This is a genomic window from Phaeobacter gallaeciensis DSM 26640 (genome assembly GCF_000511385.1).
Taxonomy (GTDB): domain Bacteria; phylum Pseudomonadota; class Alphaproteobacteria; order Rhodobacterales; family Rhodobacteraceae; genus Phaeobacter; species Phaeobacter gallaeciensis.
In genome coordinates this window covers 1-56,714 of sequence record NC_023148.1, presented here as the reverse complement: position 1 = coordinate 56,714, position 56,714 = coordinate 1, and the positions used below count along the sequence as shown (strand labels likewise).

Below are 56,714 nucleotides of genomic sequence, written 5' to 3'. Positions count from 1 at the left end.
GATGTACGGTATGCGCGACAGCACGAGTCCGGGCGCGATGGGGACTGTAACCGAAGCGCGACCGTGGTCCTCGGCACTTACGGGACCCAAGGCGATTTCACTTGGCAGAGGTCTTCCGTCACTGCCCTTCCTTCGGCTCACGTAGGCCTTGAACGCTGGGGCGAGCATTGCCCTGGCATTTATCACCGATCCGTCTTCGTCGATTGGCGTGACTATGAGGGTAACTACGGGTTCGAGCAGGTGAACTACTGACCTGCCGCCACGTAGATTTGTCTCGGAAGACGGCTTCTTTGACGTGTACGGCCGCACCGCGTACGCGTCGCGGTCCACATGCTGTTTGGCGTTTCGGCAAATACCGCAGGTTTGCACTCCTCAACCGCCGTCGCCACTTCGCATCCGCGTGAGTGCATCGAAGTCGATTTCGCGCTTCTCCGCGTCCTTCAAATCAGGCTGACATTGTCCAACCCGTTGCGGGCCGTTGACATCCCACATCACCGCCAACGCGCCCGTATTCCAACGATATACCCAACCGACGACACTACGCTCATCTGCCCCGATCAAATTCGCAATCGCGACGCCTTCGACCTTATCTTCGTTCACTTTTTACTGACTTCCTGCACTGTGGCGCTGCGAAATGCGGCGTGGGGTTGCAGAGCGTTCACTACGACCGTGCGCCGGACTTCGTTGATTCTGGCTAACTGGTCCTCGATGAGGAAATGATCATCAGACCGGGGAAATGGGTTCCTGTTTTCTCAACAATTCATTGGCTTCAAATCCGGTGGTCGGGCTCCGTGGCTGCTTCAACGATCGCCAGAACATCGAAGGGGTCAAAGCCGATGGCCCGGGCGAGGACGACCAGTTCGACGACGTCGACCCGGCGCTGGCCGCTTTCAATGCGCGCCACGAGGGATTGATGGCACTTGAGCTTGACCGCCAAGTCCTCCTGACCGAGGCCCGCTTTGATGCGCGCGTCGACCAACGCCTGGCAGAGTGCCACCTGTCCCTTGCTTCTGATTGTCTTTGCCACGCGTCACATACCTTTTGTGACGTCGCTAGCGGATGAAATCTGTTATCTAAAAAGTAGATATATGAGGGTGTTATCGGCGTCTGGTTTCCATGGGCTGCAAGTCTGATGCTCCCGAGGTTGCCCATCAATCCCCTACCAATTGCAGAAATCGGCCGTAGTCCTCACTGACCTCCCTCGCTTCCTCGAACGCGCGGGCCCGTTCACCGTCGAGGCAACGGAAGTAGCTCTGGATATCCTGAATGTAATCTTCGAAGTCGCCGCGGATGATATCCGCATAGTCCCGCGCCGCCTGCGAATCGCTTGGCAGGAAAGGACGGGCCGGGGCGAAGCAGGATTCCGCCAAAACCGGCCCGGGAACGCAGATTAGAAGGATCATAGCTTGCAATGGGAGCAGGCATGTCAACCTTGGGTTTCTCAAACCTGTTATCTCCTTGATCGCAGACACTGGCCGTGACTAGTGTTTGCGTGACCAAACTACAGCTAAAGCACGATATTACATCTTGCGGTTGATAGTATACTATCGTAACTCTGGGCTTCAAGTGGGAATGCCTGGGGTCGCGCCATTGGAGAAAGCGTGAGCCGGGCCATGAACTGGGACATCGAAGCACCAAATGTGGTTACGGAAGCCAGGTTCCGCGAGCTCGTGGAAAGCGGCTATAGCGCAGAAATCCTGTGCCAGGAGTCGGCACATAAGAAAGGCCCCAGCTATTACGGGGTCTGGATCATGCGCGTTGTCTCTGATGACGGGGTGGAAAAGCTCCTGGTCACCGCCCGCACGCGGACGACCTACAACGATATCAAGATCCGCGAGTTCAAGACGATCTCCGGCGTGGTGTCTTTCTTCATTGGCCTTGGTTTTGCGCATGTCGACCTGCCGCTTGAGGCGGGGACAAGCCGTACGCACAAACTTGCGCCGCCAGACAAAGCCCCATCAGACAAGGACGCTGGCAGCTAACCTCGTCTGTCTCTGGCTGGTCGCAGCACCTGCCTCAGCTCAAATGGTCCTGGTCATGGAGAGCGACGGCTCCCTGATCCCGTCACGCTCCCAAAGCAGCTTTGCTCGAAACTACAATGACGGGATTGGTCAGGGTTCGGCCTCCGATGGGATCGCGATCTTCGGCGAGGTAGAGGCCGAGCAAGAGGGCGTCCAAGTCGCGGCCCTTGCCCGCCCGACTCCCCTGCCCCGCGCCGATGTCCTCTCCGGGATTCAGACCACGGCCTTGCGCTATGCCGGCCATCCCGGCCTGCGTCGCGCGGGGCTTTCCGTGACGGATTGGCTGGCTCTCTATCGGGCGAATATCGAGGTTGAGAGCGCCTACCGGCAGGATGCGATCTCACACGCGGGCGCCATTGGCCTTGGTCAGCTTATGCCCGACACCGCGCGCGACCTCGGCGTCGACCCGCGCGATCCACAACAGAACCTCGACGGTTCCGCTCGCTACCTCGCGATGATGCTGGAAAGCTTCGGCGATCCGCATCTGGCGCTTGCCGCCTACAACGCTGGGCCGGAAGCAGTGCGCCAACACGGTGGCATTCCCCCTTACCGAGAAACCCAGAACCACGTGGCCCGCGTCATGGCCGTTGTGGCCCGATTGGAAGGATCAAATTCATGAGACAGATTTCAAACCTCTTTGTCGCCTCGCTGGCACTATCCCTGCTCATTGCCGAGCCCGCACTTGCACAGAGCATCGATCTCTCCCCGATCCAAAGCCTGTTGCAGGGCATTGTCGATGCGCTGACCGGACCTCTTGGTGTGGTCATCGCCACACTCGCGGTCCTCGGCGTTTTCTTGAGCTGGTTCTTCAACATCATCGATCTGCGCCAGGCGCTTTGGGTGCTTGTCGGGATCGCCGGTGTCGCCGCCGCCCCCACCATCGTTGCCGCGGTCTTTGCCGGTGGCTGAGCGCGCGCCTCTCTTCCTCGGCCTCGTGCGCCCGCCGAAGCTTCTGGGCCTGCCCATCATGTACGCGATGGTCTGGCTCTTCGGTTCGGTGCTCTTGTTCGTCTGGGTCCAGCACATCGCGGTGCTGGGTTTCGCCGCCCTGCTCTATCCCGTGCTCTGGAAGGCCGCCGATTGGGACCCGCGTTTTATCGACGTGATGATGACCGCGCTGCAGGAGACGCCACCCACGCGAAACCGCAGCATCCATGGCGGGGACAGCTATGCCCCGTGATGACACCCGTGATGCTGCGCTCGACCCCCGCACAATGACGCCGGATTGGTATGCGCGCGAGACCCGCCTCGCGCATATGCTGCCCTATGTGAGCCTCGTTGACGACCAGACCGTGCGGACCCGGGTGAATGAACTCTTCCGCTGCATCCGGCTCGAGGGGATCAACAGCTACACGACGGACGATGCCTATCTCGACAAGGTGACAGCGCTTTTTGCCCGCATCATCGCGCAGCTTGGGCCGGAATTCAGCTATTACGTCCACAAGGTCTCCAAGGCCATCAAACCTGATCTCGACCCCATCCGTGAGGACAGCTTCGCGGGCGAGGTGGACCGGCGCTGGCGCGCAAAACTCGAGACCAGCGGGCTCCGCGACAAAACACTGACGCTCACCGTCATTCACCGCCCGCCCCCCAAAAGCCTACTGCCGTTTCTCAGCCGCAGCGCGCCCGATCGGTTGAAGGAGGAAACCCGCAAGCGCCTGCAGCGCCTCGGCGAGGCCGTGAACGTCTTCCTCTCGGGGCTCACCGAGCTCAAGCCGCGCCTGCTGTCAGCCGCATCGGGGGAATTGGTGGGGTTTCTGGGCGCGCTCAACACGGGAACAGAGCTGCCGCTCTACCCGGCAAACACCTACGGCTTTTTGTCCTTCAACGTCGCCAATACCCGCGTGACGTTTCATGGCGATCATTTCGAGCTTTCCGAAGGCGTTGTGGGCCATCGCTACGGCAAAAGTTTCACCATCGGGGAATACTCGGAAGGCACCTCCTGCATCATGTTCGACATGCTGAACCTGCCGGTCGACATGATCGTCACCCATTCCTTCACGCCGATCAATTCGAACCTCATGGCGGGCCGCATCAAGCGGCAAAAGCGGCAGATGCAGGCGAGCCAGGACGCAGCCCTCTCGCTGATGGAAGCCCTCGACATCGCCGCCGACGATCTCGAGGCCAAGCGCCAAAGCTTCGGCGAGCATCATATGGTCGTGACGCTCTTTTGCGACACGCTCGAAGAGCTGCAGACGCTCAGCGCCGAAATCGTGAACGCCGCCGCGACCGAAGGCGTGAAGATGATCGGCGAGCGGGTCGCGGCCAAGGCGCATTACCTCAGCCAGCACCCCGGTAACCAGCCCAAGCGCGTCCGTGCCAGCGCCGTGACCAACCGCAACTTCGCGGATTTCGCGGCCTTCCACCGAACGCAGCTTGGCAAACCCGCCGCGAAAACCCCATGGGGCCGGGTCGTCACTTATTTGCCCACGCCGGAGCAGAGCGCCTACCGGTTTTCTTATCACGAGCAGGGATCGCCCGACAAAGAACCGACCAGCGGTCATACGCTGATCATGGGACGGCCCGGGTCGGGCAAATCGGTGCTTTCGGCCTTCCTGATGACCCAGGTCCGTCGCGCAGGGGCGCGGATCTTCGTCTTCGATTACCGTCTTGGCATGGAGATGGCCGTCCGCGCCAATGGCGGGCGCTACGCCTCCCTGAACGCCGGCCAGCCCACGGGTCTCAATCCGCTCTGGACCGAGACCGATGCGCGCGGCACCGCCTGGCTCTCGGACTGGCTCACAACGCTGCTCTACCGCGCCGACAAACCCCTGACCCCGGCGCAGACCAACCGCATCCAGGAAGTGGTGCGCCAGAATGCCCAGGCCACCAATCCGGCCCTGCGGAACTGGCGGGATTTCGCATCGCTTTTTGTGTCCACCGATGATGGCGGCGATCTGCACCAGCGCCTGTTTGAGTGGACCGAAGACGGCCGCTATGGGTGGATCTTCGGCCAGACGCTGGAAGATACGTTCTCGCTCGAAGGCGAAGTGGTCGGGTTCGATCTCACCGGCATTCTCGACAGCGAGGCCGAGAAAGAACGCATGGCGGTCCTATCCTATCTTTTCCGCCGGGTCGAGCGCGAGATCGAGGATCGTCGCCCCACAATCATCGTGATCGACGAGGCCTGGAAGGCGCTCGACAACGCATATTTCGCCGAACGGTTGTCGAACTGGCTCGTGACTGCGCGCAAGCAGAACACCGTCGCGGTGATGATGACGCAATACGCAAGCCAGCTCGAGCGCACCCGGACCGGCAAGACCATCGTCGAGGCCGTGCCGACGCAGATCCTGCTGCCCAATATCCGCGCGCAGCCTGCGGACTACGCCATGCTGAACCTCACGGAGAAGGAGCTCGACGTCCTTCTCAACACGGGCAGCAACAGCCGCTTGGCGCTCATCCGTGACGATCAGGGCTCGATCGTCGTCGATGCCGATCTGAGCGCGCTTGGACCCAATCTCACCATCCTTGGCGGCATGGAAAAGGGCGAAGCGCACGTTGGCGCCGATTATCGCACCCGCCCGGACTTCTGGAGGCTTTCATGATCCGTATTCTCTTGTCCCTGACAGCACTCGGCCTGCTCGCTTCCTGTGCGCAGTATCGCGAACCGCAGGCAAACTGCTTCACCTTCCTGGCCTCGACAGCCCCTGTCGCGCCTGATTGCACCTTCACGCCTCTAGATGCGCCGGAGGGCGACATTGAAGTCTAGCCTGCCTCATATCCTCGCGTTTTGCCTGCTGCCTGGTCTCGCCTTGTCTCAAGGTGTGCCGACCAATGACAGTGGGCTGACCTCGCGTGACATCGTCGAGACCGGTGATCGCGAGGCTGACTTGGCCGTTCAGGCCGACAAGCTCGCCGTGCGCGAACTCATCGCGGAGATCGAGCGCGAACAGCTGGCAACCCTGCAACGCATCCTCGATGCCCAGACCAGCTTCGGCGGTCAGGGCTTGCCGGCTATGGTCTCGGGGCTGGAAAGCGGCAGCGGGTATCCGGCCCGATCAGTCGAGGCGGTCTATGGCAATGCCGACATCGACCCCAATCCCGGCGGTGCGCAGATGTTCGGCGACGCCGCCGAGAACATCGAGCAGCTCATCATCCGCGTCGCCCAGGAAACCAGCGACTTTGCGGGTGTCGGCCGCGCTGGTCTCTCACCCGTCCAATGGCGCGCGTTGCTGCAAGCGCTCATCTGGCAGGAAAGCCGTTTCACCATTGGGGCACGGTCTCCCGTCGGCGCCTATGGCCTCACCCAGATCATGCCCGGCACCGCCAGCGATCTCGGCATCAACCCGGATTACTATGACAGCCCTTACCTGCAGGTGCATGGCGGCGCGCGCTATCTCGCGACCCAGCTCAACACATTCGATGGCAACATCATCAACGCGCTCGCGGCCTATAACGCCGGACCCGGCCGGGTGTTCGAGTATGGCGGCGTGCCGCCCTTTGCCGAAACCCAGCATTACGTTCAGGTCATTCCCGAACGCTACAATCTCTACCTGAGCCGTATCGGCGGGATCGAAGCGCTTGGCACGATCGACCCCGCGCTTCTGGCCAATGCCAACCTCTCAATCACCGGGCACGGCGCGGCCTTCTATGGTAACAACTCACCCGCCGCGATCAGGCAAGCCGCCTTCCGTATTGCGGACATCGTCGAGCGGATTTCCGAGACGGAAGACGTGCAAGAAAGCATCGCGCTCAACACCTATGCCCGCGCCGAACTCGTGCGCCTCGTCGCTGCACGCATCCGGCTTCAGGCGGCCCGCACCCGAGTCCTCTCTGCCGAGGAGCTGGCCCAGGCCAGCGCCCGCATGGCCGAAGGCGCGTTCATGGATTTTACGATCAGGGAGATTGAATGATGGGACGGAAGTTTCTGAGAGCGGCCTTGGCCGCAACGCTTGGGATTGGCCTGCATCTGGGAGCCCTCTCCCCTGCCGCGGCGCAGGGCGTGCCCGTCGTCGACACCCAGAACATCGCGCAAAACATCCAGCAGCTCCGGCAGATGATCGAAGACGAGATCCTGCAAAACGAGCAGCTGACGCAGCTCCGCGAACAGCTCGGCCTTCTCACGGATCAACTCGCGGAGCTGCAAAGAACCTATGAAGCGCTCACCCGACTTGCCGAGCTTCCAGAAATCATCCGCACGGAAATGGAAGACGAGTTGAACGGACTGCTCGACCAGGAGTTCGGAGACATCCTCGCCACCATCGAGGCCATCAAGACGGGTGACTTCTCAGGTCTGTCGGGCTCCGGTGCAGGCGAGATCGAAACCCAGATGGACCGGGTGCTGGCCGATCTCGGCTTCGATGAAGACACGCTCTCGGAAATGGCCACCAGCGGCAATCCCGGGGCCAACCGTGTGGCCACGCAGGCAACAACCGGCGCACTCGTCTCAGCCGCCGCCCAGAACAGCTATGAAGATGCCGGCCAGTCGCTCGAGCGGGTAGACCGCCTTGTCGGGCTCATCGACGACATGGAAGAGCTCAAGCAAAGCATCGATCTCAACACGCGCGTGACCGCGGAGCTCGCCATTGCGCTGGTCGCCATGTGGCAACTCGAAGCCATCCAGACCGTAGGCGATGGCACAGGCGGCGTGATCGATGCCGCCACCATCGCCGAAGAGCAGCGCTTCATGGATTTCACGTTACCGGACCTCCGGGCCGAGTGATCGCGAGGGCATGACGGGTGGCGACTGAACAAGAAATCATCGAGGAAGAACTGGTCTACGGTGCCTTGCGCCGCGAACGGCTCTGGCAACGCCTTGGTCTGGCAGGTCTTGTCTTCGGCATCATCGGCTGTCTGAGCGCAGCAGCAGTCGCGATCCTCGATGTCGATCCGCCCCCCGTCGTTGTCCCCTATGATCCCGCCACCGGCTTTGCACTCCCCGAAGCCTCGGTGGGCGCCTCCTCGGTGACCGCCAACCAGGCGATCATCGAGGCGGAGGTGTTCCGCTATGTGGCCGACCGGGAGGTCTATAACCAGCTCGACAACGATCTGCGCATCCGCAGCGTCCTGCGCCGCTCGGACGGAGCTGCCGAGAGCGGGCTGCGCCAGATCTGGAACAGCGCAAATGAAAACTATCCGCCGACCGTCTATGGCCCCAATGCTCGGCTCGACGTGGAAATCCTCAGCATCAACCGGATCGGAACCAACCGCGCGACGGTCCGCCTGCGCAAGCGCCTGACGTCCATTAACGGCACCCAGACCGGCCTCTTCACTGCGACGCTTCTCTTCGAGTTCCGCCCGGAGACCCGCCGCTCCATCGATGAGGTCTGGACCAATCCATTCGGCTTCACCGTCCTCGAATATTCCATCCGCTCCGACAGATTGGAGAACTGATCTTGTTTCCCGTACGAATTGCATTTGTTGTCCTTATCGTTTTGTTGCCGGGGTTGGTCGCCGCCGAAGCCATCCCGCGTGGCGGTCCCAACGACAGCCGGGTGCGCTTGGCCACCTACCAGGAGGGTCAGGTCTACCGTCTCAGCGTGTCACTCACCCATGTGACCACCATCGAGTTCGGGATCGGCGAAAGCATCCGCTCGATCATCGCGGGCGACACCGAGGGCTTCGAGATCGACGGCGTCCCGGGCGGTCAGGCCTTCGCGATCAAGCCCGTCGCGCGCGGGGTGCATACCAATGTGACAGTCTATACGAACCGCCGGAGCTACTACTTCAACGTCGAGGAGGTCCGCAGCCCAACCTTCTACGTGGTGCAGTTCCGCTATCCTGATGACGCTGCGCGCCCGACCCGGGCCATCGCCGCCCAAGCACCAAACTACAATTACGGCGCCAGCGCGCGGACCGAGTTCACGCCAACGCGCATCTGGGATGACGGGACGTTCACGTATTTCGCGTTTCCGAGAAACGCACCTGTGCCAGCGATCTTCCGCTACGCGGGCGGCCGTGAACGCACGGTCAACACGCAAACCCCTGAAGACGGCGTGATCCGCGTCAGCGGCGTGAACCGCCAATGGATCCTGCGACTTGGCGAAGAGGTGGTCTGCATCGAGGCGATCGCGCCCGCGGAGGCCACCTCATGAGCGATACCGGGAACACCGAGCTGGAAAAACGCCTCGCCGCCCTTGAGAAAGGCAGTGCCCGCGCCCCCACGGCGGCGCAGCGCCGGTCGCCCCTTCTCGCGCTGATCGTGATCCTCGTCATCGGCGTGGGTGGTGCCCTGCTTTATCTCCTCTCACAGCCCGACGAAGAGGAAGCCTTACCGACGGCCACCCCGGACGTCTTCCAAAACGAAGGGGACGGCTTTGGCGCTATCGAGACCTTGCCCCCGCCCGAGCCCGAGGTTGTGTTCGTCGGACCAGACCCCGTCGAGCCCAACGCGGAGCTTCTGGCGCAGATCACCGCCCTGCAGGCCCAGATCGAGGAGTTGCGCAACGCCCCTGAACCAGTTGTCGAGGAAGACACCGCCGCCGCAGAGGCAATTGACGCGCTGACTGCTCAGATCGCGGCGCTACAAGCCGCCTCGGAAGCAGCACAGCAACGATTTCAGGACGAACTGACGGCGCGGGATCGAAGTCTTGAACAACTCCGCATGGATCTGGAATTGGCCCAACTCGAGGCCAGCCGACCGCAACCCGCACCAGCGGGCCCCACGGAAGATGAGCTGCGCGCACGCGAGCAAGAGCGACTGCGCCGCGAGGAAGAAGCCCGGCGCATGGCCGAGCTGGAGCGCCGGGCCGCGGAGGAACGCGCCTTCCAGGAGCGGCGCATCGCCTCGCCCACCATCGCGTTTGGCGGTGCCTCAGGAGCGAATGAAACGGCTCTGACCGAACGCACCTTCGGCGAGGTGACGGATTTCGTGCTGAACGGTGCGCTGCCCTCCACCGTGACGCAGGCCGAGGTGATCGCCAATCCTTCCAACACCATCATCCAGGGCACCATGATCCAGGCCGTCATGGAAACCGCCCTCGACAGCTCACTGCCCGGCCAGACCCGTGCCGTGGTGTCCGAGGATGTCTACAGCGTCGATGGCGCGCGCCTCTTGATCCCCCGCGGATCCCGTCTCGTCGGGCGCTACCGCGCTGGCGTCGATATTGCGCAGCGCCGCGTCACGATCGCTTGGGACCGGATCATCCTGCCCGCGGGCCAAACCGTCCAGATCAGCTCCTTCGGGGGCGATGAACTTGGCCGCTCCGGCGTCACGGGTTTCGTGGACACGCGTTTTGCCGAGCGTTTCGGGTCGGCCGCCCTGATCTCGCTGATTTCGGCCGCGCCAAGTGCCGCCGCCTCCGAGGTCCAGGATGAGACTGCCGCCGACGTTCTCGAAGACGTTGGCGATGATCTGGCAGATGCCACGGACAGCGTCATTGGCGATTACCTCTCCATCGGCCCCGTCATCTATGTCGACCAAGGCGCGCGCGTCACCGTCATGGTCGACCGCGATCTGGAGATCTTCTAGCCCGATGTCGCTCAGCTATCTCGAGACATCCCTTGACCGGATCGACGCCGCCGCCCGCGACGATGTCATCGAGATCTGTATCAACCCCGACGGGACCTGTTGGGGCGAATTCCAGGGCGATCACTTCATGCGCGCGCTGGATCAAAGGCTGACGGGCGTTCAGGTCAGGGACCTCGGCAACCAGATCGCCTCCTCGGCCAATACCACGATGAGCAAGGACCGCCCCATCGTCTCGGTCTCGATCACCTACAAGGGGCGCCCGATCCGCGCACAGGTCATCACCCCGCCCGCCGTGCTCTCGGCCTCGTCGATCAGCCTGCGGTTCTTTTCCAGCCTGCCGCTCAAGGGCATCGAACTCGACTTTCTCTTCGGTAAGGAACGCAAGCTCGAAGAACTGCGCCTCGAGAAAACGCGCGAGCTGCGCGAGGTCGTGGCCTCCGGTTTGATCGATGACGCCCTCGCCTTCTGTGTCGAGAACAAGCTCAACATGATCGTCTCGGGCGGCACCTCGACCGGCAAGACCGTCGCTGCGCGAAAGATCCTCTCCCATGTCCCGTCTGAGGAACGCATCGTCACCATCGAAGAAGCCGCCGAGCTTCTACCGACGCAGCCCAATGCTGTGACCCTGATCGCCAATCGCGATGCGGAATTCCAGACCGCCGATGTGCTTCTCACCGCCACGCTGCGCATGCGCCCCGACCGGATCATCCTGGGCGAGGTGCGCGGCAAGGAGGCCATGACCTTTCTGGAAGCCATCAACACCGGCCATGGAGGCTCGATGACCACGCTGCATGCCGAAACCCCGCAATTGGCCGTGCAGCGGCTCGCGATCGCGGCGCTGAAGACCGAAATCCCGATGACCTATGCCGACATGATCCAGTACATCGAGAACTCCATCGACGTGATCATCCAGGCCGGCCGCCATGACGGCAAACGCGGCATCACAGAATTCTACCTCCCCGGCGCAACTGAGATTGGAATTTCCCAATGAAGACATTTGAATACGATATTCTGTCCTTTCCCATGACCCGCAAAGCCAGCCTTGCCGACATGCAGGCCAGCCTGAATGCCAAAGGTGCGAAAGGCTGGGAGGTGGTGTCGATCAGCTCCTCGGAATTCGCCAATGTGGGACACACGGTCTTCCTGAAGCGTGAAACCACAGCCACCGGATCCACGGCATGAGGCAGGCGAGCTGTACCCTCGTACTGACTGCGCTGGTCCTGGGCCTGACGTCGGCACCCGGCTTCGCTGAGCGCAATCTCGTGCCGACCCTCGAGCGCAGTTTCGACGTCTGTCCAGACCGGCCCGCTGAACCCGTGTGGATGCAGGAGATCCCCCTGCGCCAATCTTATCAGCGAGTTCTGGTTCAGGACATCTACCGCGCCCAGAACCTCGAGCGGATTGTCGAGACCGTCAGCTGCGCCTGCGAAATCCGGTTCCCGTCCTGGGACGCTGCCGAAGCGGTGTTTCGGGAGAGCTACGCGAGCGACGAACGATGGGAAATGCTCGAAGCCTCCGACGCCTACAACCGCCGCGCCAACGCCGCCCGAACTGCCGCCAAGGCCATCTGCGACGCCGCAGGTAATTGGTAAGGCAGCCCCGCGATGAGTGTCGTCACCTACTTCGTTGAAACCTCCCAGGGCTATCTCGACACCGCCGCAGAAACCCAGTTCGGATCGGTTGCGGCAACGGTTGGCACGCTTCTGGTGCTGGGAACAACGCTGGTGGTGGTTCTCGTTTTCCTGAACATGGTCTACCAGTACAAGGCGATGGACGGACGCACGGCATTCTGGCTCGCGGTCAAGATCGGGCTCATCGGGATATTTGCAACCAACTGGGTGCAGTTCAACGCCCTCTCCTCCGCCATCCTGGCCGGGATCGACAGCATTGCGGGTGCGCTGGTTGCTTCCGTTGGTGGTGGAACTCCCGGCCCTTCTGGCACTTTCGCAGAAGAGTTTGACCGGCTAATCGCGGAACTAGGGGACTATCTCAACGCCGCTGGGTCCGAGCTGAACTGGATGGCAGGGGCCATGCTCGACATTGTCGGGGTCCTCTTGCTCTCGATCCTCGGCGGGCTGGCCGCCTTCATCCTCGTGGCATCCCGCCTGATGATCGCACTTCTGATCGGGATCGCACCGGTGATGATTTTCCTGACCCTCTTCGAGGTCACCAAGGACTATTTCGCGCGCTGGCTGTCGGCGCTGGTCTCCTTCGCGCTCTACCCCATAGTCGTGGCCGGTGTGTTCGCGACAATCACGGGTGTCTCCTCTGCCCTCATCGGCGAACTCGGCGACCCGGAGGGAGCCTCAAACATCGGCGCGCTCATTCCCTTCTTCATGATGGTGCTCATGGCCAAGGGCTTCATCATTGCCACGCCCTTCATCGTCCGCGCGATCTCCGGAAACATTATGATGCCCGCCCTTTCCGGTGGTCTCGGCGGCGGCTACAGCTTTGCCCGCGCCGCCATGGGAAGCCAGCAGGCCTACAATCGCTACCTGATCGGAGGCGCAAGTGGCGCAGAATACGCAGCCCTCAGGGCGCGGCAGTTCTTCGGCGTGCAGCAGATGCCCGTGAGGCAGGGCATGGGGCAGACGGGTTCCGCAGGAGGCGCAGGATCCGCAGACTCGGGGTCAAAAATGCTGGCGCAGCTGGCGAGACTGGGTCGACTTGGCCGACGGTGACGGCCCGTAGCGGACCTTCACATATCGAGTCGCGAAGGTCCGGTTCCGGGGTGTTACTAACATGAAGGAGTGCGCAACGGAAAGCCGTTGCACCATCAGAACATTGACCCCAAGTCAGAAGCCCCTGTCGGGTAAGCGGCAGGCATCGCTTTCACCTGCGCCGCCGTCAGCCCCAGCTTGATCGCCAGCGAGAAGACGTTGATCAGCTCGGCATACTCCGGGCCGAACATGTGGGCTCCGAGGATCTTGCCATCCTTGCCGGTGATAATCTTCGCACCGGCATGTGTTTCACCGATGCGCTTCTGCGAGAACCAGCCCGAGGTGTCGGTGAAGCTCACCTCCACATCACCCACCTCTCGCGCCTCTTCCTCGAGCAACCCGACCCGCGCCAGCTCGGGTATGGTGAACACCACGCTCGGCACTCCAGTGTAGTCGGGTTCAGTCCGCTTGCCCTTCAGCATGTTGGAGGCGGCGATCTTACCTTCGAACACAGCTACCGGGGTCAGCGGCTTTCCTGGCGAGGCGGCAGCGTCTCCGGCCGCATAGATGCGTGGGTTCGACGGAGATTGCAGCCAAGGCATGACCTTCACGCCACCGTGCTCGGTTTCGATATCGGCAGCCGCAAGGTCAAGATGGTCGATGGCAGGCACCCTACCTGCACCGTGAACGACGAGATCGGCTTCGATGGAATGGCTCTGACCGGCCCTGCGGTAGAGCACCCGGCGCGCCCCATTCGCGTCCTCGATCCGTTCCATTTCGGCCTCGGCCGCGATCTTAATCCCGGCTTCGCGGCTCCGTTCGAGCAACATCTTTACGAGTTCGGGGTCAAACATCTTCAACTGGCGTGCGCCGCGGTCGAGGATTGTCACCTCAGCTCCCGCCAGCGCGGCGATATGGGCGAATTCGAAGGAGATGTAGCCGCCACCGACAAAGGCGATCCGGCGCGGCAGTTCGGCGAGGTTCAGGAAATCGGTGCTGTCGATCAGTCGCTCGGCACCGGGAAATTTCAGCGGCCTCGGCTTTGCGCCCGTAGCAATCAGTGCGCGGCGAAAGGCGATCTCGCCGTAGCCGTCGATCTCGATCCGGTCCTCGGCGGTGAAGCGCGCGCGGCCATGTAGCGTTTTCACCCCGGCCTCTGTCAGCGCACTTTCCATGCTCTCGGGCACCGGGTCGGTGAAGCTCTCCTTGTGCTTCATCAGCGTGGGCCAATCGATCCTGGTCTCTCCTGCGACGCCCTTGCCTTCGAGCAGCCGCACGGCCTCCACCGCCTCGGCGCCGGCGCGCAGCATCTTCTTCGGGTCGCAGCCCCGGAGTGCGCAGGTGCCGCCATAAGGCAGCTCGTCGACGATGGCGACGGACCAACCCGCCTGGCTGCATTTTTTCGCGGCGTTGATCCCGGCCATGCCGGCGCCGATGACGATCAGGTCGAGTGTCTCGGTCATATGTGCTCCTCGTTCATGCTTGTCAGTCTGGGGCCGCTTACGCGTTCAACGATAGCGACCCATCAATCGTTCACTCAGCCCCCAGATCGCCATAGTGCCTCCACCCGTCGCAATGCCGAGCCAACGCCAGCCGTCCTCTCCGAGCGGCACCAGCCCCGTGCCATGGCCCAGCACAGGAAGCGTCATCGCCAGCAGGAAGGGCCCGGTGTAGCGGCAATGGACCCGGCCACAGCGCCGGGCATTGAACAGGCAGGCACTTCCCATCCACACCAATGCCAGCAACCAGATCCCCATCTTGGGTCCATCGGGCAGTGGAATCGCCAGCACCATGGCACCTATCGGCAACCACCAGGCAAGAGCGGCGCCGAGAGTCGAACCGAGGAGGTCGCGCTTCGATTTTCCGCTCATGCCTTCACCCAGCGCAGCAACTGAGAGCGGCCACGTCCTTCTCGAAGGTCTGGGCCGCAAGCTTCAGCCCTTCCACTGTCGTGAGATAGGGCATGATGGTATCGCCCAACTCCTCGTAGGTGAGCCCGGCTTTCAGCGCCATCGCTGCGGTCTGGATGCTGTCTGCGCCCTCGGGGGCGAGGATCTGCGCCCCCAGCAGGCGTTTGCTGCCTGCCTCGGCCACCAGCTTGATCAGACCGCGCGTGTCGCGGGCGGCAAGCGCGCGGGGGACTGCGTCGAGCGGCAGGACCGAGGTGAGGACCTCGTGTCCAGCGGCGCGGGCCTGTGCCTCGCTCAGTCCCACGCCCGCCACCTGCGGATCGGAGAACACGACCCAGGGCATCGTGCTGTTGTCGTAGCTGCGTGCCTCTCCCGCCACCGCGTTCCGGGCGGCGAGCTTGGCGCCGTAGGCCGCCATATAGACGAACTGGTTGCGCCCTGTGACATCGCCAGCGGCCCAGACGTTCGAGTTGGTGGTGCGCATCTGCGCGTCCACCACGATGCCGCCGCGCGCGCCGGTCACGATCCCGGCCGCGCCGAGGTTCAAGCCATCACTGTTCGGCACCCGCCCGGTGGCAAGCACCAGTCGCTCGGCGATGAAGTTCTCACCCCCGTTACCGGTCAAACGTAGGCCGTCGCCGTCGCGCACCACGCTCTCGTAGCCGGCGACCCGCGCCAAGCGAATACCCTCGGAAGCGAGGTAGCCCTCCAGTGCTTCGGAAATCTCGGGTTCGGCCTCGGGCAGCACACCGCGGCGGCTGACCAGCGTCACCGCGACACCGGCACGGGCGAAGAGCTGCGCAAACTCCACGCCGATATAGCCCGCACCGAGGACCAGCATTGAGGCGGGTAGAACGGTGAGTTCCAGCGCCGACGTGCTGTCGAGGGCGCCGATATCCTGAATGCCGGGGATCGCGGGCGCGTGGGGACGCGATCCGGTGGCGATAACGATCTTCGCTGCCGGGAACGCCGCGTCGTCTACGGTAAGACTGCCTTTGCCGTCGAACCGGGCGCGACCTTCGATGTAGTCCACGTTCTCGTGCCGAGGCAGCACGTCGGCGTATTTTGCCGCGCGCAACTCCTCAACGAGCGCCTGCTTTTGCGCAACCGTCGCAGTCCAATCAGTCACGCTGGCTTCGGCACTGATGCCGTCAAACCGATTGGCGGCGCGGGCGTGGTGAAGGCCCTCCACGGCGCGGATCAGGGCCTTGGAGGGCACGCAGCCCACGTTCACGCAGGTCCCGCCAATCGTCCCATCGCCGATCAGCGCGACTCGAGCCCCGGCTTCGGCGGCGGTAATGGCGGCCGAAAATCCGGCCGAACCAGCGCCGATCACAGCGAGATCGTAACCGCCCTTGGGAGTGCAGCAATCTTTCATATCATTCTCTCTTCAATTCGTGCGTTGGCGCCGCCAGAGCGCAAAAATGGTGATGCCGATGAACACTGCCAGCGCCGGCAGGAGCACGAAGTCGAGCCAGCCCAGCATGGCCGAGAGCCCGACCGCGCCCAGCAGGACCACAAGGACCGGGGTGAAGCAGCACAGCGCCACCAGGACGGTGCCGATCAGCCCGTATTTCAGCATGCGGTCGTCCTTGGGGTTTGTCTCGCGCTCGCTCACGAGACGTCTTCCTGGGCCACTGTTGCTCCATAGCCCACTCCGGTGACGGCGGCGATCAGCTGGTCCGGGTCGGTGGCGAGATCGTCATAGTGCAGGACGTAAACGCCATCCTCGGCCTCGCCCTCGAGGAATTCCGCGATCTCCACAGTCTCCACGCGCTTGAGCGCAGTGGCGACGATATAGCTGCACGAGGGGCAGGTCAGACCAGTGACGTGCAGGCGGGTCTCGGCTTCGGCTGCAAAGATCGCGGTCGGCGAGATCCAGAGGATGGCAGCGAGTAACACTTGTCTCATGATGGGCTCCGATATCAGAAGGTTAGGATGCGCGGCGCGACATAGGGAAAGACCAAGGCCAGCAGCACCACGGCCAGCGCACCCCAAAGCAGTCCGCGCATCAGGCCGCGATCCACCGGGCGCGCGCAGACCCCGGTGCCACAGTCCTCGGCAGACACAGGTCGGTAAGCCTTCCAGAATCCATAGCCGAGCGCCGCCAAGGCGAAGGAGAGGGTTATCCACTTGTAGGAGTAGAGCGCTGTAAGTTGGCCGATGAAGACCCCGGTGACGCCAAGGCTAACCAGGACCAGCGGCAGGATGCAGCAGGAGGTCATCGCCAGCGCCCCGAGCACCCCGGCGCCAGTGGCGGTCCATCCGGTCCTGTCGGGGCTGTCGCCCTCCCAACGTTCGGTATCGTTCGTCTCGATCGTCATCGTGTCACCCTGTTGTCGTTCGATGACTGACAAGATAGGGTCTGTAGCAGCTACAGGATCAAGGAGAAATTTCATGTCGGCTGATCACGCCCCCGCGAGCGAGCTCAAACGCTCCGATCTGGCCAGGCTGACCGGCTGCAACCTCGAGACGATCCGTTATTACGAAAATGTCGGCCTGGTGCCTGATCCGCCACGCACCGCATCGGGCCATCGCCGCTACAGCACGGCACATGTGGAGCGGCTGAACTTCGTGATGCGCGCGCGGGACCTTGGCTTTACTATGGAAGAGATCCGCGGGCTGCTATCTCTCGTCGATCGCGGCAGCCACACTTGTGCCGAGGTCGAGCGGATGGGGCGCCACCATCTCGAGGTAGTGCGCGACAAGATCCGCGATCTCCAAGTGATCGAGACCGTGCTCGCTCAGACAATCGCACGCTGCACCGGCTCGGACACACCAGATTGCCCCCTGCTCGACGTCCTTAGTGCGGGACAGACCAAGTCAGAGTAATCAGAAAGCTCGGTGGAATAGCTGTCATACACGCGAATTGCAGCGAATGGCCGTTGTCCGCCCTCTATGACCGTCAGACCATGCCCACCGCCCTACCGGTGAATTGGCTTTTTGCCACCCTCCTCCTCTCGCAGCATCTCTTCCATTTCATCCAATCCATCGACAGCAGAGCGCATCTGCGCCTCATCATCCACGCCCACTGTCTCGGCATCCGCAACCTGGCCCCCAAAATCCATTTCCATCTGTCGCTGTTCCTCGGCGATTACGGCTTGAACGACAGGCGCAGTCTTCTTTGGGGTGACATCGGTTTGCCCTGACGATTGGCCATCAGCAGCGTGGCGTGCGGCCTCAACGTCGGCGTCGGGTCCGCCTGCTCCGTCCGAAGGCGGCGTCATCGGCATGGCGCGCACACTCAGCGGCAGCGTGCCCTGCGGCCCCCCTCCCCCCGGCTTCGGAAACGGCAACTCCCCCGTCTGCGCCGCGTGGATCGCCTTGAACAGCCGATCGTCAAAATATTGGATCCGCTTCGCGCGGACCGGCATCTGGGCATCGATCACCATGACGATCTCGTCGAGCGGCAGGCGGCGCGCCTCATCCTCGGGCAGGAGAGAGCTTTCTTCGGTCCGGGTGGACTGGCTGCGTCCTTCAAAGGGGTTCTTGCCGATGGACTGGGAGCGCGTGATGACGGTCTTCGTGGTCTTGCCAACCGCCTTGCTCAGCTCTTCGACGGTCTTCTCATCAGAAGGCGTCAGGTAGAGCTTCACGCCCGCGTTGCCCTGCAGGGCGCGGCGGGTGTTCTCGCCGTAGATTTCATCGAGGGCGGGGATGGTTTGCGTGACCACAGCCAAATGCCCGCGATAGGTGCGCAGGGTCTCGATGCTCTCGACCACGATGGGCATCTTGCCCAAGCGATTGAACTCGTCGAGCATGATCATCACTGGCCACGGCTCATCCGGCCCGGGGTCCTTTTCCTGCATCGCCGAGAGGAGATCGGAGAAGAAGAGCCGGATCAGCGGCGCGAGGGGTTTCACCATCAGCGGCTGGACCACGAGATAGACCGAAAAAGGCTTCTTGCGGATCGTGCGGAAATCAAAGTCCGAGACTGCCGTCGCCTCATCGATGGCCGGGTTCTGCCATTGATCGAGCCCCGAGGTCATCAGGAGCGAGACGTAAGAGGTCAGCGTGTCATTATTGGTCGAGGCCAGCCGGGTGAAGATCAGCTTGGCGGCCCTGTTGTCGACCTCGTGGCCGCGCGCGAAGTATTCCTTCTGCTTGTTCCCGCCCGAGGCGGCGATCCGATAGATTTCGCCCAAGGTGGGGCGCTTGCGCTGGAAGGCCAAGAGCCCTGCCGCCACGAAGAGATCGATCCCGCCCTTGAGGAGGCCCTGCACCCGGTCATTGTCGCTCTGCAGGAACAGCGTCGCCAGGAGCTGCAGTTCCATCTGCTGGCGCGCGGGATCTTTCAGTTGATGGATGCGCAGGAGCGGGTTGTAGCGATGGGTGCGCTTGCCCTCCCAATCGGTGGGGGCAAAGCGATAGACCTTGTCGCCTTGGCCTGCGCGGTGCCGGGCCGTTGCCTCGAAACACTCGCCCTTCACATCGAGCGTCACGGCGGAGCCTTGCCAGGTCAGCAGGTTCGGAATGACGAAGCCCGTAGTCTTGCCGCGACCGGTGGGGGCCACGATCAGCGCATGCGGGAAAACCTTCGAGCAGATGTAATTGGCGCGGGAGCCCGGCGGCCCCAGCTTGCCGAGGATGAACCCGGTGCCGGGCGCCCCGAAGAACCCATTGGCCTTCATCTCGCGCGCGGTCTGCCAATGGGTCTGGCCAAAGCGTGTCAGGGCGGACCCCGAGAGGGCGAGGCTCAGCATCAGGCCGGCGGCAGCGAAGCTGCCGATGATCAGGTGAATAAGTTGCGCATCCTCCGGGCGGCGGTCCAGGATCGCCAGATAGTTCTGCGCGATATATGCAAAGTCGATCTCGGCCCCGAAGCCGAGATCCTGGTAGGTCAGCACCGCCGAGGCGATGGTATAGCCCATGGCCCCGGTCACCAGCGTCACCAGCAGGACGCCTGTGGCGATCCGCGCTTTTCCCATGGAGGCGCTCAATGGACTTGGCCCCGCTCGGTCTCGCCATCCACGTCTGTCGGGCGGTGCTTTTCATATTCGGTGTCGGCAAGATCATCGACCACCTGGCGCAAGGCCTCCGTGTTGGCCGTCGCTGCATCCGATTGCAGGTAGACCTTGGCGACATAGAGCCGGTCGAGACGGTCCTCGAGAACCTTTTCCAGCGCATCGGCATCGCCAGATGTGAGCCGCTCAAGTTGACGGTTATCAAGCACCCGCGCGATCTCGTCGCGGAAGGCGTCCCGCTCCGCCTCGCTCTCGAAGGGCGCGGACAACTCCCCCGCCCGCTCATGGTCCAGAACACGCGCAATCTCGTCTGCGAGGCGGTCGGCATTGTCAGACCGCGGCGCAGTTTCATCGCGGGTTGCGAGGATGTCGTCGCGCGTGCCAGACCCGAGCCTGTCGCGCAACTCGTTTTCGCGGCGGACCTGATTGATGACCTCCGTGTCCCGGATCTCGACGACGGCCGCATAGGTCGCGCCAAGCCCGCGGGCGAGGTGGGACGGCATGTCCGGATAGCGCGCGCGCAAGTCATCCGTGACAGCATCTGCAACCGGCACGCGGAGGTCGCGTCCCTCCATGATGCGGTCGACCTCGCGGGTGATCTCGCTGGCGCGGGCCGCATCGGTGATGGTCTCCCTGTAAGGCTCAGACCGGTCGATCACATCGCCGGGACGTGCGAGCAAGTCCGGGTGTGCCTCGAGATACGCGCGCTGCTCCGTCTCGATCCGACGCTCCGCCCGCGAGACCACTTCCCAGTCCCGGTCCTCCACCTGCTGCGCTGTCAGGCCCTCTGCGCGCATCTCCTGACGGATTGTCCCTTCCATCGCCCGGACCGCGTCCCGGTGATAATGGAACCGCTCGCTGATCGGTTCCGCTTCCATGACACCATCCCGGCGCAGCACCTTCTCCTGTTCCAGCATCGTGCCAAGTTCGACGTGCACATCGTTGAGAATGTCGCGGGCCTGTTCCAGATCGGCGCGGCGTTCGAGGTTCAGATCGCGCGCCTCGGCCACCTTGGAGAGATCATTGGCGATCCATTGATGCTCAAGCGCTGCATTTGAGGCGCCCGTCTCGATCCGGGCCACCACTTCCGATGTGCTGATCCCCGTGCCCCGTAGTGCTACGTCAATGCGCGATCTCAAGTCGGGCTCGGCCAGTCGCTCGCGCTGGCTGGCGTCGATATTGGCTTCAGAATAGATCCCCCCCTCCGAGGGGGCCTCTGATAGCGAGCCCGAGCGCAGCCCCAAGGGCTGCATGTGCTGGACCTGCGCCTGGATCTCGATGAGGCGTTTTTCCAGCACGGGACGTTCCGCGTCAGACTTCTCGGCGATCATGCCCTGCACCCGCGCGAGCTTTTCCGCATAGAGGCTTCTGAGATCCTCGAAGCTTTGATCCTCGGCCATATACACATCTCCTGTTCGGTCCACCTGCCCGCCATGGGCCAACACCTCGCCCGCGCGGAAGAGCGCCGCGGCGATGTCTTCGCGGGCCTCCCGGGAGGCCTCTGTGGCCAGCGAATGGTAGACGGTTCTGGTGTTGGCGATCTCCGCCAGCGTCCGGGTCAGGTCTGTCCCCACACGCTCGCGCTCGCGGGGCGCGCGACCCTCTTCTTTCGCCGCATAAACCTCGCTGGTCCGGGCTGGGTAATGCACAACCCCGCGATCCACCCGCCGCGTGGCTTCCAGCCGCACACCGTACTTCTCGGCCTCCTCGACCATGGCGAGGCGGAAGTCGTCATAGTTGAAGCGATGGTTGCGCCCCAGAAAGAAGAACTCACCTTCCTGCGAGCGGCGGTTCAGCACCAGATGCGCATGGGGGTGATCTCGGTCCTCATGCACCGCGATGATGTAATCGAAATGCCCCGCGTCGGTCTGGAAGAACCGCTCGGCCACATCGGTCGCGATGTCGCGCACATCCTCTCCACGCGTGCCGATCGGGAAGGACATGAGCATATGTGTTGTCTGCCCGAGCTTCGGCTTGAAGCCCGCATCCCACCGCTTGGCAAAGCGCTCTGTGAGGTCCTTGATGTCACCCGCCTCGAGCTTCGCCTTGCCATCCAGAAACCCGCTACTGTCGACGATATGGGTGGACTTGGTGGTGAGGTAATCGAGCTGGTTTGCGAGCTGCGATTTGGTATGCGTGCCCCCGCCCCGGATCGCCTTGAAGACCGCCGGCCGGTGCCCTGCAGCCGCGCGCACAAGCTGGCTCTGCTTGGCGACATGCAGCCCCTGCATCGAGCCCCGGATCCGGCTCCAGCCGTCCCGGAAGACCTCGCCTGTGACAGCGTCCACCGCATCATTCAGCCGCATGGGCAAACTCCCTTAGCGCGGCACTGGCCTCGAGCTGCATCGCGTCGCGCCGACGCCGCAGGAGCAGATCGATCTCGTCGGCGGAATCGAGGATGAACCGCGCCAACCCGCGCATCTGCGCAAGCCGCAATTCGGTGAACTCGGCACTCGTGCCCCCCACGGCCCCCTGCCCCCGCCGGTTGGCCTGCGTCATCTGCTTGGCAATCTGCGCGACCCCATTGCCGACCTCGTGCAGTGAAGCGCGGTAACGCGCCATCTCGGCTGCCATCTGCGCGTCCGGAACGAACACCCCGCCTGCCGCCTGAATGAGCCGCCGCAGCCCTTCGGCCCGGCTTTCGATTCCGGCCTCGGCCAGCACCTCGTCGAGCGCCGCAAGCTCCGCAGCCGTGACCTTCACACTGACCGCTGAGACCGGAATTGCGGCATCCGTCTGGCGCTCGGCATCGGCTTTGAGCGTGTACTGGATCGCCCGCACCGACACGCCAAACCGTTCTGCCAGCACTGAAGTGGAAACGCCTTCCGCAGCTTCGCGAACGATCTCCATGCGGTCCGCATCTGTGAGACGTTTTGAGCGCGACATGCGAAGAAAGACCCCCTATTTCCTGCCACCTTCCACCAAGGCTGCCCCTACCTTACGATAATATACCAAGCTGTCAATTATATACTTACGTCGCATTCAGGCTCAGGCAGCCTTGGTGTCCGCTTCACGCCGCGGCCCGCAGGGACGCGGCTCTGCCGCCCTCACCACCGGGCGACCCACCTGTCCTAGGGGTCCCGTCCGCCAGCCCCGCCCGAGGGTCTGGCCGAACGCCAAGTGTTCGGACGGAACCGCGGGCGGGCGCAAACCCCACCGACAGGGCGGACAGGCAGGGTCAAGGAGGGCCAGATTTGGCTTGCCAAATCTCTGCCGCAAAAACCGGGAGGCCCTGGCCGATAGGTTTTTGTGGATGGCCCCCTTGAGGCTGACTGGCCGGTCTGTCGCGGCCTGACCCTTCCGGTCGGCGATCGTCCTTTGATCACGCAGCGACCGGAAGCACGGCGAGGTCGCCTCGGGCGATCTGACCGCCGGACCCGGCATCCCTGGAACAGGGATCGGGCCGCCTCGAGATCATCTCGGGGCGGCCCATCCTCGTGAGAGGATTCAGTCCTGGGGATCCTTCGCGCTCGGCGGGAACATCACCAGCTCCGAGACCGCGACGGGGAAGTCGAGCTTGAGGCTGAAGAACTCCGATCCGTCCCCGTTGCGGGTGTTGCGGAACATGGCGCCCACGCGCTGAAAGCGGGTGCGCTCCTGGCCATCGGTATCGGTGAACTTGACGGGGACGGTTGCGACGTAGTGGTTGGTCATTTGGGTTACTCCTTGTTGCGATGGGGATCACCCGGCACGGGGGCAAGAGGCTCGGTCGCAAGCGCAAATGCGGAGGGTCCGCGGCTTTGCCGTGGAAGCCGTATTTGTGCTTGCCGAAGCGTGAGCTGAGGGCACGGACGGGCCGACCCCGTGCGATCCACATCGATGAGCAAAAAGGAGTGATCCGGATGACCCCTTCCATCACGCCGACGCCGTCATCTGCGTCCTCGTCCCGCCGCTCCTGGCCGGGGTGCTCACGGAGCCCGCCCGCGTGGGTTCGATGTTCCGAAACACGCCCCGAGGGACGTGCAGGGCTTCAGCCTAAAGTGCGACGGCTCGACCCCTTGCGTCTTGTGCTGCGAACGATGTGCGTGAGGTGCGCACCATCCCCAGCCCGTACCGATGCGGATGGGCCGCACTCTGACGGACCGGGTAGAGGGATAACGGTACTGGACGCCACGAGCTGCCGATCACGCGTGACCGACCGCACGCACCATGAGACATGACGAAAGGGCCGCGCCAAGCGCGACCCCCTCTCTTCAATTCTGCGACGCCTTCTTCGCCGGGTCCGCAACCCGCATGACCGTCAGACCTTTCGCTTCCGCCTTCTGCCCGAGGTTCAGCGCGACTCCGTTGCCGCCGAAGAGTACAACCCCCGTCGCCGCGAACTTGTCGTCCAGCATTTCGTCGTTGCACTTGAACGGTGCCGCCCGCCCATGCGCGGACCAGCGCGGATCGAAGCGCGCCTGTGCTATCCCGCGTGCTCGGGCCCACCGGGCCGCAATCATCTCTGCCCCGTGCTTGCCGCCCTTGTGGCAGAGGAAGATCTCCTGGTTGCGGTTCTGCTTGATCCGTTCGCGAACCTTGTCGAGCGTGTTGAAGATCACATCGACATCGGTCCAGTCGGTGGCGCCTGAGACGATCAGGGGCACCCCCGCGACTTTCGACTTCTCGGCGGTTTCGCAGTCGTGCTGCTCCAGGAGCTGCCGTGCCTCGAAGACCGCCCCGGTCTCCTGCGCCCGGACGCTTGCGCGCGACCCGGCTGCCGGGATGAAGGCGTGGCCCGTCTCGATCTCGTAGCATTCCGCCGCCGCCTCGCTCATCACCTCGATAGCGCTGACAATCTCGCGCAGCTGCAGAAAGCGCGCCTGCGCCTCGTCGAGCGCGGTCTCGGCGATCTCCGATCCGTCGTGGGATTTTGCCAGCGCGCCGATCTTGTCGGCGGTGCGGTCGACCTCCTTGCCAAGCGCCACCTTGCGGCGCTGCAGGATCGTGGCGAGCCCATGGGCCAGCGGTTCGATCTCTGCTTCAAGCCCGGTCCCGCGCAGCTGACCGAGCAAAGCCTCGAAGCTCTCGCGGATGATGTGGTCGCTCAGGATGTGATCTTCCGGGATCGGCAGGTGGGCGTCCTTCTCGGTCAGTCCGAAAAGCTCGATGGTCTCGTAGGTGTTCGTAGTGTCGTAAGCCATGTCTGGTCTCCAGTGTTCGGTTGCAAGGCCACCACGTGAGTGTGGGGGCATGGCCGAATGTCTGGTTTCCGAATCTGCCCGGGTCAGGGACGGCGCAGCCGCCGGCTTGCCGGGCGCAAAAGTTTTCCGCGTGCAGCAACTGACACATGCGCGCCCTCACGCACGGGACCGCCCCAAGCCACAGGCCCCGTCCTCGCCGAAAAGTTTTGCGATCCTTGACGCGGGCTGATTTGGGGGCCATCCGGAGGATATGCTTCCACGCTCATGTGTGTGTGTTTTGACGGTAGGTTTGCCCGACACGAGCAGGCAAACGGCCCGACCGGACGCGGGAGACGGATGCAGCGGCGGGATCGTTTTGCCCCGCAAAACAGACCAGAGCGCAATCCGGCGGAGCGGCCAGGGAGAGACGTGCTCGCGAGGCGGGCAAACCGGGACGCCGGGTGCGACGCCGCGGTGAGGCCGCATGGCCGAATGCGCGACGGACCGAAGGGCCGTTCTCCCCTGCGACACGCGAAGCCGAGCTGGGGAGGCCGCAAGGCATAAGCCAAGGTTGATGTGCAGGCGACTACGCTGCAGAATACACGGATTACTTTTCGAAGCACTCCACGTGATGGGCCGGGAACGGACTGGCGGCTTCATGGCAATGAATGCAAATAAGGGGACATCCCTCGTTGCCATGGTTCGGTCCTCCCGAAATTCTACACCTAGGGAGCGACGCATTGGACTGCCCCTTTCACGGTAGACAAGCCCTGCCTCATAAGGTGGGTTTGGATGGGTGACGCAGTTGTCTTGCTTTTGTCAGCTTGGTGACATTCGCGCCGTTGCGAGCATCAGTTTTGTGTCAACCGGCGACGAATTTACCTTCCCGAACACAACCAATGATTGCTATCATCTTCGCAGCTTACAGGGGGACTGGATGCGTCTAGGTAGTATATCCATTCGAAATTTTCGGCGCCTGAATGATGTGTCCGTTGATTTCGAAAGCAAGGAAACTGTTTTTGTTGGCCCGAACAACAGCGGCAAGACTTCTGCGACGGCTGCCATTCGAAGCTTTCTCGGGAACCGGGAATTCAAGATTCATGACTTCTCCATTCTCGCAATTGCCTCTATCGACGCATACGCTCCAAGGAACGAATCCAGCCTACCTCAAATAGAACTTGATCTCTGGTTTCACATCGATCCGGACTCAATTGCGTTCGGTCGGGTCTTTGCCCTGGCAACGAGCCTTTCCGCTGATTTCTCGGAAATCGGGATGCGCTGCTCGTTCGCTGCGGATGACGCAGCAGAACTCTGGAAGCATTACGATGCAGCTTTCCCGACAAAGGAAGACGGTACCCGCAAGCGCCCTTTGAGCTTCTTCCTTGGAATGGAAGGCAACTTGAAAAAGTATTTTGGCATCAAGGTGTCCTCGCTGGAAAAGCTGGAAGAGGAATTCGTGGCAACGGCACTCTCCGCGCAAGAAGGCAAGAAGATTGTCCATTCTCTGCTGCGCGTCGATTTCGTTGATGCCCAGCGAAATATTGACGACGAGAATGCCGCGAGGAGCAACAGACTGTCAGACGCCTTTGCGACGTATTACCGGAGAAACCTGGAGCAGGCGGAACTGGCCGAAGAAGCTGTAGCGATCATTGAACAGAATAATGAAAATCTGACTAGGCACTACGACGAACGCTTCAGACCCCTGATGACAATGATCGGAGGTCTTGGCCTTCCCTCCGACAACGACCGCGCGATGAAGGTCGTTTCGACACTCAGTTCGGAGGTTGCGTTACGCGGTAACACCGAACTCTTCTACGTCGATGCCAGCACCAGCCATGAGCTACCCGAGGCCTATAACGGACTGGGTTTCAAGAACCTGGTGTTCATGGCCATTCAGGTCGATCATTTTTATCGGCAATGGCTCGCGACCGAAGACAACCGTCCGCTGTGCCAGATGATCTTTATCGAAGAACCGGAAGTGCATTTGCACGCTCAGGTCCAACAAACATTCATTCGCCAGATGTGGGACGTGCTCACCGCTGACGCACCAGAAGGCGAAAGCAAGCCCCAGCTCACAATCACGACCCACTCGTCGCACATCCTGGATACCGTGGATTTCTCAAAAATCCGCTACTTCCGTCGGTGCCATATCAACGGTGAACAGGATGGAGTGACCTATCAGGGAACGACCGTGCACAGCCTTCGCCAATTTCAACCTGAGCCACTTGAATTGGGCGGCGATATGATTGAACCAGAGGAATCACTTTCCTTTCTCAAAAAATATCTGAGACTTACGCATTGCGACTTGTTCTTCTCCGATGCTGCCATACTCGTTGAGGGGTCTGCGGAAAAACTGCTTTTGCCGCGCATGATTGACATATCGGCGCAGAATCTGAACAAAAAGTATCTGACCATTCTGGAGGTAGGTGGCGCTTATGGGATGCGCTTCGCCGGATTGTTGGAATTCCTCGAAATTCCCTATTTGGTCATCACCGATATCGACTCCGTTGATCCCGCGAGAAACCGGGCGAGTTGCGTCGCTACCCATCCGGGAGCCGTTTCGTCGAATGCGACTCTGGGGTATTTCTTTGGAGAGACGAGAGTCGCCGAACTCTCCGGCAACACCTTTGACGATTGTCTGCAAGCTGAAGGGATGCGTTTTGTCGCCTATCAAAAGCCAGTAGAAGTTAACCGTCAGGACAATGCTCAAACCTTCCACGGGCGAACCCTTGAAGAAGCCTTTGTCTTCGAAAACCTCGACCACTTCCATGCCGATGGACTCAGTATCGGCATTGACTTGCCGGATGGTCGAGCCGAATTGCAAGAGGCCGTCTGGCGACGCATTAAAAGCGATACTTTCAAAAAAACAGAATTTGCTATGGATGTCCTTGCCTTCGAAATACCGGCAGGCGGGGACGAAGAAGCGAATGCGGGAGAGAACCGGGACTGGAATGTTCCCCACTACATCGACGAAGGCCTAAAATGGCTGGAGACACGTCTCTCCCAAAACCTGGGAGCCGGCGAATGACGGCAGAACTCAAGCCAACTGAGGCCGATAAGAAAATTGCTGAGTGCATCGCCAAGGACGTTTCATTTTCGGTTATCGCAGGCGCTGGTTCAGGCAAAACCACATCGCTCGTTGAAGCTCTGAAAGGAATCCAGAGGTCCCGTGGAAACGAGCTTCGGAAAAACGGTCAGCGCGTGGTGTGTATCACATACACAAACCGTGCCGTTGGAGTGATTTCGTCGCGTCTAGGTTTCGATGACCTCTTTTACGTTTCCACTCTGCACGGGTTCCTTTGGGCGGAAATCGCGCGCTTCCAGGATGCTATTCGGGAGACCCTTCGTGATGCGATCGTCCCGCAACATATGGAAAAGGCCCGCGAGAAAGACAACGGGGGGACGTCTCAGGCCGCTCAAAAAGCGAGGAAAGACCTTGAGCGCCTGACTGCCCAACTTGCTGCGCTAAACGCGCATAAACCGCCGATATGCTACGAAGAAACCGTTATCAGCGACTATTCCAAATGTGTCCTGAACCATGATGATGTTATTGACGTCGCGGCCTATCTAATCACGAACAAACCACTCTTGCGCAAAGGCCTCGGGTTCAAATACCCCTACATCTTTGTCGATGAAGCTCAAGACACCTTCCCGCAGGTCGTCGAGGCGCTCAATGCTGTGTGCGCGGACGAAGGTTTACCAATCGTCGGATATTTCGGCGATCCGATGCAGCAGATTTACGATAAGCGTGCCGGAGGTTTTGCCGGTCCAAAAGGCTCCGAAAAGATTCCGAAGGAAGAGAATTTTCGAAGCTCAACCTCGGTGATCGACCTTCTCAACAACTTCAGAACCGATCTGAAGCAGGTTCCGGGTGGGAAGAACTCCGACGTTAAGGGCAGCGTCTTGATTACGATCGCGCAGGCTCCCGACCCTGCCGGTCCACGGAAAACCTATACCTCTGAACAACTCGATGAGGTAACGGCGAAGTTCGAGGAAGCCGTTGAACAATGGGGATGGACCGATATTACTCCTGTAAAGAACCTTTTTCTGGCACGCCAGATGATCGCCCGGAGGCTCGGATTCGTTACACTGCACAAGCTCTTTACAGGTGACTATTCGTCGTCCAGATCCCAATCCGACTATGAAGACGGCACGCACTATCTTCTCAAGCCCTTTGTGGACGGCATTTTTTCTTTGGTCGATGCATCCCGCAACAACTATCCTAAAAAGCTGATTGAAACACTCCGAAGAATAAGCCCTGCTTTTGACGACACTGGAGCGAACAAGAGCAAAACCCTCAAACAGATGCTCGAGGAAGCCTCAAAACACGCCGCTGCTTTGGCAGAAAAATGGGAAGGCAATACGGTCAAAGAAATTCTGGAATACTGTAGCGCGAACGCGCTTTATCCAATTTCGGACCGCCTTGCAGGTCAGTTGGCTCGCGCTCCCCGCCAAGCTTATGACTCCGGCAATGAGGATCACCAAAGGGAAAAAGGAGATTGGCTGGCTGATGAATTCTTCAAGCTGAAGGCTGACGAACTCGAAAAGTACATCGAATTTCTGGATGAGAATTCTCCTTTCAGTACGCAGCACGGCTCGAAAGGCGAAGAGTATGAAAACGTGCTGGTCATGATCGACGATATCGAGGCAGCCTGGAATACCTACAGCTTTTCGAAAGTTCTGACCCCTGGTGTCGCGGGCAATCCGACCGACCGGCAGCAAGAACTTACTCAAAAGCTGGCTTATGTCTGTTTTTCACGGGCGGAAGTGAACCTTAGGATTTTGATGTTTTCGAAAGCCGCGGAAGCGGCCAAAAAAGAACTGGTTGAGCGCGGTTTGTTCCAGGACAGCCAGGTTTCAATTTTATAGGTACCGGACAGATCCTTATGCAGATTCATTTTTTCACATCGATCGTTTTCAGGAAGATTTAAAATCTATGCGTGTCCTCGTTTCAGCCGACATTCATCTCGGGTCGCCGATTCGCTCGACCGCGATGCGCAATCCGGATCTGGGTGACCATCTGAAACAGGCAAGTCGGGACACGTTCATTCGCATTGTTGATCTGGCAATCTCGGAAAGTGTCGATGCACTGGTTCTCGCTGGCGACATCTTTGATAATGACCAACCAGACCTGAAGTCCCGGGCATTTCTGATCTCGCAATTGGCACGCGCCGCTGACGCGGGTGTTCCCACAGTACTGATCCGTGGCAACCACGATGCCCTTCTCGATCACCGAGCCCACGGTAACCTGGGTCCGAATATTCATTTGCTGCACAAGAACGAGCCCAGCGTGGAAATCGGTGGCGTGTGGTTCCACGGACTGTCTTTCGACACGGCGCATGTCTCAAAAAGCTTCCTGCCCGACTACCCGGCGCCGGTGGCTGGCCGGAAAAACGTCGGACTGATGCATACGTCGCTGGATGGCTCGCCAGGTCACGATCCCTATGCTCCCTGCTCCGAGCAGGATCTGCTGGCACATGGCTATGACCTTTGGTGCCTCGGCCACATCCATGCCCCCTTTGAGCGCACATCAGGCCCAGTTCTCGCTGTCATGCCGGGCATTCCGCAACCACGCCACTTCGGAGAACTTACCGGCGGTACGGTCGCGATTGTCGAGCTTGATGATGACACTCCGAATATCGAACGGCATCGGGTTGGACATCTGAGATTCACCGAATGCGCTTTGGATCTCAGTAAATCTTCAGATGTTCAGGAAGTTTTGAGCGCGCTTCGGTGTGCACTCCAAGGGGTGCAGCATCCAGAACACCGCATAGCGGTGCGTCTGCAGGTGGCCACAGGCCACCATACTGCTGAGACACTGACGGCCCTTGCGAACGAATTGCTCGATGACATCGAGCGCGTGTTTATCGACAAAATCAAAGTGGTTGCCCCCAAACAACTGATCGACGCAAAGGCGGATGACCTAGTGCGCCTGATGCGGGCCGAGCTCACCGAACCGGGCTTCCAGCTGGCCACCAAAGAGATCCTCGAAGAACTCAGAAACGCAATGCCCCGTGAAATTGCCGACGAATTATCTGAAGACGCCTTGGATGACCTTTTGGAGGAGGCCGTTACTGAAGTTACGCTGTCTCTGCACTCAGGAGCCGCGGAATGAGACTGAACCGGCTTGATCTCATTCGCTATGGCCGTTTTGACGGCGCCGAGATCGTGCTCCCGGCACCAGCCGAGGGCAAACCTGATGTCACCGTAATCTATGGACCGAATGAATCGGGAAAATCCACGGCCTTTAACGGGTTTCTGGAACTTCTCTTTGGTATGAAAGCAGGAACCCACCCGTACGCTTTCAGGTTTGAACGCAATGACCTTTTGGTCGGAGCGGAGCTGGGTATCCCCGGACGCGGGGTGACAGTTTTGCGCCGAAATGGCAAACGCACCCAGTCCCTGCTTGATCATCAGGACCGCCCGGTCGACGAAGCCATTCTTTCAAGTGCGCTCCATGGCCTTTCCATGGAGGGTTATGTCGAAAGGTTCTCACTCAACGACGAAGGACTCCGCAAAGGCGGTGAACGGATTGCCGAGGCAAAAGGCGACCTGGGCCAGCTTCTGCATGCGGGTGTATCAGGCCTGACCAGTATGGCGACGACACTGGAAGACATGACAGCCCGCGCCGAAAAGTTTCACAAGAAGAGCGGCCGAGGTACGGCGCTCAAAACCGGCAAAGACCACTTGAAAGAGATCCATCAGGCACTTCGAACGGAACGTCTCACGCCGGATCGGGAACGCACTCTTCGGAAAGACAGAGAGACCGCGCAAAAGGCTTTCGAACAGGCGGACACCGACCTCACGCGTGCCCGAAAACGGCAGGCAGCAGGAGCGGCGGCGCAGACCTGGTATGACAAATCGGAGGAAATTCGGAAAATCGACGAATTTTCTGCCGATTTTCCGGAAGGTCCGAATTTGAAGAAGGGCACGGATGGGCAAGTCGCCACACTCGTGACAACCCTATCGGAGAAAGCAGAAAGTATCGCAGGCGCCGATGACAGAATTGCGCGCCATGAAGCGGTCATTTCAGAAAATGAGGCTGACCCGGCTGCCGGACATCTCGAAGCGGAACTCACAGAGCTGGATCAAATCAGAATCGATGGGGCGTCCCTCACCTCCCGAGCGGACACGGCCAGATCGGATCTGGAAAAGCGCGCAGGTGAGCGCGATGACGCGGGCCGCCAGATAAAACAGATTCTGACAGCGTTGGCGGTAAGTGACGAGCCTGTAGAGGCCTTGGTCCTGACGACCGAAGAACTGGAGACACTCGCGGATGCGGTACAGGCCTGTCAAACCAGCGAGGGCGAGCTGCGAGCGGCTTCAAACGTGTTGAAGACCGCACGCGATCAGCTGGGGGATACTCCAACCGAACCAAAGGACTTGTCTCACCTGCAGATCGCGTTTGACGCATGGCAGAAAGTTTCGGACGTGTCAGGTCTTGAACATAACCTCGCATCGGAACTCGCCCGGCTAGCCAAAGCAGTTTCGGGTCTACCTGCTTCTTGGCAGACACTTATCGAGAACGGCCTGCCTGCACGTGAAAGTCTCGATGAAATCCTCAGGGAATGGAACACCCTGAATGCCAACATCGTTTCCGCCACAGAAGATTTGGAAGGTCGCGAAGCGGACTACAAGGCCGCGCGCGCAAAACGCGAAGCCGACGAAAGCGCGCCGGATTCGATTGACGCTGCAGCGACGGAAGAAACCCGTCGTCAGCGTGACACAGCCTGGCAATCCCATCGTGGCAGTCTCTCCGACAAAACCGCGGAGCGTTTTGAGGAGGCCATGCATGCAGATGATGGCGCCCGAACGAGCTATCTGATGGGCACGGAGGCGCGCAAACAGCTTGCAAACTCGCGCGCACAGGAAAGCACCGCAAAAGCCGCACGTGACACGGCAAAAGACAAACTCGAAGCACTCACCGGAAAACACGAAGCTTTGACCAAGCGGGGCGGCTCACTCGCGACTGCCCTGGGCTTTCCCGTCGATACGGGGCCGGCTGCGTTTGCTGCTAGACTTACCAGCCTGACGGCGGCGGCTGAGATCGCAACTGAGGTCACTATTGCGGAGAATGCCTTTGAGGACCGCGCCAAGCGCCGCAAGGCAGCCTTTGACGAACTGCTGGCAGCAGCCCGCCTAGTCGCCCTTGAAGGTGAAGATAGTGACCTCCCTGAGCGGGTTGGCAAGGCTCTCACACTTCAGGAAAGTGTCCGTAAGACATGGGAGAACTGGCGTCGCGGGGAACGTAGCATTGCCGACTACCAGAAAGCTGTATCCCAAGCCGAGACAGATCATAAGGCAGCCTTGAACCGACTGGAAACGCTGACCTCGGCGCGACCTCTTCCTGATCGCTCGGCCACGGGCGTGAAAGCAGCGCTGCCGCACCTGCGCACGCTGCAACAGGTTCACAGTAATCACAGAAGCCTGGCGGGACGTGTTGAAGCCCTGGAACGCGCCGTTGCCACCCTGGCAAGGAGTGCCGCACGATTGGCGGAGATCCTGGAGGAGCCTTACAATCCGAAAGACGATCCACTTCCCATCATCAACCGCGCTCGTGCGCGTGTAACCAAAACCGCTGAGGCGGATCGTGTGAGAAAACGAGAAGAAGACCTTCTCGACAAGGAGGTCAAAGGCCGAAAGCGTGCGATAGTTGCCCGGGACGAAGCGCAAACCCAGCTGGAAAACTTGTTTGAAGGACAAGGTGGTGAGGATCTTTCGCCGACGGAGCGCGTGGGGATTCTAGCTGAACGCGACGAGTTGCGCGAAGACCGGGCCAATGCGGACACGAGCCGCAATAAGGCGCGCGACGGCGTGGATCGTACGCTCTTTGACGAAGAGCTGACGCGATTGCCCGATGTAACGCGAGAAGCGGAACTGCAGCAAAAACTTGACGATGCGCAAACGGCACGGGATGCCGCTTTGAAGGAAATGAATGAAAAAGAACGCCTTTACGAGGAAGCTTTTCATGCCGCTGACAACAGCGATCTGATCACCGAACAGGCCACGATCCTCGAAGAGTTACGAAACGGTGCAAGGCATGCGGCTGTCGCAAGGCTCGGGATATTGGCTGCGCGGGGTGCCTTAAAGCGCCTGGCTGCCGAACGAAGCAGCGCAATGCTGAAAGACGTGGAAGAAGCTTTTGTCACCATGACATCTAAGGAATGGGAAAAAGTCGTTGTCTGGAGTGAATCCGAGGGCGAAAAGCTGGTCGGCATCAAACCCGGCGGCGGCCCCGTGAAGGTCGAAAACATGTCCACTGGAACCATGGGCCAATTATATTTTGCCCTGCGCCTGGCCGGTTACCGCAGCTTCGCGCGTGATCCGGGCCCCCTGCCCATGGTTCTCGACGATATTATGGAAACCTTCGACGATACCCGTGCATCTGCCGCATTGAATCTCTGTGCCGAGATCGGACGGAGCGGTCAGGCAATCATTTTCACGCACCATGCGCACCTGTTGGAGCTTGCACGCAAGAACATTCCAGGAGTTTCCGTCGTGGAGATGCCGCATTAGCATCCCGCTGTTCACTCTTTCACCTGAAGTTTGATGACTATGGAACAGCTCTTCAAAAAATATGGACCGCTTTCGCGCGCTACCGGCGATACGCCTAAGGGACCGGTGGCCAAGGCGGCAAATCCGATCACAGCCTGAGCCAGGGGAGCGGCCTCGATTTTACAGGGTGTTCCCAGGCCGCAGCGGCATGATTTCACGCTCGGGGCGCTTCAGGGCTTCGGCGTATTTGCGGGCGTTGTCGTCAATCGTGCCGTGCCAAAGCTTCGAGACGAACGCGCGGGCGTCTTGGACTTTCATGTCTTTCAGCGAAGAGGACAGCGCCATGAAAAGCTCATCCTCGCTGATCGCAGCGGCGCTGTGCATGGCGCCAGCGTAAAATGACGGGTCGTTGAGAACCTGCTCGCTCAGCGGCATCCGCGCGAGGTTCTCTTCCGGGATCGCCATGAAAATCGTGTCCTGCAGGTCGGTCAGATACGCACGCCGCGATGTGGACACCGGCTTTCTCGCCGCCTTGTCCTCCAGATGTGCCTGCCTTGTCCTGTCGAGATTTGCCCTTGCATGGGTCATGATGACTTCACGCTTTCGGGCGGGTAGCGCGAATCCGGTGCAGCGCTCGATATGGGCGAGGAGATCTGCAACCTCTGCCTCAACATCAAAGTTGTCAAACCATGGAACCGTCCCTGATCTAGCCGCCACGTGCCCGCCCTCGATGTATCGATAATATATTATTGTATCACATTTGCACCTGATCGCAAGCGGGGGACGTCCTTCACGCAAACGGACATGGAAAAAGGGGAACCGTGATCCCACGGCTCCCCTTTCGGTTCAGATCGTCTCCCCCCCGCGCGCCGATTAGGCGACCAAGGAGAGCCCCGCGCCCGCGTCCTGCGGCTGCTCACCGCTGTCGATGAACGGGATGATCGAGAAGGTCTTTCCGCCGCGCTGTTCTTCGTTCTGCACGGCGTTGACGCGCAAGTCGCCATCAGGCGTGTTGATCAGCAGCGACAGGTAGTCATTGCCCGTGCGGCTGCTTTTGGCCATCCACGCCGAGCCGACGCGGATCGGTTTACCCCGGGGCGAGCTGACCTCGATGCGGTAATCGGGGTGGGTCTCCTCGGATTTGTAGCTGTTCTCGATCAGCATAAACTCCAGATCGAACATCATGTTGGCGATGTAGCCCGTGAAGGCGTTGTCAGCGTCCATGGCGGTGAGCTCGCCCGAGATCGAGCCGGATTTCATCAGGCCGTTCGAGACCAGCGGGATGATCTCGAATTCGCCGCTCTGGGCCGCGCGCGCCTCTTTCGTCTGCACCGCGTTGACCCGGAACGGGCCGAGGCCGACATCGATCTGCATCGAGATGTAGGGGTTGCCGCTGGTATTGCCGGTCTCGTTCCAGGCCGTGCCGATACGCACCTTGCGGCCTGATTTGTTGACTGCCGTCACGTCGTAATCCGGGCTGCGAGCGGACATCTTGGCCCGTGCCTCGATCTGGATGGCGATGTCAAAGCGCGTCGAATGGATCATGCCGGTGTACTCGGCGGCTGCGGTCTCGACATTGCGGGTGAGGGTTCCTGCGAACATGGGATGGTTCCTTTTGGATTGGCCGGTGCCTGACGTTTTTGCCAACGCAACCGGGATTGCTTTCTCGACCCCTTGAGGGATCACAAACCAGAAAGCTCGCTTTCCTTTCTTCCCAACCTTCAGTTCAGCGCTGACGCCTGAAAGACTGTGCCACCTTCCCGCCGGGTACGACGCCCCTCCCCTGTTCGTCTGGCCTCGGATGGCTGTCCTGGGTATTCTCGTCGACCTCCTCCGATCCCGCGATGAAGAACTCTGCTTCCTCCCCGTTCAACCGCTGCCCGCTCCGGTCGGTCAGCCCGATGGTGCTGCCGTTCGGCTCAAACGTGATCAGGTATTGGCCGAGGCTGTCCTTGTGAACAACGTAGCCGGTATTGGCCCAGTGCACGGTCTGGCCTGCATCGATGGCGGTTTTGATCTCTCCGAGTGTCATGATCTTTCCCCCCATTGCCTATTCTGCTGCCACTGAAGCGGCATCTGGTGCATGCCCCAAGATCCGAGTCAGAATGCGGCCCGTGTCGATCCCGTCCCCATGCGGCAGAAACACCCGCAACTGAAAGGCGATGATCTCCGTGAAGCAGCCGAGCGCCTTGAGGCCTTCGATCATGCCCTTGTCCGCACCGCCCAGCTCAAGGCGCATCTCGCCTGCGACCCGGCGACGGGTCAGGGTGAGACCCCGGCCCAGATCGACAGGCGCGGTGGTGCCGAGGGCGGCGGTCAGCATCTCCTGTGGCGTTTGCGGGTTGGAGACGAGGAAGCTGGCGCGCAGCGCGGCCGCCCCTTCCTCGCTCAGCGTGCGCCCGATCATGGCGGTCGCCCCGTCCGGCGTGACGCGGTAGATGCGTTCATTCGTGGTCGGGATGTCCTTCCAGATCGGCAACAGCAGCCCGGTCAGCAGGTAGAGCTTGGTTGTGGTGGTTTTTGGCAAGGACGCTGCCTCGGCATCCCAAAGCCGTGCAAACTCGGGCCTGTCGATCTCTTCCCAAGCCGAGGACTCGAAGCGCGTCTCTTCGAGGTAGCTGGAGCCATTGGGCCGCACCGCCTTGCGCATGAGCGTGACGATATCCTCGTCATACATCTGCATGGGGCGCGCCGAGATGAGCGCCGCGCGACCGGAGGCGCGATTGACCATCGGTAACTTGTCGGGATTGCGCGACATGGCCTCTTCGGCGTCCAGCACATACACTGGGTCGGTGACCTCCAGCCCGATAATCCGCGTCACGGCGCCGGATTTCGGGCAGGTCCAGAGATCCTCGGTGGAGACCTGTTCTATCTTGTCGCCGCGTAGGGTTTCCACGCCGAGATCGAGCGTGCCCGCCGCGCGCGCCCGTTCCGTCTGATCGGCAATCCGGCGCATGAACTCGGCAAAGAGTGCGTTCTGCATGTGGATGGGAAGGGCAAGCACCCGGTTGAGAAACCGCTGGATCGGGGGAAGCTCCTCAAGGAGCACCCCGTCCTTGTCGATCAGCCGCAGGGCGGTCCAGTCGGTGAAGCTCTCGTAGCTCATCGCCTCGGCCCGCCCGGCGGCAAGATCGGCGAAATACCCACGTAGTGCGGCCCGCGCGATCGGGCTTTCGAGATTGTCCTCCTCCCGGAACATGCCTTGCGAGCCGGTCTCGCGCTGACCCTTCGTCAGGGCCCCCAGCTGGTCGAGGCGTTTGGCTATAGTCGAGGTGAAACGCTTTTCGCCATGCACATCCGAGGTGCAGACCCGGAAGAAGGGCGCGCTGACTTGGGCAGAGCGATGCGTGCGGCCGAGCCCCTGGATGGCCGCATCGGCGCGCCAGCCGGGCTCCAGCAGGTAGTGCCGCCGCCGTTTCTGGTTCTTCGCCGTTTGCGCCGCATGATACGACCGGCCCGTACCGCCCGCATCGGAGAAGATAAGGATATCCTTATCACCGTCCATGAAGGCTTGGGTTTCGGATGAATTGCTGCTGGCGGCGCGCTTTTCGATGAAGAGATGACCATCCTCGGCCTTGAGGGGCCGGATGGACCGCCCCGTGACTTCTGCCACGGCCTCGTCGCCAAAGGCCCAGAGGATCTGATCCAGCGCCGAGGGGATCGGCGCCAGCGTCATCAACTCCATCATGGCCGCGTCACGCAGAGCGAGCGCCTCGCGCGAGACGACCAGCGCGCCAGTTTCATCCCGAAGCGGCTCAGCCACCATGTTGCCGTCGATCTCCACGAGCTTTTGGGCATGGATCGGAAAAGTCTGTTCGAGGTAGGCGAGAACATAGTCGCGTGGCGTCAAGGCACCCTCGACGAGTTCATCCTCCGGGTCCATCGTCTCAAGCCGACGCTTCAACAGGCTCTCACCCGTCGAGACCACCTGGATGACGCAAGCCTTGCCTGCCGCCAGATCGTCCGCGATGGCGTGGATGATGGTCGGGGCCTTCATGCCCATCAGCAGATGATTGAAGAAACGCTGCTTTGTGCTCTCGAAGCGGGACTTGGCCGAGGCGCGTGCTGCCGAGGCATTGGTCTCGCCCGAGGCACCGTTGACGCCAGTCGCGGTCAGCGCGGCCTCGAGATTGTGGTGGATCGTCCGAAAAGAAGCCGCGTATGCGTCGTAGATCTCGATCTGGGCCGAAGTGAGCGCGTGTTCGAGCACGTCATACTCCACGCCGTCGAAGCTGAGGGCGCGCGCCGTGTAGAGGCCGAGCGTCTTGAGATCGCGCGCGACCACCTCCATGGCGGCGACACCGCCGGCTTCCATCGCCGAGACGAAACTCTCGCGGCTCGGAAAGGGGTATTCGGGGCCCTGCCCCCAGAGCCCCAGCCGCGCGGCATAGGCCAGGTTGTGCACACTCGTGGCACCCGTGGCCGAGATGTAGAAGACGCGAGCGCGGGGTGCTGCCAGTTGCAGCCGCAGGCCCGCAAGGCCCTGCTGGGAGGGTTTGACCCCCCTGCCCTGCTCAGACCCGGCCGCGTTCTGCATGGCATGGGCCTCATCGAAGGCAAGAACGCCGTCAAAGTCTGCGCCCATCCAGTCGAGGATCTGGCTCAGTCGCGTGGTGCCGCATTTGCCCGCAGACCGCAGCGTGGCGTAGGTGACGAAGAGGATGCCACAGGTCACGGTGATCGGCTGGTCCGGTTTCCATTTGGAGAGCGGCTGGATGTCGGCGGGCGAGCCGCCGAGATCGGTCCAGTCGCGGATCGCGTCCTCGATAAGCGTGGCGGATTTGGAGACCCAGATCGCCTTCCTGCGCCCGGAAAGCCAGTTCAAAAGGATCAGCCCCGCGCATTCGCGTCCCTTACCGCAACCGGTGCCGTCGCCGAGGAAATAGCCGAGGCGATAGGCCCATGCGTCCGGGTCATCATCAGCACGCGTCAGCTTGGTTTGGTCGTCATCGATCATAAACCGCCCCGGCAGATCACGCCCATGGGCATCATGTGCCATGATGATGGTTTCCAGCTGCGCCTCGGAGACGTGACCCTCCTCGATCAGCTTCGCGGGCAGGCGCAATTCCGCACTGGCCGCGCCTGAGGGCACCGGCGGCGCGACAGAGGCCATGGCGATGCTCTCGACGAGCGGCGTGGGATGTTCCTGCGCACCCGCGATCTCGATCCGCTGCGGCCGGTAGCGCGCATAGATGTCAGAGATGGGCGTGTTGTCGCGCGGGGTCTGAAGGCTTGTGAAGCTGAGCGGACGGACGGTATTGGGCCGTGGTTTGGAGGCGGCGACAGGCGAAGCGGCGGTCTTGCGCGGGGCAGATGATCGAACGGTCGGTCGCGCTTGAGGGATCGCTTCAGCCCGCTGGGCGGGGCGCATCTCGATCCGGGTTGCGGCCACGGCATCGACATATGCCAAGGCTTCCTCCAGATCCTGAACCGCGGCGCGGATGAGTTCGCCATCGTCCTGCACCTTGTCGAAGACCATCAGCTGGGTTTCGACAGAGGTGCCGAGCTTGCGGTAGACCTGCCCCGGCATCGTCAGCGCCAAGCGCGGCGTCAGAAGACCGCAGGCCCGCGACCAATGCGCGGCATCGCGTTCGGGCGTGAATCCTGGCGGCATGATCGCCACCAGCCGCCCGCCGGGTGCCAGACGCTTCGCAGACGCGATGAGATGCTTGGCGGCGATGTGTTTGTCCCGGGAACGATCGACCGAGGAGGCGAAGGGCGGGTTCATCACCACGACGTCGGGTAGAACCGGCGTTTGCAGCAGATCATCGATATGCTCGCCGTCATGGCCCGTCACCTCGCCGCCGAAAACCGCGCGCAGGAGGCGCTGGCGAAAGGGGTCGATCTCGTTGAGCAAAAGCGTGGCACCGGCCCGGGCGGCAAAAGCGGCCAGTGCACCGGTGCCCGCCGAGGGCTCCAGAACGGTCTCGCCCTTGCGGATCGCCGCGGCCCGCACCGCCGTGGTCGCGAATGCCAGCGGCGTGGAAAACTGCTGCAGACGGATCTGCTGCTCTGACCGGCGGGTTTCCGTAAGGAGACGTGAGGCGAGGAGTTTTGCGTTGGCGATGTCTGCTGTGGCACCGGCCCCACGCAGAAGCACCTGGATGGCCGCTGCCTGCATCATGTCATAGGCCATGCGCCAGTCCCAGGCGCCACCGGCATCGCTGCCATGAAACGTCTCGCGCATGATACGCGCGAGCGCTGAACTGCGCAGGGGCTGGTCATCGACCTCCGTGCCGATTTGCGCGAGGGCAGAGGCGAGATCGGCTTCGGAGATTGCGAGAGCCGGGTTGGCCGTTCTGGGTTTGGACATGGGGATTTTCCTTTGGATCAGGGTCTGAGTTCCAAAGGACAAAAAGCCCGCTTTCGCTTTTCAGGGTGACGTAGTCAGACCGCGCTGACCTCCAAGGCTTGGTCAGGACTTGGGTTCGACCTGCCGCTTCGCATCAATCAATGCCTGTGCGGCCTGCATCACCTGAACCTGAGATGTTCCCGAGCGTGCATCCTCCAGCGTGGCCTGCACCTGCGCGCAAAACCACGTGTCATAAGAATTCGCTTCAGCGGCCACGGAAATGCTCCTCGAGCCCGATATCCAGCAGCTTGCCGAGGTCATCGGGCATGTCTGCAACGCGCACAGCAATTGGGAAACGGTGCCCCGTCAGGTCAGGCGCGCATTGCTCCTCTAGACCGAGGTGCTGCCTATCCTTTTCCGTCTCATTCATTGTGCTTTCTCCGACCGCATTATCAGCCGATGCTACATCTTCGAGCGTGGCGTCGTAAATGATGTTGCCAAAGGGTCATAGCAAGCTGGCCCACTTACCGATCGGGCACCGCTTCAAGGGATTTCTCGAACCGCTTGCCTGCCGCTGCAGCTTCTTTCAAGAGCGCGTCGAAATTGTCAGGTGGGTTGCCATCTTCCAGCATCCCTTTGAACGTCGCATAGGCATCCGTCTTGCTGCCATAGGCGCGCAGGGTCTTGTCGTCGTTCACCCATGCCACCACGATGACCTTCGCATCGCTGTTGAACCGGTAGAACAACCGATACTGCTGGAAGAATTTCGCCCGGAACCAGTGCTTGCGGTGATCGCCTAGTGTGCCGCCTTGCCGGAAAGCGGCGGCACCCGGATCTGCAGGTATGGCCTCGGTGACCAGCTTGAAGATGGCGGCCAGCCGTTTCGTTGGGTTTTTCTTGTGCCAGGTCTTGGGATCGCGAGCCTTACGCGCCTCTACCTCCTCGACCAGCCCTTCGAGCTGGTCCAGAAAGAGTGGGTGCGCATAAATCGACCATCCATTCACGACAAGGGGCGCTTGGGCGGGCACGCTATCGCCGCTCATTCATCCTCGAGCGATAGCGGCGCATCGAGATCGACATCAACGTCTCCGACCAGTGCTGCAAGACGGTCATGCAAAGCCCCATCGAAAGCCCGAATGCGGTCCGGATGCGCCTTGATATCGGCCTCGACAAAATCGAGAAAGGCTCCGAGCACGGGATCTTCCTCGTCGCTGCGCACGGGCTCGATATAGACCCTGCCACTCGGCTCGGTGCAGTAACGAATCTGGTCGCCCTTGCCCAGCTTGAGCTGTTTGCGCACACCCGCCGGCACGGTCGTCTGATACCGATCCGTGAGTTTCGAGACATCTTGTGCGAGGGCTGTCATGGCAGTCTCCTGAAGAAAAGGGGCTTTGCTGCCCGCGATAGGTAATGCATTTGCATTGCCTTGTCAAGACAAGCCGCAGCATCTGCTGTCGCCGGGCAGGTCGATGAACCGTCCGGCGCAGGACCTAATTTCGCCCCGCCAGGAACTCCGCCAGCACCGGGCTAGCCGCACCTTTCGTGGAGCTGAGCAGCTCCGAGCCCGCAAGCGAGGCCTTCGACAGGCGTACGAGCCCACCAGTTTCCTCGATGCGGTAGCAGCGGCGCTTTTGCCGCCCGCGCCTGTAGTGGGTCGCGGTGACAATCTGGCAGGTACTGCCATCGGTGAGCGTCACAGGGGTGGCGAGCTTGATCTTGTCGCCTTCCTCGTAGTCCGGGATCGCAGCCCAGTCCTGGCAGCGCTGGCGCCAGGCATGAGCATAGCTGTCTGGGTCTTTCAGCTCGGACAGCAGGGCCAATAGGCTCAGTGGCGCGCGGGATTCGACCGGTCCCGCGCTTTCCTCCATGTCCTTGTAGCCCCAGCAGCCGTCATCATATCGGGTAAGGAATACGGCGGCGAAAGTGATGGAGCCATCCGCATCGGTGACATAGGTCGTGTCTTCGACAGGGGTGCCGTCGATATTTGTGACCTTTGCCGCCGCGTACCAAGTCGAACCCACCTTGCAGGCTTTGACCAGTTCCGTCTTGCGCCTTTCGCCCTCGAAGGTGCACAGCCGAGCAATCTCCGCTTTCTCATCCGCGTAGGTCTGGACGCGGCCGTCGGTGTAGAAGAGCCAACCCATCACGCCGCCCTCCGGTCATCGATTTCCATCAGCGCATCGAGCGGCACGCGGTAGGGCTGCATGGCGTCAAAATCCTCGCAATTGCCGCAGTTCTGTACGATCGCGAAGGTGTCGCAGGCATCCTTGAGGATGACCCGGAAGGTGCCGCCGAGGCCTGACGGCACCTCGTAGGTCCCGCCGATGAGATAATCCGAGGCCCGGCGCACGAAGACGCGGATGCTGTGGCCATCGGTGGCGAGCCGGATCGCCCCCCGCCCCCGGTCGATGAGCACCTGCACGTCATCCAGGATGTCGGTATAGAACTGGCCGGTCAGATCGCGAAACGCCATGCGGCGCTGCGCCATCCAGTCGGTGTCCCGAAACGGGTTCATGCCGTCGGCGAAAGCGAAGGAGGGATCGGCCTGTTCGGTGGTGACGATACGGGTGGTCGTGCCATCGATGCCGTTTGAGCGCAGATGCACACCATTGCCGACGATGAGGATCAGGGCGGGCCTGTCCACGGGCCCGTTCCAGTTGGGCAAGAAGGTTTTGCAGGCGCGCGCATGGGCGATCTGTTCCGCAACAGCGGACGCAGAGAACTTGAGAATAGCCATGAGGATGTCTTTCGGTTGGGTGTGGGAGGGTCGACCCGCGCGGGGAATGCCTCGCGCGAGTCGCGTGAGGACTCAGGCCGCTTGCGCGACCTCGCTGTCAGGCTCGGGGGTTTCCGCAGCGGGCTCCGCCTCATCACAGGCGACACCGGCGGTCTGCATCATGGGCGGGCACCAGGTGGCCACGGCAGCGCGCTGCGCGTCCGTGAGTGTGGCGAAAGGCTCGGCGAAGAGCTTGTCGCAGAAGGCGACGATCTCTTTCTTGCTCGACGAGGCGAGCGTCACCGCCTCTTGGGCGAGACCCAGATCCTCGCCGAGAATCTTCAGGAGCCAGGCCTTCTTGAAGCGGTTGAAGAGCGCCGCATTCGGCGTCCAATATGCGCGAATGTCGGGCATGATCTCGATCTCGAACGCATGCATCAGGCTGTCGCGCCGAGGATCCCGCGCGAAGCAGGACTGCGTGGTGCTGGCGGTGGCATAGGCCACGAGCTTGGCCTTCTCGCCTGCCTCCAGCGCGCGAAACGCCGCGAACTGATCGGCGGGCGCGCGGGTGTCATCGAGCCAGGAGAGATCAAGCGCATCATGCGCCGCCGCCACCTGCTCGAGCGAGGTCTCGTCGATCTCGTCCATCTTGGCATGGCTGCGGTATTCCTTGCGGGCATCGATCTTGATCGCCTGCGTGACACTCATTCCGCTGGCCAGAACGTCACTGACCAGCTTGAAGAGCGTCAGATCGAGCGTGGCTTCCGGATGCAGCGCCATCGCGGCGCCAAGGGCCATGGCCCGCTCGGTCTTGAGGTCCTCAGCCAGCGAGGCTGGATAGGTGATTTCGCCGGCGTCCGGTGCCTCTTCCCCCGTCGGGTTGACCGACGAGCCGCGCGCGCCTTCCACTTTCACGGTGTCCTCGGGGCGGACGAGGCCAACATGGAGCGTGACCTGCCCACCCTGCCACGACGCGATCACCCCGGACCGCGCGAGGTCCTCGGCGCTGTAGGCCTCCTGCAGATCGCGCACTTCTTCTTCCAAGGCGTCCACGCGCTCGTAAAGGGCATTGTAGGCACCGTCCTCGAGCCCCTCATCCTCCATCTCGAGCTGCAGCTTCTCGAGTTCTGCGGTGATCTCATCGATGCGCTTCTGGGCCGCTTCATCCGGCTCAATCGGGCCGGGATAGACGCGGCCATAGTCCGCCATGGTCGCGTAATCATAGCGGACCATCGCATCGGCCCAGGCAAAGCCCAGCCTCATACGGGCCTCTTCGGCGGCGGCACCGAGCTTCTCGAGCAGGATGGTCTCGACCAGTGCTGCATCCTCAAGCACGGAATGCTCTTCCAGAAGGTCAGCCGCGACAGCACCGCCCCGCGCCTCGTAGTCCGCGCGCACAAAGGCCCCAATATCATCGCTGACCTGCACGCCGCGGGATTTGAGGGCCTGACGGACGGTGTAGGCCTGCAGATAGCCGCCGTCTTTCGTGAGCGCCTCGAAGACCTCGCGCTGCGCCTCCTGGCTCGGGTGCTCGGCGAAGGCCTTCATCGTGTCGAGCGTGATCACCTTGCCCCGGGCTGCGGCGCGGATGTCGGGGTGGATAAGGCCATAACGCAACCGGCCTTTCACGGCCGCCACCGTGGCGCCGAAGGTCTTTGCGATCGTCTCGGGCGTCTGGCTGTCGACCTCCATCATCCGGGCGAAAGCCTCGAACTCGTCGATGGCATTCATCGGTGCCTGGGTGATGTTCTCGGCGAGCGACAGCGCCGTGGTGACGTCGCAGTCGTCTGGGACAAGGCGACAGTCGACCTTGGTTTTCGCCATGAACCCCTTGGTGGCCTTGTCGGCGACCAGCTCCTTCAGCGCAGCATGGCGTCGGCCACCGGCGAGGACAGCATATTTGCCGTCAAGCTTCTGGACCAAGAGCGGCTGGAGCAGGCCCAGCACAGCGATGCTGGCCTTCAGATGCGCGATGTTCTCGGGGTCATAGGTTTCCGGCGCGTTGCTGCGCACATTGGCGGGATGCGGGATCAGATCGCCGATGGCGACGGTAAGGGGAGCAAAGCTTGTGGTCATGGGATATCCTTCCAGGAGGGTGAGGTGTGGCCCGCGCGCTCACGCGCGTGACCAATCCCCGGCTTCAGGGATCACCAAGACAAAAGGCCCACTTTCCCTTTGAGGGGTCAGTGGGCCTTGAGTTTTCAGATCGACACTTTGGGAAGCCCTCCTACCCTACCAGTCACGCGCCAGCATGATGGTCAGCACGCGCATGGTTGTGGCAGGATTGTCCGGGGTCTCGGCCCCGTAGCGGAAATCCGAATCTGCCTCATAGAGATCGATTTTCCAGAACACGGTCTCGCCCCGGATCTCGACCGCGCCAAAATCGTGCCATCCCTCGGGATCATTCTCAGGCTCGAATGTATCGAACGCACCGGTGGCCTTCACCGCCTCGGCCATGAAGCCGTCACCGGCCTCCATAAGCGAGCGGGTGACATGCATTCGGCCCTGGGTGGGCTGCGCGGGCGCCACTCCAAGGCACGCGAGCTTGCGAAACGCGTCGTTTTGCGCCGCGATCACGGTCGGATCCGGACGGTCTGGCTGGGATTGAACGGTCATGGACATGGGATCTCCTTTGAGAAGTTGAAACACCCTTCCCAAAGCCCGCTTTCACTTTTCTGCTTGGCGGAAGGACCGAAGCAGAAGGCGCCTTACCCGAACAGCCCTCTGGCACTGTAGTTCGGGTTGGGGATGGTTTCGATCCAGCCGCCCTGTTCCTTGATGCTCTCGAGTGCCGCCGAGAGCGGGTAAGCGCCCTCGGACGGGCTCCACCAATAGGCACCGCGTTTGAAGGTGATGATCTTGCGGCGGCCGTCTTCGAAGCAGGCCACCCGCAGCGTCTTGGGTTCCTTGCGTGACATGCGAGTCTCCGTTCTCCGTGTGGTCAGGCGGCCTCGGCACTGCGCCCTGCCCTACCCGCCTCAGATTGTGCGATCAGATAGTCACAGGCGCGCTGCGCATCCGCGGCGTGCTTGAAGATCGCACCCTTGTCCGACCGAAGAACGCGCAACCAGTTGTGGAGGTAGGCGGCATTCATCTCGAGCGTATGCGCCGTGAAGCCGAGCGTCTGACCCAGGAACACCGAGGTCAATTCCGCGACGATCTCCTCGCGCGCATAGGACGTGTTGCCAAACTTCGAGAACCCGAAATCACGGTTCAGCCGATGCGGGGCTTTCGTGGCATGGGCCTTATGCCGACGTCGGCATAACACGCATAATGCCGATGTTCAGATTATGCCGCGTTTCGGCTGGGGATTTCCTGTTTCGTTGGGTTCCTCGTATTTTCAGACTGCATAAGACGACCACGGAGACCGTCGGTGTTCCAAACTGGGGGCGGTCCGACTGGAAAAGCCGCCTTGTGCGCGTTTCCGGCAGCGCCATTCGTGTCTGTCCTCTGCCATAAGCACATCCTTCAACCAACCAAGTGAAGGAAATACTTATGGAAAATTGTGTCGAACCAAATGAGGTGGAACGCTTCGCCTCACATATCGAAGATCAAGGATACACTCGCCGCTCCATCATGAAATTCAGGGGCACCGCCGAAACGCTTTGGGCCGCGATGCTGAAGGCAAACCTCGGGTCCGCAGACTTGACTGAAGATCACATGGATCAACTGACGGGGCCGATTATCAATGCCGCGTCGGTGAAAGACAAAAAGCACTGTCGGCATCGCATCGATCGGTTCAGGGATTTCCTGATTGAGACCGCGGGCGCACCGCCGCGTTCTGAACCGCCGCTGGACATGTCGCCAAGAGCTTGCCTGAAACGGGAATATGAAGCCTACCTTCGCGTCCAGCGCGGCCTTTCCGATGACACCATCTACTCTTGCCTTCGGTCTTGCGACCGGTTCCTGACGGCCAAGTTCGGCGCCGGTCTTGGCGACCTGAACACCATCAAGCCCGACGACATCACAGGATTCATACTCTGGTTGCGCAAGGAACAAAACGCGCCGCGTGACAAGACAGGCCCATCGCATCTTCGCAATCTGTTCCAGTTCCTGTTCTGGAGCGGCAAAACCGAGCGCAATCTGAGCAACGCCGTGCCAAAGGCACGGCAGCCGAAGCCGACCGGCATTCCGAGATATCTTGAGCCCGAAGAGGTCAATCGTCTGATCGAGGTCGTTCGCAATCACAAGAAAACAGGTCGGCGGAACTATGCGATGCTGATGCTGATCGCCCGGCTCGGTCTTCGGGCACCTGAAGTGACGGCGATAGAGTTGGACGACATCGACTGGCGCGCCGGAGAAATCTTGATCCGCGGCAAACGGCAGTTGCATGACCGGATGCCACTGCCGGTGGAGGTCGGCGAGGCGATTGTCGACTACATCCGCAATGAGCGCCGGGGGCCAGAGCGAGCACTGTTCGTGTCGGTGAAACCGCCGTTCAAGCGGTTCAAGGACGCTCAAATCCTCCGCTGGATTTTGCGTGATGCCTATGACGCGACCGGCATCTGCCCGCCACAAGCCTATATCGGCACCCACATTCTCCGGCACAGCCTCGCCACGGACATGCTGCGAAAGGGCGCTTCGCTTGCTGAGATCGGGGATGTGCTGCGTCACCGATCTGCGATGACCACGACCATTTACGCGCAATACGATGTGGATTCCCTGCGCTCGATCTCACGCCCGTGGCCAACTTCGGGAGGGGTGCAATGAAGACGCTTTGCCAACGACTTGACGAGTATCTGGCTCTACGGCGCTCGATGGGATTTGCTCTCACCTTTGATGAACGTGTGCTGCGCAAGTTCACGACCTATGGCGATGAACGCGGGTTCGACCGGATCTCGACGCCCTTGTTCCTTGACTGGAAAGCAAACTACGGCAGCGCGGACAACAACACTTGGTCTTGTCGCCTCGGGATGGTCCGAAGGTTTGCCTTTTGGCTTGCGCAACATGATGATCGCACCGAAATACCGTCCAGTCAGCTTGTCACCGGCCGATACCGAAGACGGGTGCCGTATATTTACGCGCCCAGCCAGATCGCAAACATCGTTGCTGAGGCGGGTCGGCTGCCATCACCCTATGGTCTCCGGGCCGCGTTGTGGCAGACCCTGTTCGGCTTGATCGCCGTCACGGGAATGCGCGTGAACGAAGCCTTATCACTGGATCGGCAAGACGTTGATCTGAAACGAGCCTTTCTCACGCTGAGGAACACAAAGAATGGCCGGGATCGGCAGCTACCCGTCAACGGCGACACCGCCCTTCAACTCGCCCGATATGCCAAGTTGCGGGATCGGCTGATCGCGCGTCCGTCATCCCGGTTCTTCATCAAAGAGGATGGCGAACCGGCGGGAGATTGCGGCGCGCGCTACAACTTCGCGCAGGTCAGCGGAAATATCGGCCTCAGGCCACCGCAAGCCTTCAAACGCCACGGCCACGGACCGCGCATCCATGATTTGCGGCACAGTTTTGCCGTTCACACCATCCTGGACTGGTTCCGCGAAGGCCGGGACATCGAAGCCGAAATGTACAAGCTCAGCACCTATCTCGGCCATTCCGAGCCAAAGCACACATTCTGGTACATCGAGGCCGTGCCAGAGCTGATGCATTTGGCGGCGGCGCGGGCCGAACAACGGGTTCTGGAGGATGCGTTATGATTGCGACCTATCCCTTGCCCATCTATGTGCAGCGGTTCTTCACCGAGCGGTTGTTGACCCAGATGCAGGCCAGTCCGAACACGATTGCCAGCTATCGCGACACCTTCAGGCTCTTGCTGAAATACGCGGAAGCGGAAACCAGGCTGCCGCCGACAGAGCTGCATGTGGCTCATATCGACGCCGAAATCATCGGGCAATTCCTGACCTTCTGCGAGGAGGAACGCGGCAACAGCGCGCGAAGCCGAAACACGCGGCTTGCCGCTATTCGCTCGTTCTTTAAATATGTCGCCGGCTGTGAACCTCAGTTGTTGCATCATTGCCAGAAGGTGCTGGCGATGCCGGCCAAACGACACGAAAAACGCGTGGTGGACTTCCTCACCCGTGATGAGATGGAGGCCTTGCTGAAGGCGCCGGACCAATCGACTTGGTTTGGTCGGCGCGATCGGGTTCTGCTCCTCACAATGCTCCAAACTGGCCTGCGTGTATCGGAGTTGATCGGCTTGCGCGTTGGCGATGTTAAGCTCGGCACCGGGCCGCATCTGAGATGCATCGGCAAAGGCCGAAAAGAACGCGCGACGCCACTCCGGGCAGACAGCCGGGAAGCGTTGCGGGTGTGGCTTGCTCAAACCGGGGCGGAAACCAGTGATCCCCTGTTCGCGACAATCCGCGGTAAGCCTTTGAGCCGGGATGCGGTTGAACGGATCGTTCGGAAACATGCGGCCACCGCCGCCTCGAACAGCTCGACGTTCAGATTGAAACGTGTCACGCCACACGTCCTGCGCCACACTGCCGCGATGCAGCTTCTGCAGAGCGGCGTCGATCGGACAATCATCGCGCTCTGGCTGGGCCATGAATCGGTCGAGACGACGCAGGTCTACATCCATGCCGATATCGAACTGAAGGAAAGAGCGATGGCGCTGACAAAGCCGGTTGGCGGCACCGGCGGACGATATCGGCCGGGTGACGAGTTGTTGGCATTCCTGGAAGCGCTCTGAATTATGCCGACACGCCGCGCCGGTCTTCCCGCAGGACAACAGGCTGTGAGGATCGGCGCGGCATAATCTGAACATCGGCATTATGGGCCAGCTCATGGGCCCAGACCCCGTAGAAATTGCGCGGGTCCTGGAACCGCGTGATGGACGGCATGTAGACCTTGTCCACGGGCGGCAAATAGTACGCCTCCGTGCCCGTGAAGACGGTTGTGATGTCGATCGCATCAAAGAAGGTCTGCATGTGCGGGATGGGCTCGGACGGCGCATGCTCGGGCACGGGCTCCGGGTCGGGGAAGAAACTGTCGGGCAGGCCATCGATTTGGCAGGCATTGAACACGCGGTAGGATTTCTGGAAGCGGAAGATGCGGGCTTCCTCGGAGTGATCATCCCCGTCGCTGCGGTCATGCTCATCTGCGCCCGCATCTTTCCGGCTTTGACCGTAATAAACGACGACAGAGGATTTTTCGCCCTTGCGGACCTTTGCGTCCAAGGCATTGGCTTGCGGCAGCGTCATCCAGAAAGGTGAGCTGTGGCCCGCCATCACGGTCCGCATCGTCAGCAGGAAGTTGTTCACTCCCTGGTAGGGTTCTCCGCCCACGCGCAGGGGACGAGAGCTGCCACCTGCGGTCCATGGCTTGCGCCACGGCAGGACGCCGCGCTCGATGATGCGGATGATTTCGTTTGTGATGACCTCGGAGGCATCGAATTTGGGCGTGCGGGATCGGGCCATGGCTGGCCTCCTTTCGAGTTTTGGTGAGAGTAAGTGGTGATCAGGCTGACTGATGGGACCGCGGATCGTTGAGGATCCTCGCGCCGAGCCCTTCGACCATGTCGATGTAGGTGGTCAGCGAGACGGACTTGCCGGAACCCGAAGGTTCAGGGTCAACCGATCCGTCCCGCGCCACGCACGGCAAGTTCGCGAAGGCGATGACGTCACTGATGGGTCGGATATCGATGAACGGGGTTCCTCGTGCGACCGCAAGAGTGGCCAAGGGAAAGCGCTCGATCAGCGCGAAGGTCGAAACGGTGGTCCAGCCGAGATGGATGAATGTCCCGCCCTCTCCGCAGATCACATGCGCGTTTGGTAATGACGCGGCCTGCTTCAGATAGCCGAGATCACGCAGGACGGTCTGGCGTTCGAGCCGCTGTGCCAGCAACGTCTGGCCAGTTCGGCGCAACTCTCTATGCCGCCACCACGAGGCAGCGGTTGCGCGGAGCACGCGCAAGACACCTGTTTGCATGGGAATGCCCTTCATCAGGAAAGACAGACCGGAATCCGGCCCGGACCCATCTGAGGGACCCCAAAGGTCCTCATCCGTCAGTCACAAAACCCGAAGAACACTTTCTCTTTTTTCGGCCCCTTTGGGCACACAACAAAACCGAAAAGCCCGGCACATCTGCCGAAGCCATTGATTTCATGCAGCAATTCTAGATCGGCAACCAAGATCGGCAACGCATATCGGCAAAACCTTGCTTAAAAGTACAAAATGTGTTTATTTTTCAATTACTTTGCAAACATGGAAGATCGGCAAAATGCTGGAAACACCCGCCAGGATCGAACCCTGCTTCTTCGAGGAGCATATTCCGACAGAACTGGCAGACCTTTCGGTCGACATCCAGAGGGAAGCCACCGGGCTGGGACAAGGGTTGCATCCTGACAGCGCAGCCGAACTTGCCGATCTCGTCCGTGTGATGAACTGCTACTACTCCAACCTGATCGAAGGACACAACACGCGCCCCCGCGACATCGAAAGGGCGCTGGCTGGCGCCGAGCTTGAGGAAGAAACCCGTCCCCTCGCCCTTGAGGCCCGGGCGCACGTCATCGTTCAACGGGCCATCGACGAGATGCATCGCAAGGGCACCCTGCCCCGCCCCACATCCGTCGAATTCCTGACTTGGGTCCATAAGAGCTTCTACGACGAGATGCCGGATGAGTTTCGGGTCATCGAACATCCCGACGGCACACAAGAGCCCATCGTTCCGGGACGCATGCGCCAGGATGATGATCGGGAAGTTGCGGTCGGGCGCCACCTACCTCCTTCATCGTCGCGCGTCGCGGCATTCATGGACCATTTCGACAAACGATTTCAGATTGCGGCGCGGTCTTCGAGCGGACGGATCATCGCGATCGCCTCTGCGCATCACCGGCTCAACTACATCCACCCTTTCCCGGATGGTAACGGCCGTGTCAGCAGACTGATGTCTCATGCCATGGCCCTCACAGCGGGGATTGGTGGCCAAGGGCTCTGGTCCGTATCACGTGGGCTGGCCCGCGGGCTAACCGATCGGGGCGAGTACAAACGGATGATGGATCTGGCCGACAGTCCACGCCGCGGAGACCGCGACGGACGGGGGAACCTGTCAGAAGCGGCACTGAAGACGTTTAGTGAATGGTTCCTAAAGGTGACGCTCGACCAGATCACCTTCTCAGCAAGATTGTTCGATCTCGGCGGACTAGACCAACGGTATCGTCGTCTTGTTGCAGATACCATCGATGACAAGCGAGCGCCGGAACTAATCTCGGCGGTTCTTCGGCATGGGGCACTGGAACGAGGCGATGCGCAGATTGTGCTCAAGACGTCCGAGCGTACTGCTCGCAACACGCTGAGTAAACTGACCGCCGCCGGATACCTGAGGTCCGCCTCGCCGAAGACGCCGGTTCGGTTGGCGTTTCCGTTGGATTATCGAGAGCGGCTCTTTCCAAACCTCTTTGGAGACGGTGACCTCCCACAATAACTTTAGGCATTTAGGGTGTAATGCCTGGCCGCCGATTTCTTCCATGGGCGGCCAGATTTTCATCAAGGCTTGCTCATGTGTCACTTGTCCACCGCGGTGGACATCTGCTGGTCTGAGATAAACTGAAGAACCACCACGCGCCGCTATGTGCGTTTGGACAGTTTTGGTTGCCACAAGCGCCGATTCTCGTTCGAAGTCCACCGCGGTGGACATTAGACAGTTCGCTCATTGTTTTCGGACAGTCGCTTGATCAAAGCTAATGGATCAAATTGGTTTTGCCTTTGACCCAGGGTGATACTGTGAAAATACGCTGCAAAATCCCTGATGCGTTTTCCAAGCTGTAGCATGATGAAGATCGCGCATGACGCTTTCTGAGCTCCTACAGCATTCTTGGCTTTCTCGAAAGTCTCTGGGTGAATGCCCATCATGGGTGCAAGTGTTCGAGCATGGTTTTCAATGTCCAACCAGTTTCTAAGTCTCTCTGTGGAGAACGATGTCGCCTGATCGCAGACTGAGGTCAGCAAGTCTGGTTTCAGGGCCTCAAGGCCTATGTTGCTATCTAAATCTTTTTTTTCTTCTTCAGACTTAGATTGATGCCGGACAGTTTGTCCGTCATTGGCGGGCAATTCCATAGTTTCAGGCGGGTCATCCGGGGTAGACAAACTCTGGCATTCTGCATCTGTATTGGCGAGCAGAGCGTGGTATTCGGGGAGGCTCAGCTTCCTGCGTAGAGCTTTCCGTGCGTGGTTGATGAATGCGTTGCTAGGATCGTGCTCTTCCAAATGGGCGAGCTTTGTAAGGATCTGTTTGCGGACAAATATCCGATCTCGCCGGTTATTCTCCATCTCTTGCGCGATGGCTATAAGCTCGCTCGCACGTTGGAGCAGGGGGGTGAGAGACAATCCATAACTGATGCACTCCCCGCCGGATGAGCGAACGCGGTAGCGCTTTCGGTTCGAGCTGTCATTGCGCTTGATGAATCCGAGTTCAACGAAGCGGTTGATGTGCCTCCGGAGTGTCCGTTCGTCGATTCCGCCAACGCGCTGGCAAAGTGAATCGTTAGACGCAAAAACCGTTTCGCCATGGCCAGGTTTCAGAAAACTGAGCATTGCTTGAAGTGTCTGTATGTGGCCAGGACGTAGACCAAACACGCTGCGTGCATCTCTCAGGGCTCTGAAGATGGTCCAGACGTCGGTTTCAGATGGGGGAAATGAGCCGCGGGTTGCATCAGCACCTGCGGCTTCGATCGAGAGTTTTGTAAATGCCATGGCTTGTTCACGACGACCGTTCGGCCCACAACTTCCCCGTCTCTTTCCTCGAATTTTCGCGGAAAAAGGCAAAAAATATCAGTCCACCGAATCGGTGACTCTTGACCGGTATGCTGGAGGTTGCTACATCAAAGATGCTAATCAGATGATGAGGGCTCTCCAGGGGAAACTTTGGGGGGCTCTTTTCTTTCGGGTCTTCGCTTTTCTCCTCTGCTCGTGTTGCTCTGTGTGGCCTGGGTTAGGACCCAGAGCCTCTCTCATTCCGCCACTGTACGAAGAGTTGCAAAAGCGTAGCTTCCGCGTGCTCTTCGAGCCATTGGCCGAATTCTGGATTGTCCTTCTTGGTGACCTTGAGCGCGATCGCCTTCTCATCGATTGTCAGCGTGCCCAATGAACTGCCGTTCTCATCATTGATGACCGAAGTCAGCCCACGATTGGGCGGCTTCTTGTCGCTACGTGCTTTGCTCGAGCAAGCCGAATAGACCGCTTGGAACTTTTCGGAACTAGGAGTGTCGTCGGGCAGGGCGGCGAGCGCCTCTTTGGCGATGTCCACCAAATCTACCTTCACCGACAAGGCAGCTAGATCACCCCACTGCCGTCGTCCGATCCCATGTGCTGGCCCGATGAGTTGAACAAGACCGTCTGGCAGTTGTTCTATGACGACCCTGTGGTTGGATACGCCTTGCCGGGTCAGACCTAGAGCATCTTGAATGACACCGGGTTTGTACCCGGATTCTTGCATCTCTTTGATAAAAAGAGACTTTTCTATAAAAGACGGATCAAGCCTGAGGTTGTTCTCCTGGCCTTGAGCGATCAGAGATGCGTCATCGTCCAAGGTTCGAACAATTGCCTTGACCGTTCCACCGACCTTACGGATCGCCGCAAGCCTGCGGCGGCCGTAGATGATGCGGTATCTGTCCGGTTGGGCTGATGGACGGACCATGATGGGCACTTGTTGGCCATGCTTGCGAATGCTCTCGGCCAACTCATCGATACTGGAATCTTCCAGCACCAACCGATCGCGCAGCCCATCCATGTCAATCTGATCGGGTTCGATATCGCGAATCGAGTTTGCTGTGATCTCGCGCAAAGAGTCGCGCAATCCTCCAACAGATCCCGGCAGCTTTGCCGCTTTTGGCGGGGTAGGGGAGGGGGCTCCGCTCTCCGTCTCATTCCTTGGAGGCTGGTTGAAGATGTTTCGGGCCATCAGCGACGCCCCCATGCCATTTGGATCGTCTGCTCTAGCTCATCGCCAACGCCATTCACGCTGGTCAGGGCGCGATCAATTGTCTTTCTGATGAATTGGCTTGGATCGACTTCGTAGACGGTCTGCTGGGTCATCCCCGCGTCGGAGATCGCCGTAGACTTCAGCATTGGCTCTGTCATGACCTGACCTGCCAGAATTGATCTCAGGTAGCCTGCCATTTGGGTCTGCGGACCGTCCGACGGTTCATATCTGGTAATCAGGAACTTGACAAAATCCCATGTGACACGCCGACCGATGGCTTCCTCCACGGCCTTGACCGTTTCTGAAGCAAGCTTCAGGAATTGGCTCATGGATGCGATGTCAAGCATGCCAGGTACCACGGTAACCAAAAGCCCCGTCGACGCTGCCAGCGCAGTCAGGGTTAGAAACCCAAGCTGAGGCGGGCAGTCGATCAGGACGATGTCGTAGTTTGCCTCAACCTCTTCAAGCGCCAAGGCGAGGCGCTCTGCAAAGATGGGCTGTACGCGACGGGCGAGAGCGTTTGCGGTCTCGGTTTCGTACTCCGAGAGCATCAAACCGGCGGGCACCATGTCGAGCTTATGGAAGTAGGTCTTTTGGATGACGTTCGAGAGAGGAACTTGGTCCTCATATCTCAAAGCATCATAGATTGTGCCGCCATCGGCGAACTCAAGCTCGGGCCGAAAGCCGAAAAACGTGGTCAAACTTGCTTGCGGATCGAGGTCTAGGACCAGCACGCGGTAACCGCGCAAGGCATACCTTTGCGCAAGATGAATCGTTGTAGTAGTCTTTGATGAGCCGCCTTTGAAGTTGACGACGGATATCACCTGGAGACGATCGCCATCACGTCGACCTGGGCGGTAGCTTTCTGCGTTCTTTCCAGTGCGTCCAAGAACATCGCGCAACTCATCAATCTCTTGGGCTGTGTAGAACCGGTGTCCGCGGTTGTCTGTATGCACTTCCGGGAAGCTGCCGTCCTTGTGCCGGTTGCGCAGGTTAGATGTGCTTACGCGCAGGAGGCCGGCGACTTCGGTGGAACTGAAGCGACGTAGGGACTTTCGTTCTTCGGGTTCGAAAGCGATCTTCATCTGGCGATCCAAAGACTCAGCCAGATTGTTGGCAAATGCTCCGATATCGGAAGAGCCTATGCCTTGCGTGTATCCAATGTTACGATCATCCATGTCCTGCCGCCCACTCTCGGCCTCTGTTGAGGCTCTTAGTCATTCTGACGGTGTACAGCGTGTCTGACGCGTTTTGCCGTCAGAATGGGAA

Annotated in this window: 56 protein-coding genes and 2 pseudogenes (1 of these 58 running past the window's edge); 25 read left to right on the top strand and 33 right to left on the bottom strand. The window is 60.6% G+C overall.

What is annotated here, in order from left to right; genetic code table 11:
• A protein-coding gene (locus tag GAL_RS22315; protein ID WP_244462818.1) for a hypothetical protein crosses the window boundary here: on the top strand, positions 1–252 show its end. The gene continues 504 nt to the left of window position 1, outside the view; only the last 252 of its 756 coding nucleotides appear in the window; the start codon falls outside the window, past its left edge; it ends in the stop codon at positions 250–252.
• 120 nt (positions 253–372) lie between these two features.
• Here the strand turns inward: GAL_RS22315 and GAL_RS19660 are convergent, their stop codons facing one another.
• The 3 genes from GAL_RS19660 to GAL_RS19650 form a co-directional block, all read right to left on the bottom strand.
• Positions 373–600 carry a hypothetical protein gene (locus tag GAL_RS19660; RefSeq protein ID WP_024099346.1) on the bottom strand — a complete coding sequence of 76 codons (228 nt, stop codon included), beginning with the start codon at positions 598–600 and terminating at the stop codon, positions 373–375.
• Positions 601–769: 169 nt separating this feature from the next.
• Positions 770–1,027, bottom strand: a complete 258-nt coding sequence (locus tag GAL_RS19655) for a helix-turn-helix domain-containing protein (RefSeq protein WP_024099345.1) — start codon at positions 1,025–1,027, stop codon at positions 770–772.
• Positions 1,028–1,151: 124 nt separating this feature from the next.
• A complete protein-coding gene (locus GAL_RS19650) occupies positions 1,152–1,403 on the bottom strand; it encodes a hypothetical protein (RefSeq protein WP_040104423.1) in 252 nt (83 codons plus the stop codon).
• Between the two features lie 210 nt (positions 1,404–1,613).
• On the opposite strand from GAL_RS19650, the gene GAL_RS19645 reads away from it, so the two are divergent.
• From GAL_RS19645 to GAL_RS19580, 15 genes are read left to right on the top strand one after another with little or no spacing between them, the layout of a single operon-like run.
• On the top strand, positions 1,614–1,982 hold the full coding sequence (locus GAL_RS19645) for a hypothetical protein (RefSeq protein WP_024099343.1): 369 nt from the start codon (positions 1,614–1,616) through the stop codon (positions 1,980–1,982).
• A gap of 43 nt (positions 1,983–2,025) precedes the next feature.
• Complete coding sequence (locus tag GAL_RS19640) at positions 2,026–2,640, top strand: lytic transglycosylase domain-containing protein (RefSeq protein WP_024099342.1); 615 nt, start codon at positions 2,026–2,028, stop codon at positions 2,638–2,640.
• A complete protein-coding gene (locus GAL_RS19635) occupies positions 2,637–2,930 on the top strand; it encodes a TrbC/VirB2 family protein (protein WP_024099341.1) in 294 nt (97 codons plus the stop codon). The genes GAL_RS19640 and GAL_RS19635 overlap by 4 nt, the downstream gene beginning before the upstream one ends.
• The gene (locus GAL_RS19630; RefSeq protein WP_040104433.1) at positions 2,923–3,201 is read left to right on the top strand and encodes a type IV secretion system protein VirB3; all 279 of its coding nucleotides are present in this window, start codon (positions 2,923–2,925) and stop codon (positions 3,199–3,201) included. The genes GAL_RS19635 and GAL_RS19630 overlap by 8 nt, the downstream gene beginning before the upstream one ends.
• The gene (locus tag GAL_RS19625) at positions 3,191–5,566 is read left to right on the top strand and encodes a VirB4 family type IV secretion/conjugal transfer ATPase (protein WP_024099339.1); all 2,376 of its coding nucleotides are present in this window, start codon (positions 3,191–3,193) and stop codon (positions 5,564–5,566) included. Before GAL_RS19630 ends, GAL_RS19625 begins: the two co-directional genes overlap by 11 nt.
• On the top strand, positions 5,563–5,730 hold the full coding sequence (locus GAL_RS22690) for a hypothetical protein (RefSeq protein WP_024099338.1): 168 nt from the start codon (positions 5,563–5,565) through the stop codon (positions 5,728–5,730). Before GAL_RS19625 ends, GAL_RS22690 begins: the two co-directional genes overlap by 4 nt.
• Positions 5,720–6,874, top strand: coding sequence for a lytic transglycosylase domain-containing protein (locus tag GAL_RS19620; protein ID WP_024099337.1), 1,155 nt, complete (start codon positions 5,720–5,722; stop codon positions 6,872–6,874). The genes GAL_RS22690 and GAL_RS19620 overlap by 11 nt, the downstream gene beginning before the upstream one ends.
• Positions 6,874–7,683: a type IV secretion system protein gene (locus GAL_RS19615; RefSeq protein WP_040104422.1), complete on the top strand. Its 810-nt coding sequence runs from the start codon at positions 6,874–6,876 to the stop codon at positions 7,681–7,683. Before GAL_RS19620 ends, GAL_RS19615 begins: the two co-directional genes overlap by 1 nt.
• Positions 7,684–7,700: 17 nt before the next feature.
• Entirely contained in the window at positions 7,701–8,354 is a 654-nt protein-coding gene (locus GAL_RS19610; RefSeq protein ID WP_024099335.1) for a virB8 family protein, read from the top strand.
• 2 nt (positions 8,355–8,356) lie between these two features.
• On the top strand, positions 8,357–9,055 hold the full coding sequence (locus tag GAL_RS19605; protein ID WP_024099334.1) for a TrbG/VirB9 family P-type conjugative transfer protein: 699 nt from the start codon (positions 8,357–8,359) through the stop codon (positions 9,053–9,055).
• The gene (locus GAL_RS19600; RefSeq protein ID WP_024099333.1) at positions 9,052–10,431 is read left to right on the top strand and encodes a TrbI/VirB10 family protein; all 1,380 of its coding nucleotides are present in this window, start codon (positions 9,052–9,054) and stop codon (positions 10,429–10,431) included. Before GAL_RS19605 ends, GAL_RS19600 begins: the two co-directional genes overlap by 4 nt.
• A 4-nt stretch (positions 10,432–10,435) precedes the next feature.
• Positions 10,436–11,422: an ATPase, T2SS/T4P/T4SS family gene (locus GAL_RS19595; protein WP_024099332.1), complete on the top strand. Its 987-nt coding sequence runs from the start codon at positions 10,436–10,438 to the stop codon at positions 11,420–11,422.
• Positions 11,419–11,613, top strand: a complete 195-nt coding sequence (locus GAL_RS19590) for a hypothetical protein (RefSeq protein ID WP_024099331.1) — start codon at positions 11,419–11,421, stop codon at positions 11,611–11,613. Before GAL_RS19595 ends, GAL_RS19590 begins: the two co-directional genes overlap by 4 nt.
• On the top strand, positions 11,610–12,023 hold the full coding sequence (locus GAL_RS19585) for a hypothetical protein (protein ID WP_024099330.1): 414 nt from the start codon (positions 11,610–11,612) through the stop codon (positions 12,021–12,023). The genes GAL_RS19590 and GAL_RS19585 overlap by 4 nt, the downstream gene beginning before the upstream one ends.
• Positions 12,024–12,035: 12 nt before the next feature.
• On the top strand, positions 12,036–13,112 hold the full coding sequence (locus GAL_RS19580; RefSeq protein WP_024099329.1) for a type IV secretion system protein: 1,077 nt from the start codon (positions 12,036–12,038) through the stop codon (positions 13,110–13,112).
• 95 nt (positions 13,113–13,207) lie between these two features.
• Here GAL_RS19580 and GAL_RS19575 read toward each other — a convergent pair whose 3' ends face one another.
• From GAL_RS19575 to GAL_RS19550, 6 genes are read right to left on the bottom strand one after another with little or no spacing between them, the layout of a single operon-like run.
• Positions 13,208–14,554: a dihydrolipoyl dehydrogenase family protein gene (locus tag GAL_RS19575; protein WP_024099328.1), complete on the bottom strand. Its 1,347-nt coding sequence runs from the start codon at positions 14,552–14,554 to the stop codon at positions 13,208–13,210.
• A gap of 45 nt (positions 14,555–14,599) precedes the next feature.
• Positions 14,600–14,962: a hypothetical protein gene (locus GAL_RS19570; protein ID WP_027238612.1), complete on the bottom strand. Its 363-nt coding sequence runs from the start codon at positions 14,960–14,962 to the stop codon at positions 14,600–14,602.
• Positions 14,963–14,966: 4 nt separating this feature from the next.
• Complete coding sequence (gene merA, locus GAL_RS19565) at positions 14,967–16,379, bottom strand: mercury(II) reductase (RefSeq protein ID WP_024099326.1); 1,413 nt, start codon at positions 16,377–16,379, stop codon at positions 14,967–14,969.
• A 12-nt stretch (positions 16,380–16,391) separates the two neighbouring features.
• Positions 16,392–16,583 carry a mercury resistance system transport protein MerF gene (gene merF, locus GAL_RS19560; protein ID WP_081731463.1) on the bottom strand — a complete coding sequence of 64 codons (192 nt, stop codon included), beginning with the start codon at positions 16,581–16,583 and terminating at the stop codon, positions 16,392–16,394.
• 32 nt (positions 16,584–16,615) lie between these two features.
• Positions 16,616–16,912 carry a heavy-metal-associated domain-containing protein gene (locus tag GAL_RS19555; protein WP_024099324.1) on the bottom strand — a complete coding sequence of 99 codons (297 nt, stop codon included), beginning with the start codon at positions 16,910–16,912 and terminating at the stop codon, positions 16,616–16,618.
• A gap of 14 nt (positions 16,913–16,926) precedes the next feature.
• On the bottom strand, positions 16,927–17,325 hold the full coding sequence (locus GAL_RS19550; RefSeq protein ID WP_024099323.1) for a mercuric transporter MerT family protein: 399 nt from the start codon (positions 17,323–17,325) through the stop codon (positions 16,927–16,929).
• Between the two features lie 73 nt (positions 17,326–17,398).
• Here GAL_RS19550 and GAL_RS19545 point away from each other — a divergent pair, with 73 nt between their 5' ends.
• Positions 17,399–17,833 carry a MerR family transcriptional regulator gene (locus GAL_RS19545; RefSeq protein ID WP_024099322.1) on the top strand — a complete coding sequence of 145 codons (435 nt, stop codon included), beginning with the start codon at positions 17,399–17,401 and terminating at the stop codon, positions 17,831–17,833.
• Positions 17,834–17,925: 92 nt separating this feature from the next.
• On the opposite strand, the gene GAL_RS19540 is transcribed toward GAL_RS19545, so the two are convergent.
• From GAL_RS19540 to GAL_RS19515, 5 genes are all read right to left on the bottom strand, one after another.
• Positions 17,926–19,929: a type IV secretory system conjugative DNA transfer family protein gene (locus GAL_RS19540; protein ID WP_024099321.1), complete on the bottom strand. Its 2,004-nt coding sequence runs from the start codon at positions 19,927–19,929 to the stop codon at positions 17,926–17,928.
• An 8-nt stretch (positions 19,930–19,937) separates the two neighbouring features.
• On the bottom strand, positions 19,938–22,271 hold the full coding sequence (locus GAL_RS19535; RefSeq protein WP_024099320.1) for a relaxase/mobilization nuclease domain-containing protein: 2,334 nt from the start codon (positions 22,269–22,271) through the stop codon (positions 19,938–19,940).
• Positions 22,258–22,851, bottom strand: a complete 594-nt coding sequence (locus tag GAL_RS19530) for a helix-turn-helix domain-containing protein (RefSeq protein WP_024099319.1) — start codon at positions 22,849–22,851, stop codon at positions 22,258–22,260. Before GAL_RS19530 ends, GAL_RS19535 begins: the two co-directional genes overlap by 14 nt.
• Before the next feature lie 561 nt (positions 22,852–23,412).
• Positions 23,413–23,619, bottom strand: coding sequence for a hypothetical protein (locus tag GAL_RS19520; protein ID WP_007120662.1), 207 nt, complete (start codon positions 23,617–23,619; stop codon positions 23,413–23,415).
• A 539-nt stretch (positions 23,620–24,158) separates the two neighbouring features.
• On the bottom strand, positions 24,159–25,088 hold the full coding sequence (locus tag GAL_RS19515; RefSeq protein WP_024099318.1) for a DUF2493 domain-containing protein: 930 nt from the start codon (positions 25,086–25,088) through the stop codon (positions 24,159–24,161).
• A 775-nt stretch (positions 25,089–25,863) separates the two neighbouring features.
• Between GAL_RS19515 and GAL_RS19505 the strand changes: the two genes are divergently transcribed.
• From GAL_RS19505 to GAL_RS19490, 4 genes are all read left to right on the top strand, one after another.
• Positions 25,864–28,095, top strand: coding sequence for an ATP-dependent nuclease (locus tag GAL_RS19505; RefSeq protein WP_024099315.1), 2,232 nt, complete (start codon positions 25,864–25,866; stop codon positions 28,093–28,095).
• Positions 28,092–29,936 carry a UvrD-helicase domain-containing protein gene (locus GAL_RS19500; RefSeq protein ID WP_024099314.1) on the top strand — a complete coding sequence of 615 codons (1,845 nt, stop codon included), beginning with the start codon at positions 28,092–28,094 and terminating at the stop codon, positions 29,934–29,936. The genes GAL_RS19505 and GAL_RS19500 overlap by 4 nt, the downstream gene beginning before the upstream one ends.
• Before the next feature lie 67 nt (positions 29,937–30,003).
• Positions 30,004–31,182, top strand: coding sequence for a metallophosphoesterase family protein (locus GAL_RS19495; protein WP_024099313.1), 1,179 nt, complete (start codon positions 30,004–30,006; stop codon positions 31,180–31,182).
• The gene (locus GAL_RS19490; RefSeq protein WP_024099312.1) at positions 31,179–34,583 is read left to right on the top strand and encodes an AAA family ATPase; all 3,405 of its coding nucleotides are present in this window, start codon (positions 31,179–31,181) and stop codon (positions 34,581–34,583) included. Before GAL_RS19495 ends, GAL_RS19490 begins: the two co-directional genes overlap by 4 nt.
• A 159-nt stretch (positions 34,584–34,742) precedes the next feature.
• Here the strand turns inward: GAL_RS19490 and GAL_RS19485 are convergent, their stop codons facing one another.
• The 14 genes and pseudogenes from GAL_RS19485 to GAL_RS19425 form a co-directional block, all read right to left on the bottom strand.
• Positions 34,743–35,279 carry a hypothetical protein gene (locus GAL_RS19485; protein WP_024099311.1) on the bottom strand — a complete coding sequence of 179 codons (537 nt, stop codon included), beginning with the start codon at positions 35,277–35,279 and terminating at the stop codon, positions 34,743–34,745.
• Between the two features lie 156 nt (positions 35,280–35,435).
• Entirely contained in the window at positions 35,436–36,164 is a 729-nt protein-coding gene (locus GAL_RS19480; protein WP_024099310.1) for a DUF736 family protein, read from the bottom strand.
• Positions 36,165–36,288: 124 nt separating this feature from the next.
• Entirely contained in the window at positions 36,289–36,594 is a 306-nt protein-coding gene (locus GAL_RS19475) for a hypothetical protein (protein ID WP_024099309.1), read from the bottom strand.
• A gap of 18 nt (positions 36,595–36,612) precedes the next feature.
• Positions 36,613–40,875 (bottom strand): strawberry notch family protein, encoded by a 4,263-nt coding sequence (locus GAL_RS19470; RefSeq protein WP_024099308.1) that lies wholly within the window; start codon positions 40,873–40,875, stop codon positions 36,613–36,615.
• A 102-nt stretch (positions 40,876–40,977) separates the two neighbouring features.
• Entirely contained in the window at positions 40,978–41,130 is a 153-nt protein-coding gene (locus GAL_RS19465) for a hypothetical protein (protein ID WP_024099307.1), read from the bottom strand.
• A complete protein-coding gene (locus GAL_RS22685; RefSeq protein ID WP_009819683.1) occupies positions 41,120–41,284 on the bottom strand; it encodes a hypothetical protein in 165 nt (54 codons plus the stop codon). Before GAL_RS22685 ends, GAL_RS19465 begins: the two co-directional genes overlap by 11 nt.
• A 94-nt stretch (positions 41,285–41,378) precedes the next feature.
• Entirely contained in the window at positions 41,379–41,897 is a 519-nt protein-coding gene (locus GAL_RS19460; protein WP_024099306.1) for a type II toxin-antitoxin system YhaV family toxin, read from the bottom strand.
• Complete coding sequence (locus GAL_RS19455; RefSeq protein WP_005668772.1) at positions 41,894–42,220, bottom strand: type II toxin-antitoxin system PrlF family antitoxin; 327 nt, start codon at positions 42,218–42,220, stop codon at positions 41,894–41,896. The genes GAL_RS19460 and GAL_RS19455 overlap by 4 nt, the downstream gene beginning before the upstream one ends.
• A gap of 124 nt (positions 42,221–42,344) precedes the next feature.
• Entirely contained in the window at positions 42,345–42,998 is a 654-nt protein-coding gene (locus GAL_RS19450) for a DUF6927 domain-containing protein (protein ID WP_024099305.1), read from the bottom strand.
• On the bottom strand, positions 42,998–43,591 hold the full coding sequence (locus GAL_RS19445; RefSeq protein WP_024099304.1) for a hypothetical protein: 594 nt from the start codon (positions 43,589–43,591) through the stop codon (positions 42,998–43,000). The genes GAL_RS19450 and GAL_RS19445 overlap by 1 nt, the downstream gene beginning before the upstream one ends.
• A gap of 72 nt (positions 43,592–43,663) precedes the next feature.
• Positions 43,664–45,646: a ParB/RepB/Spo0J family partition protein gene (locus tag GAL_RS19440; protein ID WP_024099303.1), complete on the bottom strand. Its 1,983-nt coding sequence runs from the start codon at positions 45,644–45,646 to the stop codon at positions 43,664–43,666.
• A 156-nt stretch (positions 45,647–45,802) separates the two neighbouring features.
• Complete coding sequence (locus GAL_RS19435) at positions 45,803–46,192, bottom strand: DUF3768 domain-containing protein (RefSeq protein WP_024099302.1); 390 nt, start codon at positions 46,190–46,192, stop codon at positions 45,803–45,805.
• Positions 46,193–46,278: 86 nt separating this feature from the next.
• Positions 46,279–46,488, bottom strand: coding sequence for a DUF6330 family protein (locus GAL_RS19430; protein ID WP_024099301.1), 210 nt, complete (start codon positions 46,486–46,488; stop codon positions 46,279–46,281).
• Positions 46,489–46,511: 23 nt separating this feature from the next.
• Positions 46,512–46,814, bottom strand: a pseudogene (locus tag GAL_RS19425) (zincin-like metallopeptidase domain-containing protein); the annotation flags it as partial.
• 251 nt (positions 46,815–47,065) lie between these two features.
• Here GAL_RS19425 and GAL_RS19420 point away from each other — a divergent pair.
• The 3 genes from GAL_RS19420 to GAL_RS19410 are packed head-to-tail and all read left to right on the top strand — an operon-like array spanning position 47,066 to position 50,216.
• Entirely contained in the window at positions 47,066–48,280 is a 1,215-nt protein-coding gene (locus tag GAL_RS19420; RefSeq protein WP_024096536.1) for a tyrosine-type recombinase/integrase, read from the top strand.
• Complete coding sequence (locus GAL_RS19415) at positions 48,277–49,221, top strand: tyrosine-type recombinase/integrase (RefSeq protein ID WP_024096535.1); 945 nt, start codon at positions 48,277–48,279, stop codon at positions 49,219–49,221. Before GAL_RS19420 ends, GAL_RS19415 begins: the two co-directional genes overlap by 4 nt.
• A complete protein-coding gene (locus GAL_RS19410) occupies positions 49,221–50,216 on the top strand; it encodes a tyrosine-type recombinase/integrase (RefSeq protein ID WP_081731442.1) in 996 nt (331 codons plus the stop codon). The genes GAL_RS19415 and GAL_RS19410 overlap by 1 nt, the downstream gene beginning before the upstream one ends.
• An 82-nt stretch (positions 50,217–50,298) precedes the next feature.
• Here GAL_RS19410 and GAL_RS19405 read toward each other — a convergent pair.
• Positions 50,299–50,943, bottom strand: a pseudogene (locus GAL_RS19405) (ArdC family protein); the annotation flags it as partial.
• Between the two features lie 40 nt (positions 50,944–50,983).
• Positions 50,984–51,454, bottom strand: coding sequence for a hypothetical protein (locus tag GAL_RS19400; protein ID WP_024099298.1), 471 nt, complete (start codon positions 51,452–51,454; stop codon positions 50,984–50,986).
• Between the two features lie 292 nt (positions 51,455–51,746).
• Here GAL_RS19400 and GAL_RS19395 point away from each other — a divergent pair, with 292 nt between their 5' ends.
• Positions 51,747–52,949 carry a Fic family protein gene (locus tag GAL_RS19395; RefSeq protein WP_024099297.1) on the top strand — a complete coding sequence of 401 codons (1,203 nt, stop codon included), beginning with the start codon at positions 51,747–51,749 and terminating at the stop codon, positions 52,947–52,949.
• A gap of 212 nt (positions 52,950–53,161) precedes the next feature.
• On the opposite strand, the gene repC is transcribed toward GAL_RS19395, so the two are convergent.
• From repC to repA, 3 genes are all read right to left on the bottom strand, one after another.
• Positions 53,162–54,217 carry a plasmid replication protein RepC gene (repC, locus tag GAL_RS19390; RefSeq protein ID WP_024099296.1) on the bottom strand — a complete coding sequence of 352 codons (1,056 nt, stop codon included), beginning with the start codon at positions 54,215–54,217 and terminating at the stop codon, positions 53,162–53,164.
• Between the two features lie 238 nt (positions 54,218–54,455).
• Positions 54,456–55,424 carry a plasmid partitioning protein RepB gene (gene repB / locus GAL_RS19385; RefSeq protein ID WP_024099295.1) on the bottom strand — a complete coding sequence of 323 codons (969 nt, stop codon included), beginning with the start codon at positions 55,422–55,424 and terminating at the stop codon, positions 54,456–54,458.
• Complete coding sequence (gene repA / locus GAL_RS19380) at positions 55,424–56,623, bottom strand: plasmid partitioning protein RepA (RefSeq protein ID WP_024099294.1); 1,200 nt, start codon at positions 56,621–56,623, stop codon at positions 55,424–55,426. The genes repB and repA overlap by 1 nt, the downstream gene beginning before the upstream one ends.
• Between the last annotated feature and the right edge of the window lie 91 nt (positions 56,624–56,714).

Bases quoted from the DNA above. Each gene is read 5' to 3' on its own strand.
- GAL_RS19555 (WP_024099324.1), bottom strand. From the start codon at position 16,912: ATGAGACAAGTGTTACTCGCTGCCATCCTCTGGATCTCGCCGACCGCG.
- merF (WP_081731463.1), bottom strand. From the start codon at position 16,583: ATGCTGAAATACGGGCTGATCGGCACCGTCCTGGTGGCGCTGTGCTGC.
- GAL_RS19430 (WP_024099301.1), bottom strand. From the start codon at position 46,488: ATGTCACGCAAGGAACCCAAGACGCTGCGGGTGGCCTGCTTCGAAGAC.
- GAL_RS19550 (WP_024099323.1), bottom strand. From the start codon at position 17,325: ATGACGATCGAGACGAACGATACCGAACGTTGGGAGGGCGACAGCCCC.
- GAL_RS19460 (WP_024099306.1), bottom strand. From the start codon at position 41,897: ATGAGCGGCGATAGCGTGCCCGCCCAAGCGCCCCTTGTCGTGAATGGA.
- GAL_RS19435 (WP_024099302.1), bottom strand. From the start codon at position 46,192: ATGTCCATGACCGTTCAATCCCAGCCAGACCGTCCGGATCCGACCGTG.
- GAL_RS19450 (WP_024099305.1), bottom strand. From the start codon at position 42,998: ATGGGTTGGCTCTTCTACACCGACGGCCGCGTCCAGACCTACGCGGAT.
- GAL_RS19440 (WP_024099303.1), bottom strand. From the start codon at position 45,646: ATGACCACAAGCTTTGCTCCCCTTACCGTCGCCATCGGCGATCTGATC.
- GAL_RS19590 (WP_024099331.1), top strand. From the start codon at position 11,419: ATGAAGACATTTGAATACGATATTCTGTCCTTTCCCATGACCCGCAAA.
- GAL_RS19490 (WP_024099312.1), top strand. From the start codon at position 31,179: ATGAGACTGAACCGGCTTGATCTCATTCGCTATGGCCGTTTTGACGGC.
- GAL_RS19480 (WP_024099310.1), bottom strand. From the start codon at position 36,164: ATGTTCGCAGGAACCCTCACCCGCAATGTCGAGACCGCAGCCGCCGAG.
- GAL_RS19635 (WP_024099341.1), top strand. From the start codon at position 2,637: ATGAGACAGATTTCAAACCTCTTTGTCGCCTCGCTGGCACTATCCCTG.
- GAL_RS19625 (WP_024099339.1), top strand. From the start codon at position 3,191: ATGCCCCGTGATGACACCCGTGATGCTGCGCTCGACCCCCGCACAATG.
- GAL_RS19575 (WP_024099328.1), bottom strand. From the start codon at position 14,554: ATGACCGAGACACTCGACCTGATCGTCATCGGCGCCGGCATGGCCGGG.
- merA (WP_024099326.1), bottom strand. From the start codon at position 16,379: ATGAAAGATTGCTGCACTCCCAAGGGCGGTTACGATCTCGCTGTGATC.
- GAL_RS19595 (WP_024099332.1), top strand. From the start codon at position 10,436: ATGTCGCTCAGCTATCTCGAGACATCCCTTGACCGGATCGACGCCGCC.
- GAL_RS19570 (WP_027238612.1), bottom strand. From the start codon at position 14,962: ATGAGCGGAAAATCGAAGCGCGACCTCCTCGGTTCGACTCTCGGCGCC.
- repC (WP_024099296.1), bottom strand. From the start codon at position 54,217: ATGGCATTTACAAAACTCTCGATCGAAGCCGCAGGTGCTGATGCAACC.
- GAL_RS19500 (WP_024099314.1), top strand. From the start codon at position 28,092: ATGACGGCAGAACTCAAGCCAACTGAGGCCGATAAGAAAATTGCTGAG.
- GAL_RS19400 (WP_024099298.1), bottom strand. From the start codon at position 51,454: ATGCAAACAGGTGTCTTGCGCGTGCTCCGCGCAACCGCTGCCTCGTGG.
- repA (WP_024099294.1), bottom strand. From the start codon at position 56,623: ATGGATGATCGTAACATTGGATACACGCAAGGCATAGGCTCTTCCGAT.
- GAL_RS19530 (WP_024099319.1), bottom strand. From the start codon at position 22,851: ATGTCGCGCTCAAAACGTCTCACAGATGCGGACCGCATGGAGATCGTT.
- repB (WP_024099295.1), bottom strand. From the start codon at position 55,424: ATGGCCCGAAACATCTTCAACCAGCCTCCAAGGAATGAGACGGAGAGC.
- GAL_RS19540 (WP_024099321.1), bottom strand. From the start codon at position 19,929: ATGGGAAAAGCGCGGATCGCCACAGGCGTCCTGCTGGTGACGCTGGTG.
- GAL_RS19515 (WP_024099318.1), bottom strand. From the start codon at position 25,088: ATGGCTTACGACACTACGAACACCTACGAGACCATCGAGCTTTTCGGA.
- GAL_RS19415 (WP_024096535.1), top strand. From the start codon at position 48,277: ATGAAGACGCTTTGCCAACGACTTGACGAGTATCTGGCTCTACGGCGC.
- GAL_RS19585 (WP_024099330.1), top strand. From the start codon at position 11,610: ATGAGGCAGGCGAGCTGTACCCTCGTACTGACTGCGCTGGTCCTGGGC.
- GAL_RS19600 (WP_024099333.1), top strand. From the start codon at position 9,052: ATGAGCGATACCGGGAACACCGAGCTGGAAAAACGCCTCGCCGCCCTT.
- GAL_RS22685 (WP_009819683.1), bottom strand. From the start codon at position 41,284: ATGAATGAGACGGAAAAGGATAGGCAGCACCTCGGTCTAGAGGAGCAA.
- GAL_RS19580 (WP_024099329.1), top strand. From the start codon at position 12,036: ATGAGTGTCGTCACCTACTTCGTTGAAACCTCCCAGGGCTATCTCGAC.
- GAL_RS19495 (WP_024099313.1), top strand. From the start codon at position 30,004: ATGCGTGTCCTCGTTTCAGCCGACATTCATCTCGGGTCGCCGATTCGC.
- GAL_RS19650 (WP_040104423.1), bottom strand. From the start codon at position 1,403: ATGATCCTTCTAATCTGCGTTCCCGGGCCGGTTTTGGCGGAATCCTGC.
- GAL_RS19455 (WP_005668772.1), bottom strand. From the start codon at position 42,220: ATGACAGCCCTCGCACAAGATGTCTCGAAACTCACGGATCGGTATCAG.
- GAL_RS19420 (WP_024096536.1), top strand. From the start codon at position 47,066: ATGGAAAATTGTGTCGAACCAAATGAGGTGGAACGCTTCGCCTCACAT.
- GAL_RS22690 (WP_024099338.1), top strand. From the start codon at position 5,563: ATGATCCGTATTCTCTTGTCCCTGACAGCACTCGGCCTGCTCGCTTCC.
- GAL_RS19645 (WP_024099343.1), top strand. From the start codon at position 1,614: ATGAACTGGGACATCGAAGCACCAAATGTGGTTACGGAAGCCAGGTTC.
- GAL_RS19545 (WP_024099322.1), top strand. From the start codon at position 17,399: ATGTCGGCTGATCACGCCCCCGCGAGCGAGCTCAAACGCTCCGATCTG.
- GAL_RS19520 (WP_007120662.1), bottom strand. From the start codon at position 23,619: ATGACCAACCACTACGTCGCAACCGTCCCCGTCAAGTTCACCGATACC.
- GAL_RS19640 (WP_024099342.1), top strand. From the start codon at position 2,026: ATGGTCCTGGTCATGGAGAGCGACGGCTCCCTGATCCCGTCACGCTCC.
- GAL_RS19535 (WP_024099320.1), bottom strand. From the start codon at position 22,271: ATGCGGCTGAATGATGCGGTGGACGCTGTCACAGGCGAGGTCTTCCGG.
- GAL_RS19615 (WP_040104422.1), top strand. From the start codon at position 6,874: ATGGGACGGAAGTTTCTGAGAGCGGCCTTGGCCGCAACGCTTGGGATT.
- GAL_RS19445 (WP_024099304.1), bottom strand. From the start codon at position 43,591: ATGGCTATTCTCAAGTTCTCTGCGTCCGCTGTTGCGGAACAGATCGCC.
- GAL_RS19395 (WP_024099297.1), top strand. From the start codon at position 51,747: ATGCTGGAAACACCCGCCAGGATCGAACCCTGCTTCTTCGAGGAGCAT.
- GAL_RS19475 (WP_024099309.1), bottom strand. From the start codon at position 36,594: ATGACACTCGGAGAGATCAAAACCGCCATCGATGCAGGCCAGACCGTG.
- GAL_RS19470 (WP_024099308.1), bottom strand. From the start codon at position 40,875: ATGTCCAAACCCAGAACGGCCAACCCGGCTCTCGCAATCTCCGAAGCC.